The organism is Sabulibacter ruber (assembly GCF_017355955.1).
In the GTDB taxonomy this organism is placed as follows: domain Bacteria; phylum Bacteroidota; class Bacteroidia; order Cytophagales; family Hymenobacteraceae; genus Nibribacter; species Nibribacter ruber_A.
This window is the reverse complement of the sequence record NZ_JAFFID010000001.1, coordinates 2,131,204-2,188,874: the sequence shown is the minus strand read 5'-3', so window position 1 is coordinate 2,188,874 and position 57,671 is coordinate 2,131,204. Positions and strand designations below refer to the sequence as shown.

Genomic DNA, 57,671 nt, shown 5'->3' with positions numbered 1-57,671 from the left:
AGAATTCACCGTAAAGCCGTTTACCCTTACCGTAGATGGAAAACCCGTGCAGGGAGCGGGTATGAAGGGAAGGGTAGGCGCCCTCCCACCCCCAGCAGGAAGCAAACCCAATGATACGGTGCCCGCCACTACTCCCGGAACCCCCGCTGCGCCAGAGTTTGTGGAGGTAAAAGAAAATGCCTTTCTCACGTTACACCTGCCCAAGACGCGGGTGTTTGCCGGTGAAGCGGTTCCTGTCTCCCTCTGGTTTTATGTAGCAGATTCAGACCTGGGCCTGCTGGATTTCTATGAATTCAATTCCCAGATAGGTACCATCATTCAGCAATTAAAGCAGCGGAGCACGCTGGAGGAAGTGGTACAGCAAGAGGAGATTCTACCCGAGAAAATCAAAATTGGGGAAAAGCCTTTCACCCGCTACAAACTGTATGAGGCCATTTTGTTCCCCATCACGTCGCAGCCGCTCAAGTTCCCGGCAGTAGGTCTGAAGATGATCAAGTACAAGGTGGCCAGGAATCCTTCGCTGCTCACCCAGAACCGCTTGCCGGAGTATAAAACCTACACTACCCAATTAAAGGAGGTGACCGTGCGCAGCCTGCCACCGCACCCTTTGCGTGACCAGGTACCCGTGGGCGTGTACCGTCTGGAGGAGCAGGTGTCGCGCAACAGCATCTCCCTGAACCAGAATCTGGTGTATCTTTTCAAGGTGGTGGGCGAGGGAAACATCAGGACCCTGGCCGCTCCGCAAAGCATTGGGATATCCAGCGAACTGGAAATCTACACCCCTGAGATTCGGCAATACCTGGAGGTGAACCAAGGCCGCCTGACGGGCAGCAAGACCTTCCGCTATTTCATTGTGGGCCGACAGGCAGGTCAGTTTCCGTTGCACGAACTCTTCCAGTGGGTGTATTTCAATCCCGTAACTGCCCGGTACGATACCCTCAGACCAGCCATTTCTGTGCGGGTACGGGGACAGGAAGACCAAAATAGTTTCATAAGGGAGCAAGATGTGGGCGAATTTTACAATATTGCCGATACAGAAAGCAACCAGCTCGTCAGCTTAGACCAGTTCAAAGAGGTGCGCCTGTATACTAACATAGTGTTGGCGGTGCTGTTTGGCGGGGCTTTGTTTATTTTCATACTAAGAAGGAAATGAGTAACACATATGGATCCATTTTCCGGATCACCACTTTTGGAGAATCGCACGGTACGGCCGTGGGCGTGATCATTGACGGTTGCCCAGCCGGTTTACCCATCACGGTGGAGGAGATTCAGGCCGCTTTGGATCGTCGTCGGCCCGGCCAGTCCAAGATCACCACGCCCCGCGACGAGAAAGATCAGGTGCAGATTCTCTCGGGTATCTTCAACGGACACACGCAGGGTACCCCCATCGCGCTGGCGGTTTTCAATAAAGACCAGGCCAGCCATGATTACTCGCACATAGAAAAGGCTTACCGCCCCTCGCACGCAGACTATACTTACACCGCCAAGTACGGCTCCCGCGATCATAGAGGCGGGGGCAGAAGCTCGGCCCGCGAAACGCTGGCCCGCGTAGCGGCTGGGGTTATGGCGCAGAAGTTCTTGGCCTTGCAAGGAATCCAGATTACCGCTTATGTGTCGCAGGTGGGGCCTATCCACGCTCCCGCTGATTATAGCCAGCTTGATCTGAGCCAGGTAGATAGCAACATCGTGCGGTGCCCACACCCCGAGACCGCCCAGGCCATGATCCAGCTCATTGAGGAAACCCGCGATAAATTAGATACCATTGGCGGCGTGGTTTCCTGCGTGATCAAAGGCGTACCGGCGGGCTTAGGCGAGCCCGTTTTCGATAAACTGCACGCGGAACTGGGCAAGGCCATGCTGAGCATCAACGCCGTGAAAGGCTTTGAGTACGGCAGCGGCTTTGAAGGCGTGAGCATGTACGGCTCCCAGCACAACGATGTCTTTTACACCGATGCAGAAGGCAACGTGAAAACCCGCACCAACCACTCCGGCGGTATCCAGGGCGGCATCTCTAACGGGCAGGACATTTATTTCAAAGTAGCATTCAAGCCGGTAGCCACCATTCTGCAGCCCCAAACCAGCATTGATCAATCTGGCCAGGAGATCACCCTGCAAGGCAAAGGTCGGCATGACCCCTGCGTGTTGCCTCGGGCGGTGCCCATTGTAGATGCCATGGCGGCGCTGGTGCTGGCGGATTTTGTGCTGCGGCAACGTACGAATAGAATAGACTAGAAGTGTGTTTCGGGCCTGTTTTTTGGAAAACAGGCCCGAAATGTTTTATGAAAGTTTCTTACTTGCAGCGGCGGGTGAAGATGATGTTCTTAGGATTTGTAGTCTGCCGTTGCTGGCGTAGCGGCGGCTGATCCAGTGACTCATAAGCAGCTCTTTCCATAGGTAGCTTTCTGCGCTCACGGCCGCGGGGCCCCGTCTTCCGCGCTCGCGCTGTACCAGCTTCCTTTGCTCCCTGGCGGTCGCAATGCCTAGCGGCACTGGAACCTGCTAAGGCGCTCGCCCGAAAGACTGGAATAAGAGAAAGTAGTAGAAGCAGAAGCAGTAATGATTGAATCGTGTGATGGTGGAACCGTAGAGACAAGGCACTGCCTTGTCTCCTGCACGCATTGCCCTCATCATGGTTCAAGTCTGTGACTTGGACCTATAATGGTGGCAGTTTGTAACTGCCCTGAGGCGCTAGCCTCAAATGCACGATTGCTGATCCGCTGGCGCGAGCCTCCGGCTCGTGTCCGCACGCATTCCACAGAGACAGTCATACCAAGCAACAGAACCTTTTCACTCAGAACAAAACCTTCATCACGAAATAACTGCTCTTGCAACTCTTTCTCTCATCTTAGAATTATAAAACCGAAAAGGGGCTGTTTTCCGGAAAACAGCCCCTTTTCGGTTTGCTCAAATAATATGCAGCTACAGAATCTCAATGGCCCATACCAAGGCTAAAACGGGTAGCAGGTAGACCAGAGAGTACTTGAACATGTATTGGAAGAAGGGAGGCATATTGATGCCGGCTTGCTCGGCAATGGCTTTCACCATGAAATTGGGGCCGTTCCCAATGTAGGTCATCGCCCCGAAGAGTACGGCGCCAATGGAAATCGCTTCCAGAACCAGCAAGGTTTCCGGGGTTTGGCCCAGCCCGAAAGCGAAGTTGTGGACCTGCGTGGTATCGGCGTAGTTCAGGTGGTACTTCGCCATGCCCAGGGATAGGAAGTTGGCGTAGGTGGGGGCGTTGTCCAGCACGCCGGAGAGCGAGCCGGTCACCCAGTAGAACACCGAAGGCGTTAGCTTGGCGGCAAACTCAGGGGAGGAAGCCAGCTCGGCGGATAGTTGCAAAGCAGGCATCATGGTGAAGAAAATCCCGAAGAACAGGAACACCACTTCCATGATAGGGTCAAACGAGAAATGGTTACCGTTCAATGCCGTACGGCTGGCGAATTTAAAGCACAGCAGGGCGGCTGTCAGCTGAACCAGTTCTCGTACAAAAGAAACCTTGATGCCTCCTTCCATTGGAATGTAAGGTAACCAGTCAAAGGACGCCGGATTCAGGAACGTAGCGCCAATAATCACCGCTAGCCAGAGGATGTTGCGTTTACCGGTAAAGAAGAACTCTGTTTTGGCTTCGTTTCGTTCTTTTACGTCTGCCTTGGGCACAAAACCCACTTTATTACGGCTATCTAAGACAAAGAAAATGAGGCACAGGGAACCTATTGCAATAAGCCAGGGAGTAAAGAGGTGCTGCAGTGTCCAGAAGAACGGAACGCCCTTCAGGAACCCGATGAACAAGGGCGGATCACCCAAAGGAGTCAGCATACCGCCCGCGTTGCTCACAATGAAAATGAAAAAGACGATTTGGTAGGGCTTAATGCGGTGGTTGTTCAGCCTGATGAACGGCCTGATGAGCAGGAGAGAGGCCCCGGTAGTTCCAATGACGTTTGCGATGATCGCGCCAAAAACCAAAATGCCCACGTTGATGAGAGGGGTGGCGTTGGCGTTGGCGTTGATGTAAATGCCGCCGGCAGCTATGTACAGAGAGCTGAGCAGAATAGCAAAGGAAGCGTACTCGGCCAGGGTCTCGGCGGGAAGGTGATGGTCATGCAGCACAAATAAGTAATAGGCCAATACCAGCAGGCCCAGGCCCACGGAGATAGTTTTGAACTGTTTGTGCCAGAAATGGGGGAAGAAGATGGGGCCAGTGGCAATTAAACCGATGAGTAAGGCGAAAGGAGCAATCAGGAAACCAGGAACAGCCGGCGGATTAGCTGACAAAAGGAGGAACGCATTGAGCATAGGCGCGGGGTATGGTGAACGATGTAGATGGCTAAAGGTACGGCTTTTGCTGGAATGGGGCCTCGATTTGGGCCTCTTTTGCCCAAACCCGCCGCAAAACACCAGGAGGTGGTACCCACAAAGTAACTATCACGTATCGGAATTTCTCTTTACTTTTGGAAACTTAAACTCTTGACCGTAAGTTTTTACTATAAATAAGAAGATAGCCATGACTGATAATACAACAAAGCCGGTATCTGTGTACGCCGAGGCGAACCCTAACCCGGAGTCAATGAAATTTGTTCTGAACTCAACCTTGCTGGGCGAGGGCGGAAGCGTGGATTATCCAACCGTGGAAAGCGCCGTTGATTCTCCATTTGCGCAGGAACTGTTCAACTTTGACTATGTGTCTCGGGTATTCATCGCGAGCAACTTTGTGACCATCACTAAAAATACGCCGGTTCAGTGGGCGCACCTGATTCCTGAACTCAGAACTTTCATTAAGTCGTACGTAGAAGCGGGTGGACCTATTTTCCTGGGAACTCCGGTGACAACCAGCGCGGCTTCTGCATCGGCTGAAGTTCCCGCTGACCTTTCTGCCGAAGACGCGGAAATTTCTCAGAAAGTGATTGACCTGCTGGAGAACTATGTGCGTCCGGCGGTAGAGCAAGACGGCGGTAACATCACGTTCCGTTCTTACAAAGAGGGTGTGGTAACCGTGAACCTGCAAGGCTCTTGCAGCGGCTGTCCTTCTGCTACGGTAACTCTGAAAGCCGGTATTGAAAACCTGCTGAAGCGCATGGTGCCAGAAGTACAGGAAGTGGTTGCCGAAGGCGTAGTGCTGTAACTAGAAAGCGTTTAATTTTTATATAAAAGGCTCTGGTAAACTTTTACCAGGGCCTTTTTCTTTTCTAAGAGGTAAGGCAAAGGCACCGCCAGCCAACGAATCTGTTTTGGGTCTTCTTTGCTCAAAGTAGCCTTAAAACAGAAGCAGAAACTGGCCTTTGTAGTAGAACGAAAGCAAGCTTTTGCTTTAAATTTTTAAGCTCTTTCTGCTTTATCACCAGTTTTTCTTACTTTCAAAGCTGACCAAATCATCAAAAATGTCAGCACCTGGTTCTAAGCACCCTAAAGGGTTATATTACTTGTTTTTGGCGGAGATGTGGGAACGCTTCGGCTATTACCTCATGATCGGGATTTTCTTCCTGTACATGATTGATACCCAAAGCGGTGGGCTAGCCATGCCCAAAGACCAAGCCTCCGACATCTACGGTACTTTCATTGCGCTTGTCTTTTTAACTCCCTTCATTGGCGGTCTCCTGGCCGATCGGTTGCTGGGTTATCGCTTGTCCATCACCATTGGCGGGGTCCTGATGGGCCTGGGCTACTGCGGTCTTGCTTTGCCCGGCGAAACGTTCTTCTTTTTGTCTCTGGCGCTCATCATCATTGGCAACGGATTCTTCAAGGCCAACATTTCCACGCTGCTGGGGAATCTCTATTCAGAACCGCAGTACCTGCCGCAGAAAGATGCCGGGTACAACATCTTCTACATGGGCATTAACGTGGGCGCGTTCATCTGCAACTTTGTGGCGGCGTACCTGCGCAATACCTACGGTTGGGGTTTCGCGTTCCTGGCAGCCGGTATCGGCATGTTCATCGGGTTGATTATTTTCTGGGTGGGCAACAAAACGCACAGCGCCTATGACATCCGCAAGCCGGCCCAGCCGCATGACATGCCGCTCTGGAAAGTGTTCGGGATTGTGATTGTGCCGGCCGTAGTAGTAGGTATTTTGAGTTGGGTTCTGATTCCCGGTGATGTGTTCGGGTCAGATTCTACCGATGCCTTCATCTTCGGGTCTATTCCGATTATCCTGTTCTACGTGAGCCTGTGGGCCCGCGCCACCGCTGAGGACAAGAAGCCTATTGCCGCGCTGCTGTCCATCTTTGCCGTGGTAATTGTGTTCTGGGGCGTGTTCAAGCAGAACGGAACCGCGCTCACCACCTGGGCCGAGTACTACACCGATCGAGGTTTGCCCGAGTGGCTGGAGAAACCGGCGCAATCATTGGGCATGGTGCAGACCGTGGACGCCGCACCCACCACTGTCCCAGACTTTGACGCCGCTTTCCGGACCCGCACCGATGCCGAGGGGAAAGTAATCACCAAACAGGGCGTAGAGCCTTACCTGAACAACCTGCCTCAGGAGAAATGGCCACAGGAAGACCGTCCGTTGTCTTTGATTTCCACGGAGCTGTTTCAGTCCATCAACCCGTTCTTCGTAATCACCTTAACGCCGTTGGTGGTGGCGTTTTGGGGCTTTATGCGCAGAAGGGGCAAAGAACCCAGCACGCCGGCTAAAATGGCGTGGGGGCTGTTTATCACCGGCCTTTCCACGCTGGTGATGGTGGGAGCCGTTTGGGCGGGCGGCAACGGCCAGGATAAAGTTTCCAGTCTGTGGTTGGTAGGCACCTATTTTGTGGTGACCATTGGAGAGCTATGCCTCAGCCCGATGGGGCTTTCACTGGTATCAAAGGTGAGTCCGCCGCGTTTGACGGCCCTGCTGATGGGCGGCTGGTTTATCGCCACTTCCATCGGGAACAAGCTTTCTGGTATTCTGGCCAGCATGTGGGACAAGTATGATGACAAGTCTTACTTCTTCTGGGTGAACTTCGCGGTGACCGTGTCGGCGGCTTTGGTGTTGGTGCTCATGCTCAAGTGGTTGCGCCGCATTATGGAGAAGCCCGCAGTTTAGCTCTAAGGAGACGTTCAGATGAACGTCTGCCAACTGTAAAAAAATTGCCCTCTTCAGATACTCCTTTTAGTTTGGCAAGAAGTGTCTGAAGAGGGCAATTATTGTTTATGGGGCGTTGTAGGTTATTCAGGGCAAGCTTTTGTCTACCCTAAGCTACCAGTTTGAACCATGTTTCAGCCCAAAGGCAAGGCTTTTCTGGTTTTTGCCTCATTTCAGGAAAATATCCCGTATTAGTTCGACATCTGTTCATCCCGATTATCGCGTATACTGCTGCAAAATTGGGAAGCAATGGAAGAGCAGAGACAAGAACCAGGGCATCACATGGCCCAGATAGTGCAGCGGAACATTCAGGCTTTGTTGGAGCGCCGCGAGGTAGAGAAAAAGAACCGTACCTCCAAAGACCGTATTGCCGATGCCATTACCAAGTTTACCGGCAGCATGCTGTTTGTGTACTTGCACCTGGCTTTGTTCGGGACCTGGATTGTCTGGAACCTGGGATGGCTGGGACTTCCGCCGTTTGATGAGTCTTTTGTGGTGCTGGCTATGTTCGCCTCGGTAGAGGCCATTTTCCTGTCCACGTTTGTGCTCATCAGCCAGAACAGGTCCAGCGAACAGGCCGATAAACGTGCAGACCTGGATCTGCAGGTAAGCCTGTTGGCTGAACATGAAGTGACTCGTCTCATTACGCTGGTGACCGCCATCGCCAAGAAACTGGAGATTGAGGAATCACACGACCCCGAGATGGACGAACTGGCTAAAGACGTTCACCCCGAGAAAGTGTTGGATACCATGGAGCGGCACCAGGAGGCAATAGACAAAAAGAAGTAAGTTCTTCTTGGGTTACAGCAGAATACCGGCCAGCGAAGCAGACAGGTAAGAAGCCAGCGTACCGCAGATAAGGGCTTTCACACCCAGTGCGGCCAGGTCTTTCCGTCTTTCCGGTACCAGCTGCCCAATACCCCCCACCTGGATAGCAATGGAGCTGAAGTTGGCGAAACCGCACAGCGCAAAAGAGGTAATCAAAAGGGTTTTTGGGTCTAGGCTGCCTTTCATAGCCGTTAAGTCTAAGTAGGCCACAAACTCGTTGATCACAATCTTGGTCCCCATTAAGGAACCCGCCGCGAACATATCCTTGGCCGGAACGCCCATCGCCAACGCGAAAATGGAGAAGATACTGCCTAGAATGCTTTTCAGGCTCAGGTGCTCTAACTCAATCCCGATGCCGTCCAGAGACAAGCCCAGACCGGCCAGGAAAGAACCCACAAAGCCCAGGAAGTAGTCAACCAAAGCCACCAACGCGATGAAGCCCACCAGCATGGCTACCACGTTCAAACCTACGCGCAGTCCGTCTGAGGCTCCGTGCGAGATAGCGTCTACCAGGTTGGCGTCCTGTTTCTTCACTTCAATGCCCACTTTCCCTTTGGTCTCGGAAACTTCGGTCTCAGGGAAAACAATCTTGGAGATCACCAACGCACCGGGCGCGGCCATCAAACTGGCGGCAATAAGGTACTCAGCAGGTACGCCCAGGGCAATGTACACGGCCATTACGCCCCCGGCAATACAGGCCATACTACCCGCCATTGAGGCCAGCAGCTCAGAGTTGGTCATGGTAGGCAGGTACGGCTTAATCATGATCTGCGCTTCTACCTGGCCTACGAACACGCTGGCCACGTTAGATACGGCCTCGCTGCCGCTCACGCCCATCAGTTTGTGCACTCCGCGGGCCACAACGGAAACAATCCGCTGCATAAGGCCAATGTGATAGGCAATGCTCACCAGAACCGCCACAAAGATGATGGTAGGCACAATCTTGAAGAAGAAGATTACGTCATTGCCCACGCCGAAGGCCCGGTCCATTTTCTCTTTGTTCACCAGCGCCCCGAACACGAATTCGGCGCCACGGTCTGAGAAGCTCAAAATCTGGGTGATGTAATACCCCAGTCGCTCAAAAATCATTTGCCCAAACGGGACTTTCAGGATAAAGAAGGCCAGACCCACCTGAAGCAAAAGCCCCACGGTCACCAGCCTCATGTTAATGGCTTTTCGGTTATTGGACAGCAGGTACGCAATGCCAAGGATCAGGACGATGCCTATTAAGCCGGTAAAACGGTTCATAAAGGAGTTGAAAGAATTAAAAAGATTTGATTGAGACACTTTGCGGCGCGGCCCACCGGTAATTGGTTGTTCCCGAGAAGTCGCGACACATTAGCCAATCCGCCCGGTTGGGCATTCAGTTCATGCTGAAGCAAGAGTGGATTGGCCGGTATTTTCACAGTTTTAGGAAAAGGCGTAGTGTGATCAGTTGTGATTAGGTTCGTTTACGGAGAAACGCAATGAAACATTCCCTTTCCTGGTCGCCTTTTTCAGGGTGCCGGGAATTATCTGGCTATCAGAGCGGAAGAAGGTGCCAGCAGTCTGTTGAAAGCTTGTTTCTTCCGGCATCAGTTTATGCCTAAAATCACAAAAAGAGGCTGTTTTCCCGCTCCTCAAAGAAAGCTCTGAGGCGGCAACAGAAAGTACCTGAATTTGGGAGAAAGGAAAGGGGCAGGCCAACGGAAAAGGAAAATCAACCACCGCAAACTTCTGAGGGAATGCTGACGGGATGGCCTTGGTGTATTTCATGTCTACAAAAATAATGATATTTCTGATTACAAAGGCTTTACTCGCCAGATTTATGTTTAAACATGGGTAGGAACAGGTTTACAGCGAGGGACTTACGGTGGAGACGCGGCTCTTCTGCAGTTCTGAGCTGTGAGGGAGAGAATCACCGGGTTCTTTTTTGGGGCCGTTTTCTGGAAGGGAGTTGAAAACAGCAGGAGAGGTCGCTCGCCCAACGGTGACTCAATCTTCCGTTTCCTGCCTGAATTTCCTAAATGGGAAGGAAACTAGCCGCCTTTGATTGGGCTGTGGCTGAGCCCTCAGGCAATCCAATTCTGGGGTTGTTAGGATTTCTCCGTAGATTTCCGTTCTTTATAGAAACAATTTTTCAATTATGAGTAGTAATACAACGCAGCTTCATCGGTCTTTGGGGCTCCGCTTGGTAGTGGTAGTGGTGATCGGGAACATCATCGGGTCTGGGGTGTACAAGAAAGTGGCGCCTATGGCCGCCGAGCTCCATTCGCCGGGCTGGGTGCTGATCTGCTGGCTTTTAGGCGGGATTATCACTCTTTTTGGGGCCTTAAGCAATGCCGAGGTGGCCGGTCTGCTCGCCGATACAGGCGGCGAATACGCCTATTACAAACGCATCTACAACCGCTTTTTCGCTTTTATCTACGGCTGGTCACTGTTTACTGTGATTCAGACGGCGGGTATTTCGTCGCTGGCCTACGTGTTTGCGCAGTCTTTGCACAGCCTGGCCGCGGTGCCGCCGTTGCTGCCAGAGTTAGCCGATGTAAGCATTGCGGGCGTTTTCTATCCCTTCGCCGATTTCAACGTGAAACTCACGGCTATTCTGCTCATCATTTTCCTGACCTGGATCAACAGCCGGGGCGTGAAGGCGGGAGCCGGCCTGAGCACCGCCATTCTCATTCTGGTGTTCATCGGGATTGGCCTCATCATCCTCTTCGGGTTGGGAAGCGGAAACGCCGACCTCAGCCGCAGTTTTGATTTGCAGACCTCCAACAATCAACCGGTTTCGTTCAGCGCGGTGTTTGCGGCCATGCTCTCGGCGTTCTGGGCGTACCAGGGCTGGGCTTCGGTGGGATTTGTTGGCGGCGAAATCAAAGATCCGCACGTGAACATTCCGCGCGGTATCACCATTGGCGTGTTTACCGTGATCGCTATTTACCTGTTGGTCAACGCCACATATCTGGCGCTGCTGCCCATTCAGGACATTGAGGGCATTTTCAAAGCCGGAAACCAGATTGCCGCCATTGAGGCCGTGAAAAGCTTCTGGGGCAACGGAGGCGGCTTTTTCATCTCCATCCTGATTCTGGTGACTACCCTGGGCTGTACCAATGCCACTATCCTGGCCAGTTGCCGCACCTACTTTGCTATGGCGCGGGAAGGCCTGTTCTTCCGGAAAGCCGCCAACCTGAATCAGGCGCAAGTACCCGCCAACTCCCTGGTGTTCCAGTGCGTGTGGGCCTGCGTGCTGGTGCTCTCCGGTACCTTTGACCAACTCACCGATATGATCATCTTCGCGGTGTTCATCTATTATGGCGCCACTACGCTGGGCGTGTTCATCCTGCGCCGCAAAATGCCCGATGCGCACCGTCCGTACAAGGCCTGGGGTTACCCGGTGGTGCCGGCCATTATGGTGGTGTTCTGCGTGGCTTTGTTCTTCAACACCATATTGGTTCGTCCGCGGGAAGCGGGAATTGGTATGGTGCTCATGCTTACCGGTTTTCCCATGTACTGGTGGTTCCTGAAGAAAAACCTGGTGGGCCAGAAAACCCCAGAGGAAAAAATTAACGCTTAGATTAGGCGATTAGCTTCAATCAGAGGAAATGCTGAGTTGAAGTTCATTAGGGGCATTATCCACAAAAGCGAAACCTCCGTTTAGGACCTGTTTTCTGAAAAACAAGCCCTAAACGGAGGTTTCGCTTATTATAATAGGACAGTTGACAGGTTTAGTGCAGAGTGCGTCTTTTCACCATGCCGCCATCGGTGTCATCAATGCTTTGCTGGATCAGGAAGGCTTCCGGGTCAATAAGCTTTACTTCCTTGCGCAGGGCGGGGATCTCCAGGCGGGTGACCACCGTGAAAATGATATCAATCTCCAGGTTATCGCCCCGTTTCCCGAAGCCCCGCTTGCCCTGGTAAATGGTCACGCCGCGGCCCAGTTTCTCGGTGATGGCCACCCGTATCTCCTCGCTCATGCGGGAGACGATGGTCACGCCCGTGTACTGCTCAATGCCGTGCAGCAGGAAATCAATCATCTTGGAGGCCGAGAAATACGTCAGGATGGAGTACATGGCCACATCCATGCCCAGGAAAAAGGCGGCGGTGCAGAAGATGATGATGTTGAGCAACAAAATGACGTCACTCACTTTCATCAAAGGATTCACCTTGCTCACCAGCACGGCCGCTACCTCGGTGCCGTCCAGAACGGCTCCCCCGCGCATGGCCAACCCAATCCCCAGCCCAATGAACACTCCCCCAAAAATGGCCGTCAGCATCTTGTCAGACGTAATCTCCGGGAAAGACACAACCGCCAGACACACCGATAGCCCCACAATAGCCGAGGCACTCTTGATGGCAAACACCCGGCCCACGTAGCGGTAGCCCATAAAAATGAAAGGCAGGTTGATGACCACGATCAGCAGGGAGAGCGGTATCCCGAAGAGATGGGTAATGAGCATGGAAATGCCCGTTACTCCGCCGTCAATGAAGTGGTTGGTCAGCAAAAAACCTTTCAACCCCATACCGGCCGAGAGGATGCCTAATAAGATAAGGGGAATGTTCTTGAGTTCTGCTCTGACATCTATGTGATGGGCGGCGGTGGAAAGCATGGGCGGCGAAAGTATCTGGTGAAGGCTAACCTTGAGAGGTGCTCAATGAGCAAGATACTAAATATAGGGTTTTATCTGGCACAATCCTGTTCGCGCAGGACAGAAAATGCCCAGGCCCGTTTTAGGGGTATTTCCAGGAAAACAGGTTAAAAATGATCTGTATGGCAATGAGATAGCGGTTATGCTGCCAGTCTTGCTTGTAAAACGGGAGAAAACCACCCGAAAGCCAGAGCTGGTTTGGCGACAGGCCCAGAAATTTTTAACTTTACAATAATGCTGTACCGGGTACTCAGATATATAAAATCACCTTTCAAATTGCCCCTGATGGGGGTGATGCTGCTATGGGCACTCACGATGCCGGGGCAGGAGGTAGAGGTTTATAAATTTCTGCTGAGTTTCACCACGGGCAAACCGGCCCCGGGAAGTTCAAGCCTGAAAACAGGGGTGGGCCACTCAGATACTCCCAAGGTGCAGCAGGAGGCGGTTCACGCCTTCCCAGATGCCAAACCCGCCAAAGCGCCTCTCCTGAAATTGTTCCCTGCCGTGCAGGGCAGTGCCTCAGAGGGGTTCATGCCCTTGGTGTTAGCGTTTTCCCTGCCCTCTCTCCTGAATTTCCCGTGGGAGGTTGTAGCCCAGGAAAAACTTCTTCTCTTTTCTCTTCAGCCCAACGCCCCTTAGATTCCCAGAATCCCTGCGGAAAACCTGAGGCGGATGCCTTTTTTGTGCCGGCGTAAAACGCTGGTGCCTGCACTTGCCGCTTCCTTTACGTTTATGGCCTGTTCTGCGCGTTTCTGCGCAAAACCGTGACCACCGACTACTATTAGGGAGTAATCTGCTCCTGCCTTGCTCCATTGTTTCTAAACCAAGGAAAGGGAGCTCTTCCCGCTATTCGAATACCAAATTCCAGCAAACCTGATGCTGCCTGCTGCCTTGGAGCGAGCGGTTGAATTTCCTTTACACTTGTTCATATATGACGCATTTACCACATCTTGTGACGGATCTGGGACTGATACTGGGGGCTGCCGGTCTCACTACCCTTATCTTCAAAAAACTGAAACAGCCCTTAGTCCTGGGCTATATCATAGCGGGCTTACTGGTGGGGCCCCATTTTTCCCTTTTCCCTACCATTATAGAAATAGAAAACATCAACATTTGGGCCGAGATAGGCGTGATTTTCCTCCTGTTCAGCCTGGGGTTGGAATTCAGCTTTAAGAAACTGGTGAAGGTGGGCGGAGCCTCGTCCATCATGGCTTTGATAGAAGTGGTGGTCATGCTGCTGCTGGGCTATCTCACCGGGCAGATTCTGGGCTGGTCTACCATGGACAGCATCTTTCTAGGCGGAATCCTTTCCATCTCCTCTACCACCATTATCATCCGCGCCTTTGATGAACTGGGCGTGAAAACCCAACGCTTTGCGGGTCTGGTGTTTGGGGTGCTTATTGTAGAGGATCTGGTAGCCATCTTGCTGCTGGTGCTGCTTTCCACGTTGGCGGTTAGCCAGCAGTTTGCCGGGGCAGAGATGCTGGAAGCAGTGCTGAAACTTGCTTTCTTTTTGATGCTCTGGTTTCTAGCCGGAATTTTCCTGATTCCTACCTTTCTGCGCAAGACCAGCAAACTCATGAATGATGAGACCTTGTTGATTGTCTCGCTTGCCTTGTGTCTGCTCATGGTGATCCTGGCGGCTCAGGCAGGTTTCTCCCCGGCATTGGGCGCTTTTATCATGGGTTCTATCCTGGCCGAGACCACCAAAGCCGAGAAAATTGAACACCTTATTGCCTCCGTCAAGGATTTGTTTGGCGCTATCTTCTTTGTGTCTGTGGGTATTTTGATCAATCCCTCCATGATTGTGACCTATGCTGGTCCCATTGCTCTCATCACGCTGGTGACGTTGGTGGGGAAGGCCGTGAGTATTACGGGCGGCGGGTTGATTTCCGGGCAGGGCGTGAAGACCTCAATTCAGTCAGGGATGAGCGTGTCGCAGATTGGGGAGTTCTCCTTTATCATTGCCACGTTGGGCCTTACCTTGAAAGTAACCAGTGATTTCCTGTATCCGGTAGCGGTAGCGGTTTCAGCCATTACCACCTTCACCACCCCTTACATGATCAGGCTGGCAGATCCCTTGTACCGCTTTGTGGAAAGGGTTTTACCAGAGAAATGGCAGAAGTCTTTGAATGAGTACAGCTCCGGCACGCAAACCATCTCCACCACCAGCGACTGGAAACTGGTGTTAAGATCTTATCTGATAAACCTGGTGGTGTACTCCGTGGTCATCATCAGCATTGTGCTTTTGTCTGACAGATACCTGAATCCCTTTATCACCCAAAATGTAGTGGAGGGCAACCTGGGAGACATCATCACCACCGTGATTACCCTGGTGGTGATGGCGCCGTTTCTCTGGGCTTTGGCGGTGCACCATCCGCAGAAAGAGGCACAAGGCCGCATCTGGGCCAACCGGAATTATAGAAGCCTGGTCATTGTGTTGGGTTTTGCCAGAATAGCCATTGCTGTTCTTTTCATTGGTTTCCTGCTAAACCAGTTCTTCTCGGTGCAGCTGGCGTTTTTGGTGGGGCTTGTCATTATGGCGTTTATGGTCTTCTTTTCCAAAAGAATACAGCGGTTCTACATCCGGATTGAGAACCGGTTCCTAAGGAATCTCAATGCCCGCGAAATTCATGAAGCCGCCAAGATGCACCATACGCTCACGCCCTGGAATGTGCATCTGACCAGCTTTGACGTGGCGCCTGAGGCCAGAGTGGTAGGCAAATCGCTTCTGGAGTTGCAGATAAGGGAGAAGTACGGGGTAAATGTGGCCGTGATTGAGCGAGGAGACCGTACGATCATGGCACCTACCCGTAACGAACAACTGTTCCCGCATGACAAACTCTATGTTTTTGGTTCTGAGGAACAGATTGAAGCGTTCCGGAAGTTTATCCAGGCCAGAAGTACCTCGGGGCAAGACAGTGAGCGGGAGAATGTGAGTCTTCAGAAGCTTCAGTTAAAAAACAACTCCGCTTTGTTGAACAAGTCAATCCGCCATTCAGGCATCAGGGAGAAAACCAAAGGGTTGATTGTGGGCATAGAAAGAAAAGGGGAAAGAATCCTTAATCCAGATTCTGAGTTGGTGTTTCAGGAAGGAGATATCGTCTGGATTGTGGGTATTCCTAAGCTGATCAAATCGCTGGAAGAAGGACCTGCGCAAGCTGTTCCTGCCTGGGAATAAACGTGAATATCATTGTTCAATGGAATTCTACCCAGCTGTTTGTCTGGAATGAACAGCCATTGCTTTTTCAATTCTGACCTGGTTCAGGAAAAACAGGGTAAAAACGCTTACAACCTAACGCCCGGTTCCATGGTTTTGGGGTGATTGATGGCTGATCCATTGAAAGTTGTATCAAACAAAAAGGCCGGACTAACAAGTCCGGCCTTTTTGTTTGATGTATAAGCAATCTGTTAGCCCGCAGTAACGGCTGGTTTCACAGCTACCAGTTTCTCTTTGTCCACGTTAGTAGTATCTACTACAATTGGCGCGGCAATGAACAGGGTAGAGTAAGTACCGGTCAAGGAACCAACCAACATCGCGAAAGAGAAACCTCTCAGGGTCTCACCACCGAACACGAAAAGGATGATCACTACAAGCAATACCGTTAAGTTGGTAATGATGGTACGGCTGAACGTGCTGTTCAAGGCTGGGTTCACCAGGTCCCGGAACTTCATGCGTGGATTCTCAGTGGTGTATTCCCGGATACGGTCAAACACTACCACGGTGTCGTTGATGGAGTAACCAATGATGGTCAGGATGGAGGCGATGAACACCTGGTCCATCTCAAAGGAGATACCGAACAGGTTAGCGATGGTGAAGGCAGAGAATACCACCAACACGTCGTGGATCAAGGCAACTACCCCGCCCAAGCTGAACTGCCAGCGGCTGAAACGCACCGCCAGGTACAAGAAGATACCCGCAAAGGCCAGCAATACCGCAACAAGGGCAGTCTTCTGGATGTCATCGGCCATGGTGGCGCCCACTTTAGAAGAGCTTACAATTTGCGGGTTCTGGTTCTGGTATTCTTTCAGACCCTGCACCAAAGCGGCTCTTACGGTTTCGTCAGCCTGGGTTGACTCATCTTCGGCAATGTAGCTGGTGGTTACTTTCAGACGGTTGGCAGCACCGTAGGTTTTCACCTCTGTACCGGCACCTTTGAACTCGTCATCCAGCGCAGAACGTACGTCAGAAGCAGGAACCGCGCTGTTGAAGTCTACTACGTAAGAACGGCCACCTTTAAAGTCAACGCCCAACGGCAACTCGCCTTTGATGAACACCGCCACAATACCGAACAGAATGAAAGCAATAGAGAACATGTATGCTTTCTTGCGGTTGCCCAGGATATCGAACTTGATGTTTTTGAACCAGTTTCTGGAAAGCGGCGTCTCCAGGGAGATTTTGCTGGTTTCTTTGCCTTTGGTCATCCACTCAATCAGCAGACGGGATACGTAAACGGCTGTGAAGAAGGAAGTAGCAATACCAATCATCAGGGTGATGGCGAAACCTTTCACCGGACCTGAACCGAAGAAGTACAGGATAATACCGGCCAGCAACGTAGTCACGTTAGAGTCAAAGATGGAGCTGAACGCTTTGCTATACCCTTTCTTGATGGCTTCGCCCATGCTCATGCCGCCATGCAACTCTTCTTTGATACGCTCAAAGATCAGTACGTTCGCATCCACAGACATACCCATGGTCAATACCATACCAGCAATACCAGGCAGGGTAAGGGCAGTACCAAACTGCGCTAGGATACCAATGATGAAGAAGATGTTGAAGAACAGGGCAATGTTAGCTACCAGACCACCTTTGCTGTAATAAGCAAACATGAACAGTACTACCAGACCCATACCGGCCAAAGAAGAAAGCAATCCTTGGTTGATGGCTTCCTGACCCAAAGACGGACCTACAATGGCTTCTTCCACAATACGGGTAGGAGCTGGCATTTTACCGGCTTTCAGGATGTTGGCTAAGTCTTGCGCTTCTTCAATGGTGAAAGAACCAGAGATAGAAGAGTTACCACCGGCAATCTCGCTTTGTACCACTGGGGCAGAGTACACATAGTCATCCAGCACAATGGCTACCTGACGACCAATGTTGTCACCAGTTAAACGCTGCCATTTTTTGGAACCAGCGGCGTTCATGCTCATGGTGATCTCAGGACGGCCTTGCTGATCGTAATCCTGACGGGCATCGGCAATGTACTCACCAGTCAAAGGAGCTTTGCCATCGCGGCCTTTTTTCACGGCATACAGTTCCAGGAACTCAGCACCGTCGTTAGACACAATCGGTTTCACACCCCACAGGAACTTCAGGTTCTGAGGGAAGATGGCACGTACTTCTGGTTTCGCAAACAGGGCGTTTACTTTAGCGGTGTCACGTACGTTAGTGCCCAAGCCATTTGGCAGGGTGGTGAACAGACGCGCTAACAGTGAGCTTTGGTTAGGGTTGATAGAGTCTTTCTTGGCAGCAGCGCTATCGGCTGGTTTGCTCAACTGAGCAGCCAAGGCAGAAGTATCGGCACCGGCTGCGTTAGCCAGTGTTTTAGTAGTATCAGTTGCAGCAGAAAGGGCAGAAGCACCGGCGGTGTTGCCTTTCAGTTTGTTGGCTGCTTCTTGTTTTACCAGGTAATCGTTCAGCTGCGTGAAGTAAGGTCCGTACTCCTGTATGCTCCAAACTTCCCAGAACTCCAGGTTAGCAGTACCTTGTAACAGTTTGCGCACACGCTCTGGGTTGTCAACGCCTGGCAGCTCAATCTGGATACGGTTGGTACCTTTCAGGTGCTGGATGTTAGGCTGGTTCACCCCGAATTTATCAATACGGGTACGCAGGATGTTGAAGGAACGGGCTACCGCATCGTCAACCTCTTTGTTGATGACAGCCAGTACCTCTTTGTCAGTTGAATTGTAGCTCAGGGTACGGGTGGTGCTGTTCGCGAAAAGAGAAGCCAGTTTCGCGTTTGGCTGAATCTCGCGGTAGGAGTTGTAGAACAGGTCCACAAAGTTCTGCTGGCTGGTGGCCTGCAGTTTCTGAGCACGGGCAAGGGCCTGCTCAAACGCAGGGTCTTTGCGGTTGCTGGCCATCGCGCGGATGATTTCCACCGGAGAAACCTCCAGCGTTACGTGCATCCCGCCTTTCAGATCAAGGCCAAGACCCAGTTCGCTTTCTTTTACTTGTTGGTAGGTATACTCAGCGCCCAGGAAGTTGAAAACCGGTGCTTTCCATACCGAGTCTATGTAAGACTGTCTTCTGTAGTGGTCTACGTTGCCTTTGGCATCAGTGGCAAACGCAGTTGCGTCTTTCTCAACGCCTCTGGAGACCAGCGAGAACGATAAATAGTACAAGCACAGCGCCGATACTATAACCGTCAATACTAGGATAAAACCTTTGTTACGCATTGGTGATGAATAGATGAATAAAAATAAGAATGAATGATATAGAGGTAAAAACCAACCGATGGATGTCTCTCCCGGACTAAAAAAAGCCCGCTAGAAGTACCAGGGTTAGTCAAAGGAAATGCAAGTATTTTCCGGAAAACAGGCTTAAAACGCGTTTTATCCGGAGATGCCCGTCAGGGTGCGTTGGGCGAGATGGGCAGCGTAGCTACCTGCTGGAGCAGGAACGCCCAGTAAGGGGTGCCCAGTGAGGTTTTTACCACTTGTTCCACCGGCGCCGCAAACGTGAGGCGGGGGAACGTGGTAGGTTCTGCCAGTTGGAGATCTACAAAGGAAGTGGTGGCCTCAAAAGAGACTTTTTGTTTCACCACTGATGAATCCGCATCACGGCCCTGCTTAGAGACCGCGGTTTGCTCAGCCGGAGAGGCCGTTGCGTGGGCATAGGCCGGCAAGGCTCTATGGTTCACGGTAAGCACCAACAGCAAGGCAATGCTAGTGCATAGCAGTCGCCAATTACGTTGTATGTAGTGCCTGGGTTTCATCTCTATAAGCAAAGGTAGAGGATTCTTGAAATAAAACAAAAGCCTCTGCTGAGGGTTGAACAGCAGAGGCTTTTGATAAGTGCCCTTTCAGAGGTAAAAAGGTTATTTTTTGATTTTAGAGTTGAGATAGGTCACTAATACCTCTAACCCCCGGTCAAAGTGCCGGTTGTTGGGGATGATAATATCGGCATCGTTCTTGAACGGTTTTATGTACTTCTCATACGTAGGCGCCACGTGGTTGGTGTAGCGGTACAGCACATCGTCCAGGTCATAGCCACGCTCCACTTTGTCTCTGATGATACGGCGCTGCAGCTTGATGTACTCCTTGGCGTCTATGTATACTTTCAGGTCCAGAAGCTTGGCTACCTCCTCATAATAAAACACGAAGATTCCTTCCACCACCACAATAGGGGCCGGCTTGAACTCCAGCTGACGCGGGATCACATTGGGGTTGTTGAACGTGTACTCTTTGCGGTAGACCGTTTCCCCTTTGCTCAGTTGATAGATGTCATGGGCATACGCCGCGCTGTCTATGGAAGAAGGCAAATCAAAGTTGAGAACACCGTTGTCATCTTTAATCTGTTTCTCGCGGTCGTGGTAGTAATTGTCCTGAGAGATAAGGCATATTTCCTCAGGTGCATACGAAGCCAGTAGTCTGCTCAGAAATGTGGTTTTTCCTGAGGCGCTCCCTCCCGTAATTCCTACAATAAATGGCTTTTGATGCATAAATGCGTATGGTTTACGGGGTGCAAAATTAGCCAATTGTATGCATGTTGCCTAACACCTATTCAAAAGAATTTGCTCAGGTACCGGTTTGCACGTAACGGTGTTGCAGAAAGGAAACCAGTTGCTGAACGGCCCGGCCGCGGTGGCTGATCTGGTTTTTCTCCTGGCTCTCCATCTCGGCGAAAGTACGGTCCTGCCCCTCGGGCACAAAGATGGGGTCATAGCCAAAGCCTTTCTCGCCGCGCGGGGCCTCAATAATATGACCTTCCACAATGCCGTCAAACAGGTGCTGCTCGCCTTCCTCCAGAATCAACGCAATAGAGGTCCGGAACCGGGCCTTGCGGTTGGTCTGGCCCTGCAGCTTCTCCAAAACCTTCTGCATGTTGGCCTGGTTATCACGCTGCGGGCCGGCGTAGCGGGCAGAGTAAACGCCGGGTTCGTTGCCCAGGGCTTCCACCTCCAGGCCGGTGTCATCGGCGAAGCACATTACACGGTATTTCTGCCACACGTAAGACGCTTTCTGCAGGGCGTTGCCTTCCAGGGTGTCCTGGTCTTCGGCAAGTTCCTCGGTGCAGCCCAGAGCTTCCAGGCTCACCACTTCAAACGGAGGCCCCAGCAGTTGCTGGATTTCCAGTAGTTTATGGACGTTGTTAGAGGCAAAGCAGATTTTCATAGTATAAAGTAAGATAGTAAGGACCGGCAATGATACTACGGCGCAACGGCAGTTCAAAGGTGAGTTTAACCCTAAAATTTGCTTTATCTGAGCTTCAGTAGGTTTTATAAGAGAACCGATTCAGGATTGTGTCCTTCTTTTTCCGGAGCAAGCCGTGCGGTTATTTCTGGGGAGGGAGACAACTCCGCTACGTTTTTAATAGGTCATCAGGCTTTTTGATGTAATTTTGCGCTGCTTTCAGGGCTTCTCTGAGAAAACCACGGGGAGGCGGCAAGGGCAACATGCTTGTTTTTGCGCAGTTTCCGGGTTTTTAGCCTCTTTCAAGGAAAATAGCTCCAAAACATACGTGATGTTTGGTCGCAGAAGAGGGCTTGTGAGAGTTTGGTTCTGCTTTGTCAGAACAAAATGAACCTGAGCATAGAGCGTTAGGAGACAGGTACCTGCGTGTATCCTGCCTTATTGTAGCAGCGTAGTATGGTTTCCGGCTATGCATACCTGGCATACTAAGAACTGTAAATTTAGGTGCCGATGAAGAAATTAAGATACTAGATGAAATTCCATAATGGTGACGAAAAGCCGGTAAAAAGGGCCCGGACGCAGGTAATCTCCAAAAGATTAGACGGCGTGTTCATGGAGCTGCAGAATATCGCTTCGTTTATCGGCCGTTTTTTCCGGGAGGTGTTCATGCCGCCCTATGAGTTCAAAGAGATCATCAGGCAGTGCTTTGAGATTGGCGTAAAGTCGCTCCCGCTCATTTCCCTTACCGGGTTTATCATTGGGATAGTGTTCATGAACCAGTCGCGGCCTTCGCTGGCCGAGTTTGGGGCCACCTCCTGGCTGCCTTCGCTGGTGTCCATCGCCATTGTGCGTGCCCTGGCTCCGCTGGTAACGGCCTTGATAGGCGCGGGCCGCATCGGGTCCATGATCGGGGCTGAGTTGGGCTCCATGAAGGTGACCGAGCAGATTGAGGCCATGGAGGTATCGGCTACCAACCCGTTTAAGTTTCTGGTGGTCAGCCGCATTCTGGCTACCACTTTCATGATTCCGGCCCTCATGATGTATACCACGTTGCTGGCTCTGCTGGGGGCGTTCCTGAACGTGAACGCCAACGAGGGAACCACGTTTACCACTTACTTCACCCAGGTGTTTGACGCCATCGTGTTCCTGGATATTTTCTCCTCCGTGACCAAATCGGCTTTGTTTGGGTTTACCATTGGCGTGGTAGGATGCTACAAGGGCTATCATTCTTCAAAAGGAACCGAGGGGGTAGGCAAAGCGGCCAATTCTTCCGTAGTAACAGCTATGTTTTTGGTGTTTATTGAAGAGTTGCTGTCTCTGCAGGTGATCACGGCGCTCCGTTACCTTTAAGAATTTACGCGATGAAGGAGACAAAACCCGTTATAGATAGAAGTAACTGCGTCATCAACATCAGAGGACTGGAGAAATCCTTCGGTGACCTGGATGTGTTGCGGGGCGTGGACCTGGATCTGTACAAAGGCGAGAACCTGGTGGTGCTGGGCAAATCGGGGACCGGGAAATCAGTGTTGATCAAGATTATCTCCGGTTTGCTTAAGCCCGATACCGGTACGGTGAACGTGCTGGGGCAGGAGGTGCCCAAGCTGAAAGGCCGGGAACTGGACCAGCTGCGCCTGAAAATCGGCTTCTCTTTCCAGAACAGCGCCCTGTATGACAGCATGACCATCCGGAAGAACCTGGAGTTCCCGCTGGTGCGCAACCGCCGTGATATGACCCGGGCCGAGGTAGACCGCATGGTGGAGATTGTGCTGGATGCCGTGGGGCTTTCCCAAACCATCAACCAGATGCCGTCAGAGCTATCCGGCGGGCAGCGGAAACGGATTGGCATTGCCCGTACCTTAATTCTGCAGCCCGAGATCATGCTGTACGATGAGCCTACCGCCGGTCTGGACCCCATTACCTGTATTGATATCAATAACCTGATCAACGAGGTGCAGGCCCGTTTCAATACTTCCTCTATCATCATCACCCATGACCTCACCTGTGCCAAAACCGTGGGCGACCGCGTGGTGATGCTCCTGGACGGTAAATTCCGCCGGCAGGGAACCTTTGAAGAAGTCTTCAACACAGATGATGAGCGGGTGAAACTATTTCATGATTACAATTTCATAGACTAAATGAGTGCAGCAGAAAACAAACGAGCCGTTGTTGTTGGAGTATTCGTGTTTTTGGCGCTGGTGATCCTGGTGGCCGGCATCTTTATCTTAGGAGGCCAGCAGAAACGGTTCACCAAAACCATTCAGGTGACTGCCATTTTCGATGACGTGACTGGTTTGAAAACAGGAAACCAAGTGCTCTTCTCCGGGGTGCGGGTAGGTGTGGTGAAGAGTATTGCTTTTGAGGGACCTTCAGAAGTGGCCGTTACCATGGACATTACCGAGGAATCGCAGAAATATATCCGCAAAGACGCCAAGGCCCGCATTGGCTCCGAGAGTTTGATCGGGAACAAGGCCATTGTTATTTACGGCGGAACTCCCCAGATGCCCGTGATACAAGCCGGAGAACGATTAGGGACCGAAAAGCAGCTGAGCACCGAGGATATGATGGCCACCTTCCAGGAAAACAACAAGAACCTGGTAGCCATCACCACCGATTTCAAAAAGCTTAGCTCAGGTCTGGCCAACGGGGAAGGTCTTGCCGGGGCTCTGCTCACCGATGACCAACTGGCCCAGAATTTCCAGGCTATTCTGGCTAACCTGCAGAAAACCTCGGCCACCAGTATGCGCGCCAGCCAGGCCCTGGCCCAGTTCTCCAACAAGCTGAACACAGAAGGCGGCCTTGCCGATGAAATCCTCACCGATACAGTTACCTTCAACCGCCTGAGAGCCACCATGACGCAACTGGAGCAGGTAATGGCTACCGCAAACGAGATGACCGGCAAACTGAACCGAACCACCGACAAGCTCAACAATAACAACAACGCCGTGGGCGTGCTGCTGAACGATCAGGACTTTGCCCTGGACCTGCAACTCACCATGCAGAACCTGGAAGCCGGCACCGATAAATTGGATGCTACCCTAGAGAGCCTGCAGCACAGCATTCTGCTCAACGGTTTCTTCCGCCGCAAAGCCAAACGTGATGCCCGCCAAAAGGAACGCGAACAAGAGCGCCAGGAACGGCTTCAGAAATTAGAGGAAAAGCAGAACCAGAAAAAGCAGCCTGCAAACAAATCAACCACGTTGCAAGCCCCTGCAGATACCGCTAATACAGCTGAATAAACGAAGGATCAGCTAAAACAGAGGCCTCAGGAAGTCATTCTTTCTGAGGCCTCTGTTTTTAGGTTCGTTTTGGTAAGTCAGGCAAAATTCAAGAAGCTAGCGTCTCACGGCAGTTACAAACTGCCATTATGGTAGGTCCAAGTCACAGACTTGAACCATGGAAGGAAACTATCAATGCCTCTGCAACTTTCTCTTATTCCAGTCTTTCCGTTGAGCGCCTTAGCAGGTTCCGGTGCCGACAGGCATTGCGACTGAAAGGAGCAAAGGAAGCTGGTACAGCGCGAGGCGGGAAGACGGGGCCTCGCGGCCGTGAGCGCATACCGCTACCTATGCAAAGAGCCGCCCATGAATCCATAGACAAGCGGCAAACCGCTAGCATCAGCAGACCACAAGAGCATCTCTCCGCAAAAAGCGTTTCAGGGCTATTTCTACAAAATGAGCCCTAAAGCAGATAAGCATTCCATTCTTCTCCACTCCACACCACCCTGATATGCTCATGCAAGGTGGTTGCCAGGGAGTAGCCGGTGTAGGTGGCTGAGATAGGATACTGCGGATGGTGGCGGTTGATCAGCGTGGCGATCTCCAGCTTTTTGCAGCCTTTGTCCAGGAACTCGCGCAAGGTGTACGCCAGGGTTTTACCGGTATTCAGCACGTCGTCTACTAGTACCACCGGCGTATTAGCCAAAGAAGAAAGGGCAGGCTCTATCTGGATGTCGTGGGTGAGGGGTTCGGTTTTATGCAGAGAAACCCCCGCTAACTGAACCTGCAGCGGGGAGATTTCCTGTAGCTCACGGGCCAGGGTTTGGGCCAGGAAGTAGCCGTTCTCGTGGATACCGGCCAGCACCAGTTGCTTTTCCTCAAAGTTTCGTTCATAGATTTCAAACGCCATGCGCTTGATTTTCTGAAGAATCTGATGATGATCCAGGATGCGGTTCTCTGTTGTTAAGACCATGGGGTGTTGCTGTTTCCGGGCCAATTTACCGAAATTATCAATAAACCAGCTAGGCAACGCTGCCTCACCCTAAATCGTAAAATATTTTTGAGGCAAAGGTTTTAATTCTGAAGCAAATGCCTTAATTTTGCAGTCCTATTCCAGAAATCCGTAGTTAAAATATAGAATAATGAAAAAGGACATCCATCCTGAATACAGAGAAGTAGTTTTCCAAGATACTTCCAGCGATTTCAAATTCATCACGCGTTCAACTATGAACTCAAATGAAACCATCACCATGGAAGACGGTAAAACGTATCCAGTTATCAAGGTGGAGGTTTCTTCTGCTTCGCACCCATTCTACACCGGTAAAAACATCTACGTGGATACTGCCGGACGTATTGACAAGTTCAAGCAGCGTTACAAGAAATAAGCTAATTTCACGGTTAGCCGTATAGAAGTCTTCCTGAGTTTTCAGGGAGACTTTTTTCATTTTCCACCCTATGAACATTATCCTCTTCGACGACCCCACCCTGCGGGCCAACCTGTTGCCGCTTACCTTTACCCGGCCGGTGGCCGAGATCAGGATCGGGATCATGACCATTGCCGAGAAATGGCGTCTTCTTTCCGGTGAGTTGGTTTCTTACCTGGCAGAAGGGTATCTGCAGGAGAAATTTGGGCAGCACATTGATGGCGGCAAGAACCTGTACATTAACGGAGCCATTTGCCCCACGCCCGAGTTGCTGGAGACCATCCGGCAATTGCCCGTGGGTCAGCCCCTGTACTATGACAGCCTGCTGATAGCCCTGAACGCCGATAGCCTGGAGTTCAGAACCGTTGCCGAGCTGTATCAGCACAATACTTCTCAAAAGGCCCGGATAGAAGTACCGGCGCACACGGTGATCCGGCAGTTGTGGGATATCTTCAAGCAGAACGGTCCGCAGATCCGCGAGGACTTCAAACTGGTGACCAAAGGTCGGGTGAGCCAGCCTGTTTCAGACCCGCACACGGTGGTGTATAACGCGCAGGACATCTTCATTGAGGAAGGGGCCTCGTTCAAAGCCGCTATTCTGAATGCCGAGAGCGGACCCATTTACATCGGGAAAAACACCCAGGTGCAGGAAGGAACCGTGATCCGGGGGCCGTTTGCGCTTTGCGATGAAAGCATCATCAACATGGGCGGCAAGATGCGCGGCGACGTGACCATTGGGCCGTTCTGCAAAGTGGGCGGCGAGATCAGTAACTGCGTGTTCTTCGGGTATTCCAACAAAGGCCATGACGGGTTCATGGGCAACTCGGTAGTAGGGGAGTGGTGCAACTTCGGGGCCGATACTAATACCTCCAACCTCAAGAACAACTACGCCAACGTGAAACTCTACAGCCACGCCCAGGAGAAAATGGTGGACACGGGGCTGCAGTTCTGCGGCCTCATCATGGCCGATCACGCCAAGAGCGGCATCAATACCATGTTCAACACCGGCACGGTAGTGGGCGTGGGGTCCAATGTGTTTGGGGGAGGCTACCCGCCTAACTTTATTCCATCGTTCACCTGGGGCGGCGTGAATGCGCAGGAAACCTTCAAGCTGAACAAGTTCTACGAGGTGGCCGAAGCGGTGCTAAGCCGCCGCGGATTGTCTGTGACCGATGTGGATCGCAAGATTTACAACCACATCTTTGAAGAGACGAAGCGAAGCCGTAGCTGGGAAACCCAACCGGAGACAGCTACCATTAAATAAAAAAGTACTTTCGGCGGCGGCTCCTCCTTTTTGTGGCTATTTTTCAGAAAATAGAGCAAAAACGGGGAGCCGCCGTTATCTTTACAGAGGAATTGGCCTGAATACCTCGGCCAGGCCCTTACATCCCGAATCTTTTACCTTTACCCGTGCAGTTTTCCCAGATTTACGGACATCAGGAAACCAAGCAACTGCTGCTGAACTCAGTGAAGTCGCAGCACGTGGCCCATGCTCAGTTATTCTTAGGCTCAGAAGGAAGCGCCAACCTGGCACTGGCTTTGGCCTATGCCCAATATTTGAACTGCGAAGACCCGCAGCCCCAGGATTCCTGCGGGGTTTGCTCCAGTTGCAACAAGATCAGCAAGCGCATACACCCGGATCTCAACTTTGTGATGCCCGTCACCAAAGTGAAAGACCAGGATGCGTTGAGCAAGAACTTTGTGGCCCAGTGGCGCGCTTTCCTCGCGGACAGTCCCTACCAAAGCCTCAACGACTGGATGCAGTTCATTGGCGCCGAGAACAAGCAAGGTACCATTCCGGTAGGCGAAAGCCGTGAGCTGGTGCGCATGACGTCGCTCAAAGCGTTTGAGGCCAAATACAAAGTGATCGTGATCTGGTTGCCTGAGCTCATGAACGCCAGCGCCGCCAATGCCCTCCTGAAATTGCTGGAGGAGCCGCCCGCCGCTACGGTGTTTTTGTTGGTGAGCAACGCCTCAGACAAGATCATGCCTACCATTCTGTCGCGGACGCAGCTGGTGAAAGTGCGTGCCTTCACCGAGGCCGAGGTCATCCAATACCTGCGGGAGCAGTTTCAGGTAGACGAGGAGCGGGCGTACCAGGTGGCGCAACTCGCGGAAGGAAATTTACAGTTGGCCCGGGTCCTGAGCCAGGAAATGACCTCCGACTACTTCACATTTTTCCTGAGTTGGATGCGCCTGTGCTACAACCACAAGTTTGACGGCGTGCTGGAGCAGAGCGAGGACTTCCAGAAGCTGGGCCGCGAGAACCAGAAGAACTTCCTGCAGTTTGCCCTGGGTTTGCTGCGCAAGGTGCTGCTGTACGGGGTAGACCAGGAATTAATCACGTTTTTACCGGCGCCGGAGTTGGATTTTGTGCAGAAGTTCGCCAAGCTGATCCACCAAGGGAACGGCGCGCAGCTGGCGCAGGAACTCAACGAGGCGCATTACCACATTGAACGGAACGCGCACCCCAAAATCACGTTCCTGAATACCTCCATCCAGATTGCGCAGCTAATCCGGCCGGTTGCTTAACTTTAGAGAAAATGGAAACAACAGATACTACGTCTCCCATCCGCATAGGCACCCGCGGCAGCCGTCTGGCGCTGTGGCAAGCCCATCACGTAGCCGATACGCTGCGGGCCAACGGCATGGAAGTGGAGATCATCACCATCACTACCAAAGGCGACATCGTCTTAGACAGATCCTTGGATAAAATTGGGGCCAAGGGCGTTTTCACCGAAGAATTGGAAGAAAGCCTCAGAAACGGCGCCATTGACATTGCCGTGCACAGCGCCAAAGACGTGCAGTCCACCATCCCCGATGACCTGGAACTGCTGGCCTTCATGGAGCGCGAGAAAGTGCATGACGTGGTCATCTCCTTTGATCCACTGTTCAAACTGGGAGAGGGGCAACAAGTGATCGGTACGTCTTCCACGCGCCGCCGGTCGTTGCTGAAGCGGTTTTACCCCAACGTGATCACGTCTGAGTGCAGAGGAAACCTGCAGACCCGCATCCAGAAACTCAAAGACGGACAATACGATGCCATTCTGCTGGCCTATGCCGGGGTTTCCCGCATGCAGTACGACCACATGATTGCGCAGCACCTGCCGCTGGATACCTTCGTGCCGGCCGCCGGTCAGGGCAGCGTAGCCATTGAGTGCGCCAAAAGCCTGCCGCTGGAGCGCAAACTCAACCTGAAATTAGCCCTGGACCACAAGCCCACGCACCTTTGCCTTCTGGCCGAGCGCGCCTACCTGCGCACCATGGAAGGCGGTTGCAGCATTCCGTCCTTCGCTTTGGCAACTATCGAGGGCGATAAACTTACGTTGAGAGCCGGAATCATCAGCTTAGACGGCGAAGGCCTGATTGTGGAGGAAATGACCTCTCCTTCTGATCAGGCCGAAGCCATGGGCGAGCAACTGGCCCAAACGGTGCTGAGCAAAGGCGGCGACCGCATTTTAAAATCCATCAGAGAAGAAAGAGTATAACGCCCGTTTTGGGCCTGTTTTATAGAAACTACATGAAAAGAAGCCTGTTCCTGTTCGCTTTGCTGGTGCTGTTTAGCACGGCCGGTATGGCGCAAAAGAAAAGCAAGAAAGACTACTTAATCACCATCGCTACAGACCAGGGAACCATCCGGTTAGTGCTGTTTGAAGACACACCCAAGCACCGCCAGAACTTTCTGAAACTGGTGGATGACAAGTTTTACGACGGCACTACCTTTCATCGGGTCATTGATGATTTCATGATCCAGGGCGGTGATCCCAACTCCAAAGACAGCGACCCTACCAATGATGGTGCAGGCAACCCGGGCTATACCATCCCCGCGGAGATTCTGCCTAACCACAAGCACATCTACGGAGCTTTGGCCGCGGCCCGTTTGGGTGGCCCCATGAATCCTGAAAAGGAATCCAGCGGCTCGCAGTTTTACCTGGTAGAGAACCACGAAGGCGTTCCGTTTCTGGACGGGGAATACACCGTGTACGGACAAGTGATAGACGGATTGGCGGTGATTGACAAGATTGCGGAGCAGCCCAAAGACTACCGTGACCGGCCCACCACCGATGTAAAGATGACGGTAACGGCCAAAAAGACGAAGAAAAAGAAAATCACCGAACTATACGGTTACCGTTACGAAGACTAATCGCACCTCTATGAAGACCATCCTCATTACCGGCTCCAACGGCTTGCTGGGGCAGAAACTGATTGGCTTACTACACCAGGAACCCAACATCAAACTCATCGCCTCCTCTAGGGGCAGCAACAAACTGGCGGAGCTTTTCCCCCAGGTGGCTTTCGTGCCGATGGACGTGGCCAACGCCGAGCAGGTAGAGCAGGTGATTACAGAGACGCAACCTACGCACATCATCCACACCGCCGCCATGACCAACGTAGACGACTGCGAAAGCCAGCGCGAGGAGTGCTGGAAACAGAACGTAGACGCAGTAGAAAACTTGGTGAAAGCCAGCGAGCGCCACGGCGTACATTTGATTCACGTCTCCACGGATTTCATCTTCGATGGCGAAAACGGACCCTATTCAGAAGACGCAGAAGGCAATCCAGTGAACTTCTATGGCCAAAGCAAACTGGCCGCCGAAGAACTGGTGAAAAACGCCGCCTGCAAATGGGCCATCCTGCGTACCGTACTGGTGTTTGGCATTGTGCATGACTACGGCCGGTCCAACATCGTGCTGTGGGTGAAAGGCTCTCTGGAGCAAGGCAAGCAGATCAAAGTAGTAAACGACCAGCTCCGCACCCCAACGCTGGCGGAGGACCTGGCCCAAGGCTGCTGGCTGGCCGCCAAACACGATGCCCAGGGTATCTTCAACATTTCCGGCGAAGAACTCCTGACCCCCTACCAAATGGCGGTCCAAGTAGCAGACTACTTCAACCTGGACAAAAACCTGATTGAAGAAGTAGACGGCTCCATCTTCACCCAACCCGCCAAACGCCCACCCCGCACTGGCTTCGATATTTCCAAAGCCAAATCGCAGTTGGGCTATCAGCCGCACACGTTCAAAGAGAGTATCGCGATTGTAGCCGAGCAGATCGCTTAAAGAAAAGAGCCCTCATGCAGAAGCATGAGGGCTCTTTTTAGTTATATGAAAGCCCGTCCGCAGGACAATGAAGGTATTGCATCAGTGAAAACAGCAATCAAGCGAATGCCCCCAAGCCCCTGTTGGGCGCCTGCGTAACCCAACAGGGGCTTGGGGGCAAGTAGTAGCGTGTCGAATGGCAATGGCCCGCGCTCTCTACACAGCAGAGGACGGTGCCGGGTGGTACCGAGATGAAGCCTCACTGTTTGAGCGTCAGCGAGTTTGAGGCTTCTTGATTCTTTTGGTTACTTTTCTCATCAAGGAGAAAAGTGACAAACGCCCGCAGAGCGCATCTGCAACCCGAAAGTAGGAAGGAAAGAAGTAGGAAGTAGCGGCTTAAGGGGCAGTTTGGGTTGTTGGTGAGAACACCAACAACGGCGAATGGCTGGCGAAGCAGCTAGTAGAAAAGAAAGGCACGGAAGTAACTTCCGCGCCATAGAAGGGGCAAGAGTGAATTTGAGGCTGGTGCCTCACTGAAGTATCAAACTTCAGGTCATTTTAAGTCCAAGTCACAGACTTGAACCATGTGGCAAGAGAAGGTTCTGCAGGTGTAAATATCCCCCCTTCGTTCCTTCAAAGGAGAACTTTGCGGAGCAGACTACAATCAAAAGCAGTAAAGTAAATTAAGAAACATAAATATATAGGTTTAACGTAGTACGAATCTATGTTGAACCGCCTGCTCCGCGCCATACAGGACTTCTTCTCTTTCTCCCAGCGGGAGCTCAACCAATTTTTCATTCTGATCTTTCTAATGGTTGCGATAGGAGTAGCCCCGTTTCTATTTTTCCAGGAAGATGTTCCCTATGATCCGACCGCCGACCGGCAGACGTTGGACAGTCTGGTGGTGCAACTGGAAGGACAGGTGGCGGAGGATGAAGCAAAGAGCGCCATAGCTTTCCGCCGGAAACCCATTAAACTGTACCACTTCAATCCCAATGACCTTACCGTGGAGCAGTGGCAAGAACTGGGGCTGAACAAATACATTGCGCAGCGCATCCTGAACTACAAGGCCAAAGCCGGGGCCTTCAAAAGCAAAGCCCAGCTCCGGCGCATCTATGGCCTGCCAGATTCCTTGTTCCAGCTGTGGTACCCATACATTGATCTGCCCGATGAAAATCCAAGGTATGGAGATGCGTATGCCAAGGATCAACCGTTTTCCGGCAGTTTCACGGAAAGCAGGCCCAAAACCGAGTACCCCAGAAAACGCTGGGAACTGCAGCCCTTTGACCTGAACACCGCCGATACCACAGAGCTGAAGCTGATCAGGGGAATTGGTAGTAAACTCTCGGCGAGAATTGTGAATTTCAGAGACAAGATGGGTGGGTTCCACTCAGTGGAGCAGGTGGCAGAAGTGTATGGCTTGGCGCCGGAGGTAGCAGACAGCGTAAGAAAGTACGGCTTCATTGCAAGAGCCTACCAACCCCGTAAGATCAACCTGAATACCGCCACCTTTGAAGAGCTAAGGCAGCACCCGTATGTGGGCTACAGTCTTGCCCGGGCCATTATTAACTACCGCACCCAGCATGGTCCGTACCCCGGCGTGGAAGAACTGCGCAAGCTGAAAGTACTGGACGAAGCCCGCTACCAGAAGATTCAGCCGTACCTTACGGTACAGTAAAAGAGAATTACGACGCTGAAACGGCAGAAACCTGCTTGTATTCACTTTGTGCAATTTGACTGTATTTTCCCAAAAACAAACTCAAAACGGTTTAAGCAGATGCTGACCTCCCTATTAAAACCTGTGTGGGTTTATACGGAGGTATGTTTTGCCTGAAGATGGGGAAAGAAGGCTGGAAATACCCACCAATTTTCAAAACAAATTGTAGTTTTAGAGATTATACATAGATTAAACTAGTAGAAGTCAAAGGAAATAGGGAGTATTCACGCGTCTTCAACCAATAATACCATGACAAGTAATACTGCCGGGGTGGGCCAGGCAAATCTGAACAATTTCCCTGCAGAACTGGAAGCACTGCACAGGGAACTACAGGAACTTCGGCAGGAGGTGGCGCAGGCGCAGGAAATAGAACGGCAGTTGCGGGAACAGCAGCGTCGCCTCAATGAAGCCCAGAGCATAGGCCACTTAGGCAGCTTTGAGTCCATTTTTCCCCAGGACAATCTTACGTGGTCAGATGAGTTGTATCGGTTGTTTGGCTTAGAGCCCCAGAGCGAACCGGCTACGTTGGAGCGGTTTTCTTCCTTTGTGCACCCCGAGGACCGGGCCAGGTATGAGGAGGCCATGCAAAGGTTTATGGATGGGAGCAACACCTTTGACCTCACTTACCGCATCAACCGCAATGACAAGCAAATCCGGTACCTCCATACCAAAGCCGAGGTGGTCTCAGATACCCACGGGCTGCGGGTGCATGGCACCGTACAGGACATCACCGAGCAGAAACTGGCGCAGGAAAAGTTAGAAGCCAATGAGGCCCTGTTGCGCCAGGCCGAATCTGTGGGCCATATAGGCAGCTACGAGGCAGATGCCCAGACCCTCACCTTCAGGTTCTCAGATGAAATGTACCGCATTCTGGGGTATGAGCCGCACACCATAGAGCCCACCCTGGAGTATATTGATTCCATTTCGCACCCAGAAGACGCGGCCGCCATCAAAAAGAGGTTAGAAGAAGTTCTGCAAACCGGTCAGCCGTACCAGTACATCCGGCGCATTTACTGGCCAGACGGGCAAATGCGGTACATAGAAGGCAAGGGGCGCGTGGTCTGCGATGAGAAAGGCCAGCCGGTAAAGCTCCTGGGCACGGTGCATGACATCACAGACCAGGTCCGGACCGATCTGATTCTGGACACCATCAATGAAGTGTGCTATGAACTGGATGACCAGCTTCGGTTCAAATACGCCAACCGCAAAGCCTATGATGCCTGGGGAAAACCGGGCGGAGAAGTTTTAGGGAAGCCCTATTTTGAAGTATTTCCGGCCCACCAGGACTCCGGTATTGCCCAGGTGATCGCAGAGGCAATGCAGAGCAAAAAACAGGTGCTGCAGAAAATCTACCTTCCGGCGGAGGAAAAATGGTTTCTCTACAACGCCATGCCCGGGCCAACCGGCCTCATAATCCTGTACTTTGATGTCACTGAAAGGGTGAAGTCCCGCGAGCAGATCAGGCAGCAGCAAAAGCAATTCCAGACCCTGGTGGAAAACATGCCCGATCTTATCTCCCGGTGGGACAGCCATACCCGGTTAGTGTATTGCAACCCCAATTTCGAGAAGAAATTAGGGCTGAACCCCGGTACCGTCTTAGGCAAGACCAATCTGGAGTTAGGCATTCCGCCAGAAGTGGCCGTGCCTTTTAGCGCCAAACTGGAAGAAGTATTTGCCACTGGTCAGCCCAGAGAACATGCCTGTGACATCCCAACTCCAGAAGGGACGTTGCACCTTTTTGCCCGCATGGTGCCCGAGCTTTCCCCGGATGGAAAGGTAGAAACTGTTCTCACGATAGCGCATGACATTACCCAGATAAAGCAGGCCGAGGAAGAGAACCTCAAACACCTGAGTATTCTGCGCCAATCTGAGGCATTGGTTGGCATGGGCAGTTGGGTGTATGATTTAGGCGCGCAAACCTTCATGATGTCTGAGGGCCTCTATTCCTTGTTGCAGATAGAGCAAGGGAAGCCAGTAGGGCCAGATGTCTACCTGCAACACGTGGTAGAGGAGGATCTGCCAGTTCTTGAGCGGTTAGCGCACGCTGTACAGGAAGATCCAAAGCCTTTTGAGGAGACGTTCCGGATCAAACGCCAGGAAGGGGAAAGAAGGCTGAAGGTGAAGGCCGCGGTACTTCCCGGGACTAATCGGAGGGACTTTAAAATCCTGGGTGTGGCCTGGGACATCACCGAGATGGACCGGCTGGAAAAAGAGAACCTGGATATCAGGCTAAACCAGCAGAAGGAATTGGTACTAACCATTCTTAACACCCAGGAAGAAGAACGCCGCCGGATTGCCGAGGCGCTGCACAACGGCATCGCCCAGCTTCTGTACGCCGCTAAACTGAACTTAAACCAGGTAGCCGAAGAAGAGGTGGTACAGGAGAATCCTTCCTTGAAGGAAAGCATCATCCGCACTGATCTTATTCTGGCGGAAGCCATTCAGCAAACCCGTTCGGTTTCCCATGAACTGATTCCCACTCCTTTGTCAGACCTGGGTTTGGAGGCGGCTATCAAAGACATCTGTTCTACCTTAACCAATCGGCAACTGATCATTGACTGCTGGGTATTCAACCTGCATTCTCCTCTGGAAAAGCACCTGGAACTGGCCGTGTACAGAATTGCGCAGGAACTGGCCAACAACATCGTGAAGCATGCCCAGGCCACCAAAGCGGGGCTGCTGCTGCGTGAGCAAAGGGGTGCGCTGGTGTTGGAGGCGGAAGATAACGGCAAAGGCTTTGTGCCAGAGCAAAACTTGGGGAAAGGAATGGGCCTGAAGTCCATCCACGACCGCGTGAAACTCCTGAACGGCACCATCGAGATTGACTCTGCCCCCGGCGAGGGAACCACCATCAGCATCCATTTGCCTCTGCCCAAGCCCGCCAACCATCATTTCCGTTCTTAGGCTGTTTTTCAGAAAACAGGCGGTTTTTGAAGGGTACTCTGCTTGCTCTGAGTGAGTATCAAACCCTTGTCAGTTACTGTATGATATCGTACACCATTTGTGTGATACCGTACGCCCCAAAATGCCCTCTCAAAGCTAAATTACTTAAAATCAAGGCAAAGGTAAGTTGGCACAACATCTGTTGAAGTAAGTGAAGGACAGCCACTGTTTATGGGCTCTTTTTCTGAAAGTGAGGCAAATTCTAGGGGAAGGATTTCCTGAAGAAGTTGGCCTAATCACTATTTAGCTGAAAAGAGACGTGGCGCCAGCCTTACCTCTTCAACACCACCTTGCTATGATCAAGAATTTCTTCAAGACCGCCTGGCGCAATCTATCCAAGAACAAATTCTTCACCATCCTGAATGTGATCGGGTTGGCGCTGGGCATGTCTCTTAGCTTATTGTTCATAGCCCTGCTGGCCTTCCTGAGCCGGTACGACGATTTCCACCCCCATAAAGACCGCATTTACAGGGTTACCACGCAACTGCATGACAAAAAGGAGAACCCCAGGTTTGCCTCCGCGCCGGTTAACCTCGCCCAGCAACTGGAAAACAACTTCACCGGGATAGAGAAAGTGGTCCGTATTCATCGGTCGCTCTACGGCGATGCCCTTTATGGCGAGAAGAAAATCAGGCTGGGTGGGTACTTCGCAGATCCCCAGTTTCTGGAGGTTTTCAATTTTCCTTTGCTCAAGGGCAATAAGGCAACGGCGCTCACCAACCCCAATTCCATTGTGCTCTCAGAAACCGTTGCGGGCAAGATTTTCAACGGCAAAGAGGCTCTGGGCGAAATGATCAAAATTGAAGGCTACGGAAATTTCCTGGTGACCGGCGTTGCGCAAGACGTTCCTGAAAACTCCCACATGCAGTTTGAAGCGCTGGTCTCCTACGCCTCTCTGGTTTCCCATTTGGGCACTTCTTTCCTGACGAAGGAAGAAAACTGGAAGTCCTTCACAGATTCATTCGTCTACTTCCGGGTATCAGAGACCACCGACCCAGACAACATCCAGCAAGCCCTCAACGGCTTAGCGAAACAGAAATACGCAAAGGAGCAAGTGAAAGCATCTTTCCAGCTTCAGGCCTTGGATGATATTGTGCCCGGCCCTCAGCTCTATGATTCCTTGGGTCAAACCTGGGATACGCTTTCCCTTTTACTCACCGGTTTTATAACGCTGGTGGTTTTGATTCCCGCCTGTTCCAACTACATCAACCTTTCCATTTCGCAGTCATTGGAGCGGATGAAGGAAATAGGGGTGAGGAAGGTGTTTGGTGCCCAGAAAGAGCAGGTTTTTGTGCAGTTCATTGTGGAGTCTACCACCATTGTGCTGGTGGCGCTGCTGCTATCGGGGATGATCTATGAAGTGATCCGGACAGATTTTATCAGCCAGATGGTAGAAACGTCTCCCATAGATTTGTCTCCTACCTGGCTCACCTTCCTGGGCTTTTTTCTGTTTGCCTTGTTGGTAGGGGTGATTGCGGGGTTGGTGCCGGCGCTTTACTTCTCCAAGATGTCGCCGGTCAATGCCCTGAAAGGGAAAGAAGTCAAAACCAGTGGCCGCTCCATTTTCCGCAAGGTGGTGCTGACTACCCAGTTTATGCTCTCCCTGGGTTTTATCATGGCGGTTGTGATTATGCTGCGGCAGTACCAATATTCCATCAACTATGATTTTGGCTTCGAGCAGGCGAATGTGCTGGATGTTGAACTACAGAACGTAGATCCGCAGATTTTCAAAAACGAGTACGGCAAGGTGCCTTCCGTGAAGAGAATATCCCTGTCCTCGCACCTGTTGGGACTGGAACCCGCTCCGGAACGACAGCTCCAGATTCTACAGCAGGAAGACTCCGTGGGCGCATTCTCTATCTCCGTAGACGAGGCTTTCATCACCAACATGAAACTGGAGCTGCTGGCCGGGAATGATTTCAGCGAGGACAAAGCGGAGAATGCGCGGCTCATTATTGTGAATGAGGAGTTCGTCAAGAAGTTGAAGCTGAAAGAACCGTCTGCTGCTATTGGCAGGTGGTTGGTCTTGCCAGAAGGCAAAGAGGTGCGTATTGCCGGTGTTTTAAAAGATTTCCACTTCGCTGATCTGAAAGAAGCCATCACCCCTTTCTTCTTTGAGTATGATCCTGCTACCTTCCAATACGCCAACCTGAAACTTGAATCAAGTGACGTGGCGGGTAGCCTCACCACCATGGAAACGCTCTGGAAAAAAATTGGCGGCGAAGGAAAGTTTACCGCCCAGCTTTTCTCTAATGAGATCAAAGATGCCTATGACTTCTACCTCATGATCATGAAACTTTGGGGCTTTCTGGGGTTACTGGCAATCACCGTGGCCTGCCTGGGGCTGTTAGGCACGGTGTCCTTCACCATCAAGAAACGCTACAAAGAAATAAGCATCAGGAAAGTGATGGGCGCCTCTTCTCTGAGCCTCTTGCTGCTGCTGTCCAAAGATTTCGTGGTTTTGATGGTGGTAGCCAGCGTCATTACCATTCCGGTGATGTATTTTATGTTCACGCACCTTCTGGCCAGTACCCAGCATTATAGCATAGAAATCGGGTTTATAGAGATCTTCATCAGTGTGGTCATTATGATGGTGCTGGGTCTTGTCACCATTCTCTCCCAAACTTTAAAAGCGGCCAACGCTAACCCGGTGGTGTACCTAAGAGCCGAATAACCTGGTGGGCAGCAGTTTTTCTAAAGAGAGTCATTTCACAGGTCACCTCACCGGTTTGGGTGGGAGATAACCGAGTAATTTGTAATCTAAGGCAGGTTGCTTAATTTGCCCGGAGAGGCGTCACACGCAGGTCTGGTCCTTTTCCTGGCAGAAACTCACAGGAGTTTCCAATAGAAAGCCAGGGGAAAGGCAGCACACCAAGCGCAGGAAGTAACCGTTTAAGCTTGAAAGCAGTTTACTTCTTTTGAAGTGGCCGTGGCTGCTTCTTGTTGTGACCTCCCGTTTTCTGATTCTGCCCATGCCTACTTCCGTTACGCCGCTTCCGCACCTGCTCAAACAGTACCAGCGCCGTCTGCTCAACCTCAGCGGCTCTAACCGCTCTTTGGTGCTGCTCAAACCCTCGTCCAGCCTCCACCTGGATCTGCACGCGCTGGACCACGCCCACAAGGGCCCGTCGTTTGGGTATGTTCAGGAATTATTGGCCGGAAAACAGAACGTCACACTCTGCGAAGTAGCCGATGCCCGCGATGCAAGCCTGGCGCCCCTGACCAAACAGTTGAAAACCATCCAGCGCCGGGCGCACATGATCTGGGAAGAGCGCGGCGCCAAGGAGCTGTTCGTGGGCTGGCCCTTTGTGGAAGGCGCTTTCCCAGATGGTACCCTGGTACGCTGTCCGCTGCTGTTTTTTCCGGTGGAACTGCGCGTGAACGAGAAACGGCAATGGCAGTTGGTGCGCCCCCAGGATGCGCCCGCGTTCTTCAACAAAAGCTTCCTGCTGGCCTACGCCCACTACCTCAACCTGAAACCCGACGAGGCGCTCATGGAAGAGGACTTTGATGAGTTTCCTACGGATGACCTGGAGTTCCGCACCAAACTCTACGAGCTGCTGAAGGCGAGCAACCTGGAGATCAACTTCAACCAGGAACTGCTCAAAGACGCGCTGCAGCCCTTCAAATCCTACAAACGCGCCGACCTAGAGAAAACCTGGCAGCCCGGCCAACTGAAACTTCAGTCCGAGGCCGTGTTAGGCGTCTTCCCCCAAGCCGGTTCCTACCAACTTACCGACTACGACGATCTGCTGGAGACCCCACCCGCGGATACGCTGGAAGAACTGCTCTTGCCTCAAGCCGAAACCAACTCCGCCCAGGCTCAACTGGAGCAGCAACTGTTCACTGCCTTTGACGCCGATTACTCGCAGGAAGCCGCGCTTCGGCAGGTGAAGGCGGGGCAGAGCGTAGTGGTGCAGGGACCACCCGGCACGGGCAAATCGCAGCTCATCTGCAACCTGGTCTCCGATTACCTGGCCCGCGGCAAAAGCGTGCTGGTGGTTTGCCAGAAGCGCGCCGCCCTTGACGTGGTGTACCAGCGCCTATCCACAACCGGCTTGGATCAGTTCTCGGCGCTAGTACATGACCTGAACCTGGACCGCCCGGCGGTGTTCTCCAAAATCCGCTACCAGATTGAGCAGGTGGAGGAGTACCAACGGCAGAACGTGGCCCTGGGCAACATCCAGGCCGAGCGGCAGTTCCTGGAAACCAGCCGCCGCATCAACCAGATCACGCAGCGGCTGAATGATTTAAAGGAGGCTTTGTTCGATACTTCGGTCTGCGGATGGTCGCCCAAGGAACTGTACCTAAGAAGCAATCCCCGCGCCCCGCATCTACCCGCCGAAGGCATTTACCTGAACTTCACCGCGGCTACCTGGCAGGAGTGGCGGCCAAAACTGGTGCATTACCTGCAGGATGCCGTGCTGCTCAAAAGCCCTGATTTCCCGTGGAACGAGCGCCGCTCTTTCCACCTGCACACCTGGACCGAGCGTCAACGGCTGAACCAACTGCTGGCAGAATTACCTTCTACCGCTAAGCAGACAGCCCAGCAAGTACAGCTTTTGCTACCCAGACAAGCCGATAACTGGGATGCCCTGCAAGCCCTGTTACAGGAGCTGCCCACCCTGGAAACCGTGCAGCACGCCCTGCAAGACAAAGCCATTTCGCGCCTGTTTTTCGGGAATCTGGCCCAAAACAAAGACCAGAAGCAGCGGGAAGCGCAACTGACCCAATTGCAGAAAGACACGGCCGCTGTGCAAACCAAGCTTTCGCCGGCAGAGGTGCAGCAAGCAAGCCAACTGTTGGCCGCCCATGACCAGGCCAAAAGCGGTTTCCTGAGCCGCATCCAGTGGAGCTTCTCATCGGATAAAAAGAAATTAACCGCTTTCGCCGAAAGCAAAGGGTTGTCTAACCCCGACACCGCCCCAGAGCATCTGCGGGCGGCCGTGAAGCAGTGGGAAGCCTTGCAAGCGCAATGGAAAGCCCTGCAAGCTCTGGAGCCAACTTTGGAAGTCCCGGCAGAGCTTTTCGGCACTGAGGCCACGCAGGAGCTAACGGCCTTACAACAGGCCTGGGAACAGCGTAAAGTCTTGCACCGGCTGCTAACCTATGACATCCTCCCAGATGAGCTGCTGCACCTGGAAGGCGAGCGTTTTAAGGCTATTTTAACTGAATCACTGCCAAAACTCAGGTTGCTTCAGGAGCGAATGCGGGAGTGGCAACGCTGGCTCACCCCATCACAAATAGAACAACTCGCCACCGACCCAACTGCTGCCCCAAAGCTGGCCCAAAGCCTTTCTGAGCACTTTGACCGGATGGTAGCCTTTGATGCCTTGGTGCACACCTTGTCGCCGGAGCTGTGGGAATGGCTGGAAGAACTGCGCATGGCTGTGCCGGAGAGCGTGGAAGCGCAATTGCAGGCCCTAGAAAACAGCGTGCTATTGACTTGGCTTCAACAACTGGAAGGGCAGAACCCGGTGCTGACCATTGTGAGCACTGGCGAACTGGAGCGCCTGGAAACCGAGCTGCAGGAGAAAATCAAGCAGAAAGCCGATCTGAGCCGCCAAATCATTTTGCTCAACCTGCGCGAGCAGACCTATCAAAACATGGAGTACAACCGCCTGGGCAACCCTGTGACGTACCGCCGGTTACTCACCCAGGTGAGCAAGAAGCGCATGCTGTACCCGCTCCGCAAACTCAACGCCGAGTTCGGCGACGAGATCCGGCAGTTGTTGCCGTGCTGGCTGGCCTCGCCCGAGACCGTATCGGCGTTGTTTCCGCTGGAGCGCATCTTTGACCTGGTCATCTTTGATGAAGCCTCGCAGTGTTTTGCCGAGGTAGGCGTGCCGGCCATGGTGCGCGGCAAGCAGGCCGTCATTGCCGGCGATGAGCAGCAATTGGGACCGTCTGACCTGTACCGCGTGCGCTTCGGGACGGACGAGGAGGAAACCGAGGAACTGTTGGTAGAATCTCTGCTGCAACTGAGCGCACTGCACCTGCCGCAAACCTTGCTCTCAGAACACTACCGCAGCCAGTACCCCGAGCTGATCCAGTTCTCCAACCAGAATTTCTACCGCGACAAGCTGCAGCTCATCCCGCGGCTGGAGGCCATGAACACCGCTGAGCCCGCGCTGCAGTACCTTAAGGTGAACGGCGTGTGGGAAAACCAGACCAATAGGGTAGAGGCCGAGCGCGTGCGCGATCTGGTGTTTGAACTCTTGGCCAAAGGCGAGACCAACATAGGCGTTATCACCTTCAACTTCCCGCAGCAGCAGTTGGTGCAGGACCTGCTGGAGGAGCAGGCCGCTGCCCAGAACGTGCCTTTGCCCGAAGAACTCATCGTCAAGAACATTGAGAACATCCAGGGTGATGAGCGGCAGTACATCATTTTCTCCATTGGCTATGCGCCGGATGCCACGGGCGTGGTGCGCGCCATGTTTGGCAGTTTGAACGCGGCCAAAGGCGAGAACCGCCTGAACGTGGCTATCACACGCGCCATCAAGCGGGTGTACGTGGTGACCAGTCTGTGGCCTGAGCAGTTCCCGACGGAAAACGTGAAGCACCCCGGCCCCAGATTGCTGCGCGAGTACCTGGCCTTCGCCCGCGAGGTCAGCGAGAATGGGTTCACGCCCAAACCTTCACCCTCGGTCAGCATCCCATCGGCCTTGCTTCTGTATCCGCAACTTTTGACCGAGTTTGCGCAGAATAGTACAAAAACAGAATTATCGTTGGAACTTCCCTTTGCGGACCTCACTTTCCGCAACGGCAACCGCTACCAGGCCGTAGTGTTAACCGATGACGATTTGTACTTTCGCCGCCCCTCGGCCAAAGCCTCGCACGCCGATGTGCCTTTGCGCCTGAAAGCCCGGGGCTGGAGATACGGGGCCGTGTACAGTCGTCAGTTCTGGAGCCAGCCCCAACAGGTCTGGCAGAGACTAACCGAACTGACCGAAAACTATGAAAGATAAACTACTGGAATTCACCGTGGGCCTGTGTTTGCTTATTGCCGTGGCCTGTGATACCGGCTCTGCCAAAACAGAAGATAGCACCGCCGAAGCCACCACTGAGAAAGAAGGAAAGAAAAAGAAAGACAAGAACCCTGCCTCAGAAGGATTTGCCGTCAACAACAACTATGATTTGTTGGAGGTAAGCAAGATGGGGAAGAATACCGTGCCCGAGAGCTCGGGCCTGGAAGCATCGACCGATGGTAACTTCTGGACCCACCCAGATGCTGGCAACGAAGCGGTATTGTACAAAGTAAACCAGTCGGGCGAATTGCTGGAAACCATGAACGTGCAAGGCGCCAAAAACAACGACTGGGAAGACGTGGCCCGCGGCAATGACGGGTTCCTGTACATCGGGGACATGGGTAACAACGAGAACACCCGCCAGGATTTGCAGATCCTGAAAGTAGACGAGAAGAGCAAGAAAGTGGTGGGCACCATTCCGTTCAAGTACGCAGACCAGACCGAGTTTCCGCCTTCCAAAGAAAACCAGAACTTTGACGTGGAAGGCTTTCTCATGCACAACAACGCCTTTTACCTTTTCACCAAAAACCGCGGCAAAGGGGATTGGGTGAAGCTCTACAAAGTAGCCAACCAACCCGGTGCCCAACAAACGGTTTCGCCCATTGATAGTGTGCAGATCAGCACCAAAATCACCGCCGCTGATATCTCGCCAGACGGTAAACGCATCGCTTTGCTGGGGGAAGGCTGGGCGTACCTGTTTGAGACCAGCAACCCAGACCAGGTATTCCAGGGCAAGAAAGAGCAGATTCCGTTGGGCAAAGTAGGCCAGGCCGAGGGATTGGTTTTCGTGAACGACACCGACATGATGATCTCCAACGAGAAAGGCCGCCTGTTTATGCTAAGCCTGAAGAAGTAATTGCGGATGATTTCACCAGTCTGTTCTCAGATTGGCACTCCTTTTCAAAAGAAAGCAAATTCTGGGCAAATTCTGGCGCGAGTCTCCTGACTCGTGCCTCCAGATTGAGGGTAGTCTCCAGACTACCCTCGCTGCAATGCAGCGAAACGGCTTTCTGCCAAACCGGAACTTGACGTAGTAGACAAGAAAGCCTCCACCGCAAAAAGATCTGGGTTCCCGGCGAGTCTGGAGACTCGCATCATCCTACGTCACGAGTCTTTAGACTCGCGCCAGTTAGTTGGCGGGTAGGGCGGCATTGGTCCTGTTTCAGGGCTGTTTTGCCAAATTCAGGCGTAAAACTAGAGGAAGCATGTTGGGTCCGGCAAACTGAAAAGCAGTCTTTCTTGTTTTAGGCTTCTTTTCCTGAAACCATCCCGAAAACGCGCCTGCCGTTTTTTCGTTTTAGGCTTACAGGCAGGCGGCGGGGAATACACAAACCATCCAATTAAATTAGACAGCATGGCTGAAACCATCTTAATCACAGGCGCTACCGGCACGGTAGGTTCTGCCACCGTAAAAGCGCTCTCAGCGTTGGGAGCAACTGTTAGAGCCGGAGTAAGATCCGTTATCAAAGGAGACAACCTGAAACGGTTGCCGGGAGTGGAAGTGGTAGAAATTGATTTTTCCCGACCAGAATCGTTGAAGGTGGCGTTTACCGGGGTGAGTACGGCTTTCCTGATCACTCCTTTCGCGGAGAACCAGGTGGAAATGGCTAAGATGCTGGTGGATGCCGCGCAAGCCGCTGGTTTGCGGCACGTGGTACGGCTCTCGGCGAGTGGGGCAGAGGTGGAGCCGGGCATCCAGCTAGGGCAGTGGCACCGCATGGCCGAGGAATACCTGAAAGCCACGGAACTGAACTACACTATCCTGCGGCCCGGTTCTTTTATGCAGAACTTCGTGAACCAGCACGCGCAAAGCATCATTCAGGAAAACTCATTTTATCTGCCTCTGGGCAACGGCCGGGTTTCTTACATTGATGCGCGTGATATAGGAGATGTGGCCGCCGAAATTTTGTTACGGCCCGAAGGCCACGATGACAGAGCCTATACTCTTACCGGACCTCAGGCACTTTCTGGCTATGAAGTAGCCGAAGTGCTTTCTTCTGTGACCGGTAGAACCATTGAGTACATTGACGTACCAGAAGAAGCGGCCCGGGCCTCTATGCAACAACACGGTTTACCAGACTGGATGACCGAAAGCCTGCTGGAATTGAATGCCATCTCCAGAGCTGGCTATGCTTCTGGCGTGACCGGTGAGGTGCAGGAGATTATTGGCAGGGCGCCGTACACGTTCCAGGACTTTGCCCAAACGTACAAGGAGTGCTTCTAAGCCCTTTTCAAGCTATTTAAAGCAGCAGTCCCGTTTACCGGCCCATTTTAAAGAATAGCCGGTAAACGGGACTGCTGCTTTTTGATCGAAATATCAGTTCTTCGTCTGACTTACCGAAGTAGCCTTTCAGTAGGCAAGCAAAAAGCCCCGTTGGTTTCAACGAGGCTTTTTGGATTAGGGAATGAAGAACCAATTAGCGGTTTTCTCTGGAGGAGCGACCGCCACGGTTTCTGTCATTTGAGTTATCGTCATCGTCATGGTTGGAGTTACCGTAGCGTGAACGGTTCTCGTAGCCAGAGCCGCCCCCGCCGTAGCTGGATTGTCCGCCCTGTGAGCCGTAGCCACCGCGCGATCCCATGTTGGAAGAGGAACCGTAGCCGCTGGAAGAACCCTGGCTGCTGCCTCCCTGGCCATAGCCACCCATGCCGTAATCACGGCTTTGGTCGCCGTAGCCGCCGCCGGTAGAAGCTCCACCGTGTCCGCGGTCACTTCCGCCGGTGCCAGAAGACTGGTATCCGCCACGGGAGCCCATGTCACGGCTCATGTTGCCGTAGTTAGATCCCCCGAAGTTGCCTCCGCCGTAGCCACCGTAGTTGCCACCTTGTGAGCCCTGGCTTGCGCCGTAAGAAGATCCTCCGCTGTTACCACCCCGCTGGCCGTATCCGCCTTGAGAGCCATAACCTCCCTGTGAAGAGCGTGAACCGAAGTCTCCGCCCTGCGCGTTATGCGTGCTGTAACCGCCATGGCCTCCGCCCTGGTTGCCACCGCCGCTCATAGAACCGTAGCCGCTGTTATCGCCGCCTTGGTAGCCGCCGCGAGAGCTGCCTTGCCACTCCTGGTTACCACCCTGAGATGAGCCGTAACCGCCGCGAGATCCTCCTCTGTCTGAGCCCATAGAGCCGCCGTATCCGCCACGGGAACCCATGTCATGTGAGCCATAGTGGCTGCCTCTGCGGCCAGAATCATCGCCGTACGGACCGCTGTAGCTGTTACCGCCTTGGCTATATCCGCCGTCAAAATCGGTGTTTCCGTCATAGCCACCGCGTGAGCCGCCTCTGGAGCCGTACTCTTCGCCGTATGAACCACCTCTGGAGCCCATAGCGCCATAAGAGCTGCTGTTCTGGTTGCTGTACCCTTGGCTGTAGCCACCGTGGCCACGTCCGTGGTCGCCGCCACCGTGCATGCCGTAGCCGCTCTCAGTGCCGTAGCCCATTTGGTTTCCGTAGTAGCCAGAGCCACCGTAGTTTGAATATCCTCCGCGGTCTGATTCTGAACGGCTGGAGTTACCGGAGTATCCGCCCTGAGAACTCATGCCGTAGGGGTTGCTGCCCATGGTTCCGCCGTAGCCGCCCCGTGAGCCCATGTCATTGGAGCCACCGTAGTTGCCGCCGCCCATGGAGCCGTAACCGCCTTGACCGTAGTTAGAGCCGCCCTGGTTGCTCGTTGAGCCGTAGCCACCCTGGCCATAGCTGGAGCCTCCCTGGTTGCCTTGTGAACCATAGCCGCCCTGTCCGTAGTTAGAGCCGCCTTGCGAGCCACCATACCCTCCTTGTGAGCCGCCGTAGTTACCGCCGCCCATGGAACTGTAGCGGTTGCTTTGGTCATCATGGTTGTTCCAGGAGTTGCCGCCGCCAAAGCTGCCGCCGTTTCCTTGGTTGCCGCCGTAGCCGCCCTGGCCACCGCCGCCGTAGTTGTCGCCGTGCTGTGAGCCGTAGCCGCCGCGTTCGCCGTTGAAGTTACCGCCGCCGCTCACGCCGCTCATAGAAGAGCTGCTTTGGTTGCCCATGTCGCCGCCCTGTGAGCCTCCGTAGCCCATGCCGCTACCCATAGAGGCAGATGAGCCAGAAGCTGAGGTATCTGTGTCTGAGGAAGCAGACTGGCTGCCTGATTTATTTCCGTTGGCTTTGGATGTTGCCGATGAACCAGATTTTGAGCTGGCTTTTGGAGTGCTGGAAGTGGTAGAACCAGCAGTTTTGCTTGAACCACTTTTTTTATCTGAAGCACTGCTGGCAGTGGAAGTAGATCCCTTTTTAGCAGTTGCAGAAGAGCCGCCGCCGGTAGAGCCGGTAGAAGCCCCACCAGATCCGCTTGACCCAGAAATTCCAGTGATGCCTAACCCGGTAGCACCTGATCCTCCTGAGGCTGCACCACCTGTTGTAGAACCAGAGGTAGTAGAACCGGTAGTGCCTTGTGAGCCGGCAGAGCCCGTTGGCGAAGTTGAACCAGAGCTTTGCCCCATGTTATCAGAGGAAGAGGAGGAAGAAGCCGTAGCACCAGTGCTGCTGCTTGAACCAGTAGAGGAGCCCGGATTGTTGCTTTGCTGCTCTTTTTGATTGTCTTTCATGGTTGAATCTCCTTTGTTAATGGTTTTAGAATGGTTAGTTGGATAAGCATGTGCCCTGCCTCAGAACCAGAAGAAGCTTTTCTTCCATATTCTTCAGCAAGTGTTTATACTATACGAACGGGTGTTCGCATGGTTAACTCCCCCATTGCGATTTTTTAATTCAGAAAGATTAATTTGGAGATTTGCTTAACTAAGAAGCGCTGATAAGCTGCCTAAATTATCAAATTGATTTTTAGAAGGCTAAACGCTGCTGATTTGTTGCCAAAGAGTCAAAAACCAGCAGCGTTGGTTTTAGCTGGTTTCTTGAGAAAATAAGCCGAAAACAACAAAGCTTTGCCAGTCTGGCAAAGCTTTGAAAATGAGCGCTGGGCTAATGAAAGAACCATCAGACTTCCTGCTCAAAAGGCTTGCAAGTGAGCCTTTAAGACAGCTTTTCTTCTGTGCTCTTTTGAGCGGATGACTGGGTGGCCGTAGGAGTTGGGTCAACCTCCAGGTTGTTGATGAGTTCCTCTGCGTCTTCCTGTTCTTCTTCGCTTGGCTCGGGAATGTCGTGGTCATCTGCCTCCAGGGGTTCATAGTTCAGCCGCACGAAAATAGGGTAGTGGTCTGAGCCGAAGAAAGGCAGGCGTTTCATCCTGATCAGCCGGAACGCCGGGTCATAGAAGATATGGTCAAGGGAGTAGCGGAAGAAAGGCACAAACGCGTTGTACGTGTTGTAAAAACCCCGCCCGATGCGTGGGTCCAGCAAGCCACTGATCTTCCGGAACAGGTTGGTGGTGTATGACCAGGCCACATCGTTCAGGTCACCTACCACAATGCTGGCGTACGGTGATTCTTTCGCCATTTTGGCTACCGTGAGTAGTTCGGCCTCGCGGGTATCTGTGTCTTTGTGCAGGTGCGGAGGCTGCGGGTGCACGGTGAAAAGATCAAATTTCTTACCCGTAGGCAGCTCAATGATCATGTAGAAAGACGGAATGCCTTCCTCCACCAAATACCTTATTTCCTGGTGCACAAGCTTGAACTTGCTATAGAACATCATGCCGTAGGTATTATCCAGTGGCTCTTTGATGCAGTACGGGTACCGCTCGTCTAGCTCAGAGATGGCCTCGGCCCACTTATGGTCAGGTTCATTGATCAGCAACAGGTCCGGGTCGGTTTCTCTTACCACTTTCAGGAAGCGGTTATAGCGGGTGTTAGAGGTGCGTACGTTGGAGATCATGATCCCGAAGGAGTTCTTGGGAGCCTTTATCTTGGACCGCAGCGCCTGCACCCGCACAAACGGGGTGAACTTGTACACATGAACCGCCTCATTGAGGATGGCCAGCACCAGCAAGCCCGCAAATATCTTCTGCGACAGTAACTCAAACCCGAAAAACCAGCCATACAGCCCCAGCACAAGCACGCCCATAATGGCTACCTGTACTCTGGGAAAATCAAGTACACGTATCCACCAGTAGGTGCTTTTCACAAGGGTTAACAAAGAAGCTAAAATGACAAAACAGCCAAATAGCTCAAGGGTGATTCTCATAGGGAAGGGGGTTAGTCCGTACACATACTTATTTTCCGGCTCAGGGTTGTCTCCGGTTTTATACCTACTGCAGGAATATAGCAGCAGCAAATAAAAAAGCCGTTTCTAGTCTGAAATTCAAAAATCAGACCAGAAACGGCTTTCAGAAATTTATTGCTTTACGCTGCTATTGCGCCACTTTTTCTACCCGCACTCCCACGGCCATGATGCCGGGCAAGGGGTCCTGGCGCATGTACTGGTTCAGTTTCAGGCGGTACGTGCCCGCTTTCTTGAACCGTATGTTTTTCAGCGCCCTGAAGCGGTGGTCAAAAATGTCGCCGGCACCGTCGCCTTTGGGTTCACCTGTTTTAGGGTCCATGAGGTACATCTCGTGCAACATAGAGTTGACTTGCTTGCCATCGGGCCCAATTAGGTAATGGCGCAGGTACAGGTTGTAGAACGGGTAATGCAGGGCGTTGCGCACGTTCAGGAACACGTTGTACTGCTGCGTGGTGTCAGTGATCTCAAACTCAAATACGGGCGCCAGTTTCACCGGCCACTCGTTATTGGTAATATCCTGGTTTTCCTCAAAGACGCGGTTTCCATCGCAGCTTGTCAACAGAAAACCCAGGCAAAGTACGGTTACTAAAAAGGGCAAATAGTTTCTCATCAACCTTCTGATTTTGGGGTTGCGGTGGAAGGTCCGTTTTCTGGGTTACCAGGCTTCCGGTTCCGGTGGTTGCGGTTGCGGCTCCTTCTGGACCGCTGCTCGCCTTCGGGGCGGGGTGGCCGTTCTCCTCTTTCAGCCGTGGCTACTCCTTCAGAAGTGGCCATTTCTACGGCTGGCTGCGGACGGTTCTGCTGCGGCGGTCTTGGCCCCTGCGGACGCTCCCCTTTAGGAGGGCGGTTTTCTTTTGGTGCCCGGTTAGGATCACGCTCCGGCTTTGGTCTTCCCTGGCCTGGTTGCTGCGGTTGGCCTTTGCCCTGCGCACGCTCTGGCCTTGGTTTCGGCTCACCGCCGCCCTGGTTAGGCTTCTGGCCGCCGCGTTCCTGAGTATTCCGGTTTTCGTTGTTTTCTGGTTTAGGGCCCCGCTCTGGCCTTGGCGCGTTTTCCTCTCCCTCAGGTCTTCTCTGGTTGCCTTTTTCTGGCCGGGCTTTAGGAGACTCAGAAGGCAGCGGTTTAGGAATGCCATCTGGGCGGTCTCTTCTAACCTCTGGGGTTGGAGCCGCCTGGGCTAGTTTCTCAACAGCATTATTGCCGCTTTTCTTCTTCTTGCGCTTTTTCTTGTTCTTGCTGAATTGCTCATCCAGGCGGTCAAGGTTGCCTTCCAGTGATTCCACAAAGTCCACCACTTCGGCTTGCTGCTGTTTCTTCACCTCCTCGGCCAGGTTCTCGGGCATTTCGCCGGAAGCATTCATTTTGAGCACTTCCTGAACCCGCTCCACCGTAACGGGGAACCAGTTGCTGTCACCGCGGTAGCCAAACCACATAATGCGCCGGAAAATATCGGTCTTCTGCAGGAAGGCTTCGCCGGCTTTGGTTTGCAGGGGGCGGTTTACGTTAGGGATGTCTTTGAGGGCATCCATGTACGTTTCCAGCTCATAGTTGAGGCAGCATTTCAAGCGCCCGCACTGGCCAGACAATTTGCTGGGGTTGAGCGAAAGGTTTTGGTAACGGGCCGCCGTGGTAGAAACACTCCGGAAATCGGTGAGCCAGGTAGAGCAGCACAGTTCACGGCCACAGGAGCCAATGCCGCCCAAACGGCCGGCCTCGTGCCGGAGGCTGATCTGGCGCATCTCAATGCGTACCTTGAATTCCTCGGCCAGCTTCTTGATCAGTTCCCTGAAGTCCACACGGTCATCGGCGGAGTAGTAGAAGGTGGCTTTGGTTTTATCGGCCTGGTACTCTACGTCTGAGAGCTTCATCTTCAGCTTAAGGTCCTGCACAATGGCGCGGGCGCGGTACATGGTAGCCGACTCCATATCACGGGCGGCGTTGAATTTCTCCATGTCCTTCTCCGTGGCAATGCGGTAGATGGTCCGGATCTCGTCATTGTTCTGAACCTTCTTCTTGTTCATCTGCAGACGCACCAACTCGCCTTTGAGCGATACATGGCCAATGTGGTGGCCGTTGGGCACGTCTACCACCACGGCATCGCCGGTGGTGAGCTGGATCCGGTTTACGTTCCGGAAAAATTCTTTACGGCCGCCTTTGAAGCGGATCTCCACTATATCAAACTCTTTAAAAGACACGGGTATTTCCATGTCTGAGAGCCAGTCAAACACATTTAAACGATTACAGCCTCCCGTGCTGCAACCGCCGTTGCTTTTGCAGCCAGCCACTACAACCTCGCCATCGACGGAGGTGGTCTTGGAGCCGCAGCCGCCACTAGAACATGAACTACATCCCACAGGTAAATTCCTTTATATAGATAATTCTTGTTTTCAAAAAAATGGTACTCGTTATTCAAAGCACCGTACCCGCTAATTCTGATGATTTATTCCCCTGAATTTGAAAGAAATACAGGTAATCTGGTTTGGGGCAGTGGTCTCTTTTACGCCTTTTTACGGCAAATACTGAGACCCTAATTAACAAATATAATAACTAAATCCGAATAGCGGGGCACGTTTGCCTCAGTTATCAACATAGCGTTTTGGCGGTATTTTTCCAAAACAGCCTTAAAACGCCTGAATACCCCCCAACAAAAAAGAAGCTAATATCCGTTCCTTTTATGCCACCTCAACATTTTGGCGTAGTAAACCGGCGGGAGGGCGTATCCTAACTACCTGTTGAGTTCTGCGCTTTGATTGTGTTACTTAGTGCCAGCTAAACCCACTTGTATTTGCTATGACCTTTTCTTTTGCTGAAAACCTCTCGGTCACCGAGCTGTGTACCTTGTTCAACACCGCTTTCTCTGATTACGTGCAGCCCATGGTACTCACCAACGAGATCCTGGAATTGAAACTCACCCGCGATGGCACCGACCTGCGCTTCTCTCCTTTAGCCCTGGAACATAATGCGGCAGTGGGGTTTATCCTGAATGCGGTAGGGGAGTGGCAAGGCAGGAAAACCGCGTACAACGGAGGCACCGGCGTGGTACCCGAGGCCAGGGGCCAGGCGGTAGCCCAGCAGATGTATCACTTCTGTTTGCCCGTGCTGAAAGGGGAAGGGGTAGAGCAATGTCTTCTGGAGGTGATTAAGGAAAACACCCGCGCCTTTACTATCTACAAAAAGCTGGGGTTTGAAATCGTGCGGAATTTCAGGTGTTTCAGGCATAACAAGGCAGAACTGGCGTGGCACTCCAATAACCCCGAGGGGGTGACGTACAAAACGGTGAATACGCCAGACTGGCCGCTTTACCAGACTTTCTGGGATGTGGAGCCAAGCTGGCAGCACCACATCGCGTCTATTGACCGCAGCACAGGATACATCCGGGTAGTAGAAGCGTACGCCCTGGACCGATGCGTGGGCTATGGGGTGGTGTACCCCATGACCGGCGCCATTGCGCAACTGGCCGTAGCACCGGCCTGGAGAGGAAGCGGCATTGGGCAAGCCTTGCTGCAGCAAATGGCGGAACTGACTACCTCGGCGGTAATCTCGGTGATCAATGTGGATGAGCAAAGCCAGGTTACCCTGGAGTTCCTGCAAAACAGAGGAATGTCCGAAATCCCCGGCCAATATGAGATGATCAGACCCGTTTAACGTTTCTGGCCTGGTTTGCTGAAAACCGCCCGGAAACAGAAAACCCCGGACCAGGGAAAGCTGCTCAAAGCTTCTCTGGTCCGGGGTTTGTTTTGGCAGTGCTTTGTGAAAAGAGCGCCAAATTGAGCTATCAGCCCTAAAAGAGAGTTAATTCGTCTTCTGGGCTGAACCGGTTGCTTTCATGTATTTGGCCGCTTCCAGAAAAGTGGTAGTCCAGATTTCTTTCTCGTTCTGCTTCAGGAACTGCAGCAGCTTGCGGTGGGCATCCAGGGAAACGTTAAGGGCGTGTTCGCCGCCTACGCCGTGGAACAGGAACACAATCATGCTGTTGGTTTCCATGGCTTTCTTCACCATAGAGATAAGTTCATCGCCGGTTTGGCCGTTGATCATAAAGCTGCCCACGTTGTACAGATCGGTGGGGCTGTTCTGGACCATTACGCCTTGAACGCCGCGCGCTGCTACAAACTCGCCTTTGATGCCGTCCAGGTAAGAAACGCCGGCTACTTTGGTGTCTCCGCAAGGATAAGCGAACGTGCGTTCTTTTTTGCCGTCAAGGGCCTCTAGGGCGGCATTGGTCATCTTTACCTCGTCCTGGATACGGCGCACCGAGTACGTTGCCAGGTTGTAATCTGGGGTGACGAAACTGCGGCCGGGCTGGCTGCCATCACAAGGGTGAAAAAGCGTGTGGTTGGCTAATTCGTGCTTGTTAGCGGCTACTTTCTTCCACTCGGGCAGGCGTTTAGAGAAAGGGGCAGCCGCCGCCGTGAGATAGAACGTGCCCTTCAGTTTAAAGGAATCCAGCGCCGGAACTACTTTATCCAGATGCACATTCAGGGCATCGTCATAAGTGAGTACCACGGCACATTTCTTTTTATTCCAGTCCTGGGCAGAAACGGAGAAGCTGTACAAGCTGAGCAAAAGTAGAAAGTACTTTTTCAAAGGTTTGGTCTTTAGATGGTTGGAGTGATCTGGATTTCTGGTTGAATGCTGTTTCTGGTGCATTTGAAAGCGAAAGCCCTATTGCAAACTCCCTAAAGATAAGAAAAGATAAACCGGGCCGAAATATCCCCGGCCGGGTTTATCTTTTCTTGTTGAATATGAAGAAGCGGTAGGTTATCTAGACCTTTTCGCGCCGCTGCTTTTGCCCCATTTCCAAGCCACAACGGCAGCAATCACAAACGCCCCGATGGCTGCTTTTTGGATAACGCCGGAACGGTTGTGTTGCCAATCGGCTTTCATGCCTTTTTCGGCAATGATGTTGGGGAATTTGCCGTTTTTGATGTCGTCAATGATTCCTTCCACCACGTTGATGCGGTCTGCCAGAATGAGCGGGAGCCAATGGCCGTAGTCGTTCTCGCTTTTCTTGAAGGCCAGGCGCCGGATTTTACCGCTCAAGCCGCTGGGCGGAGTGGACGTCCCGAACACCGCACTCACGTTGGGGCGCTCAATAGAATGGAATACTTCCACGTCTATGGGCTGCTGGGTGGGTCGCTGCCAGGTATAGCCGCGCTGCTCTTCATCGGTGCGGCGCTTCATGGGGTAAGTGGGATCATTCTTCGGATCTGCATCAATTCCCCAACCTATTATATGTGAATAATCTCTTGGTGTATTTTCCATGATATTTCTCCTTTAGATTCTGGCTGATGGTGGAATAAGAACTGGTTTAATGCAATTGTCTAGCTTCTCAGAGAACATACGGTATGCATCAGACACTTCTTCCAGCGGAATGCGGTGCGTAATGAGCCCTTTGGGGTTCAAAATGCCGTTTTGTACGTGTTCAATGAGTCTGGGCAGCAATCTTGGCACCGAGGCCTGGTTGGCCCGGATAGTGATACCTTTGTTCACCACGTTCCCGATGGGCACCAGGTTGTCGGTTGGGCCGTAAACTCCCACAATAGAGACAATACCGCCTTTTTTCACGCAGTTGATGGCCCAATGCAGCGCTGTGGCAGAACCGGCCTGAATCAATAATTTTCTACCCGTAATGGTTTGCAGGGCGTTACCGGTGGCTTCGGCACCAACGGCGTCAATGCAGACATCGGCACCCATCCAATCGGTAGTCTTCTTCACAAACACTGCCGGGTCGCCAATCTCATTGTAGTTGTAAGCCTCGCATTGTGCATAGTTCTTGGCAAACTCAAGGCGGTAGTCTACTTTGTCAATGATGATCACGCGGCCCGCGCCAAACAGCCAGGAGCAACGGGCGGCCATAATCCCAACCGGACCCGCCCCAAATACCACCACGGTGTCGCCGGGCTGGATACCGCCCATTTCAGCGGCCTGGTACCCGGTAGGAACCACGTCTGTGAGGAGCACGGCATCATCTGGGTCCATCCCCTCGGGGATTACGGTGGGACCTACGTTGGCGTAAGGCACCCTTACGTATTCGGCCTGGCCGCCATCATAGCCACCGGCTGTATGGGAGTAACCGAAGATACCGCCCACCGCTGTGGCTTGGGGATTTGATTCATGGCAGTTCCCAAACAAGCCCTGCTTACAGAAGGCGCATTGTCCGCAGGCAATGTTGAAGGGCACCAATATATGGTCTCCCACTTTCACCTTGGTCACCTCTGGCCCTACTTCTTCTACTATTCCCGTGAACTCATGCCCAAAGGTCATCCCCACGCGCGTGTCTGGTACCGAGCCGTTGTACAGGTGCAGGTCTGAGCCGCAGATGCAGGAGCGGGTAACACGGACAATGGCATCCTGCGGATGCTTGATTTCAGGCATGGGTTTTTGATCTATGCGGACCCTCAAAGGTCCTCGGTAATTCATGGCTAGCATACGTATCTTTCCTAGAGGTTAAGGTGAAACATGAGTTTACTTTGGCTAAGAAGCTTGGGGCTCTGGCTTTGCGCTAAATACAGAGTAAGTTGTTCGTAGCACTGTAATAGATACTTGCATACTATTTTAAAGTTACAAGCGCCTGTTCTGGTCTTTTGGGAAAGTAGTATTGAGCTGAGAAACCTTAAGAGAGATGAGCTAGCGCTGATGCCCTGTTTTAGCCTTGTTTTCAGAGAAATTGCCGGTAAACAGAAGCCGGTGCTTTGGCCTTCTGAACAATAGGTGAGCTGAAAAAATTAACCGTACAAGTTACCTGCTTTCCCTAGTTTTGCGGCTAAAACCAGAAAGAGGCAGACCCTGGTTTTGCCCCTTGCCCAAGATTAGAAGCCCAACCCATGAACGTTTCCTTCAGGCCCATAGAAGAAAAGGATAATCCTTTGCTGGTCGATCTGATCCGGAAGGTATTCCGGGAATTCAAAATTGATAAGCCCGGCACCGTCTACACAGACCCCACCACCGATGCCCTGTACCAGCTTTTCCAGACGCCGGGCAGCGCGTACCTGGTGGCGGAGCAGGAAGGCGAAATTATTGGCGGCTGCGGCGTGTACCCCACCGATGGGCTCCCAGAAGGCTGCGCCGAATTAGTGAAGTTTTACTTGGCCGCTGAGACAAGAGGGCAGGGCATAGGATACCAACTGATGCAGCAAAACATTGCCCTGGCCAAAGAACTGGGCTACAAACAACTCTACCTGGAGTCTTTCCCCGAGCTGGCCAAAGCCGTGAGCATGTATGAGAAAGCCGGCTTTAAACCCTTGCCGCACGCCTTGGGCAACTCGGGGCATTATGCCTGCAACATCTGGATGCTGAAAGATCTGGCGGAATAAAGGAGGTTTTTGAAAAACGGCTCTAAAACGGGAGAGGCCAGATGCTTTCATCTGACCTCTCCCGTTTTAACAAAAATGTAGTTCTGTTTTAACCCTGATTTTCAGGAAACAGCCCTGAAACAGCTTACTTGCCCAACCACTCCTTAAAGGCGGCGGCGCGCTCGTTGCTGATGATGATTTCTTTGTCGGTGGTGGGTTTTACGTACACTTTCAGGCGGCCCTTCAAATACGGATGGATCTCATCAATGGAGTGAATGTGCGCAATGAACTGGCGGTTCAGGCGGCTGAACTGCTCGGGGTCCAGGATCTCCTGCAGGGTGTCCAGGGTATAGTCGGTGATGAAGCGCTGGCCGTTGGTCGTGATCAGGAAAACGATCTTATCCTCAGCGTAGAAATAAGCAATCTCATCAGTAGACACCGAGCGTATTTTCTGGCCGCTTTTCACCAGGAAACGGTTTTTGTAGTTGGGGGTTTCGGTAATGGGAGAAGCATTCCGGTTCAGCAGGGCCATGATCTGGTGCATGTCCAGGGCTGGTGTTTGGGGCTGGCTTTGGCGTAAGGCCTTGAACTTGTCCATGGCAGCGGCCAGGTCCTCATTGCTGATGGGTTTGAGCAAGTAGTCAATGCTGTTCACCTTGAAGGCTTTTACCGCATATTCATCATAGGCGGTAGTAAAGATAATAGGGCATTTCACCTCAACCTTCTGGAAAATCTCAAAGCTGTTGCCGTCTGACAGGTGGATGTCCAGAAAAGCCAGATCAGGCGTGGGATTGGACTCAAACCACCGCACCGCGTTCCGGATGGAATCAATGGTGCCTACCACCCGAATGGTGGGATCATAGCGGAGCAGCTGGGCTTCCAATTTCTCAGAAGCCAAATATTCGTCTTCAATCAGGAGGATGTTCATCAGGCGGCTTTGTTTAGAAGAGGTAATTTAGCAATGAAATTATCAGCGGTCACTTCCACGTCTACTTTTTTATCGGTGATGAATTTGTAGCGGTTGATGATATTTTTCAGGCCCACCCCGGTAGACTCCTCGCTGCTCTCGCGCAACTGCAGGTTGTTCTTGATGATGATGTAATCGCCTTCTACAAACACGTCAATGTACAGAGGCTCGTCGCGGCTCACAATGTTGTGCTTGATGGCGTTTTCCATGAGCAACTGCATGGTGAGCGGGGCCACCTGGTGGTTGAGCAGATGATCGGGCACGTCCATGTTCACCTGCAGGTTCTCCCTGAACCGGATCTTGAGCAGGAACAGGTAAGAGTAAATGAAGTCCAGCTCAGTGTGCAGGCTTACCAGCTCTTTGTCTTTGTTTTCCAGCACGTAGCGGTATACCTTGGATAGCTGCTCCACAAACTTAGCCGCCAGATCCTGGTCTTTGTAAATGAGCGAGGAAAGGGCATTGAGGCTGTTAAACAGAAAGTGCGGGTTCACCTGTTGCTTCAAAGACTCAAACTGCACCTTAATGGTCTCTTTCTTCAGTTTCTCGGCCTGCATGAGGTAGCGGTGCCACTGGTTGTAGAAGTAAATGCCCGACCGGATGAAGTGCACAAACAGCAGAATGATACTGCCAAACACGAAGACCTCTTTCACATAGCGCATGGCCTCGGGGTTCTGGAAATCATAGGCCATCTGGCCCAGGAACATGCGCGGCATCACCTCAAACAGCACCATCACCAACAAGATGTACACCTGTACCGAGATCCATTCATAGATAAACCGGCGCAGGCCGTACTCGCGCCAGTCATACTTTTTACTGAGGCGTTTGGCAATGAGGCGGGTACCCTCCAGCACCACGTTGACCATCAGCGCATTGTAGAGCAGGCGGAACACATCTACCGGCTCGAAATCACTGAAGCCGGTGCGGTGGATAAAAAAGAACACCCAGAATATAAGGAAGGCAATGCCCGTATTGCCCAGGTAGCGCAACAGGTTTTTATGCTTAAACTGAAACTTTTTCTTCATAAAGGGAGACTGCACAAACAGC

Annotated in this window: 43 protein-coding genes (2 of these 43 only partly in view); 25 read left to right on the top strand and 18 right to left on the bottom strand. The window is 52.5% G+C overall.

Annotation, left to right across the window (positions count from 1 at the left end; all coding sequences use genetic code 11):
• A protein-coding gene (locus JT719_RS08890) for a BatD family protein (protein ID WP_207432552.1) crosses the window boundary here: on the top strand, positions 1-1,153 show its 3' portion. The gene continues 284 nt to the left of window position 1, outside the view; 1,153 of the gene's 1,437 nt are visible here — the last part of the coding sequence; its start codon lies beyond the left edge, outside the window; it ends in the stop codon at positions 1,151-1,153.
• Positions 1,150-2,232 (top strand): chorismate synthase, encoded by a 1,083-nt coding sequence (gene aroC / locus JT719_RS08885; RefSeq protein ID WP_207432551.1) that lies wholly within the window; start codon positions 1,150-1,152, stop codon positions 2,230-2,232. The genes JT719_RS08890 and aroC overlap by 4 nt, the downstream gene beginning before the upstream one ends.
• Positions 2,233-2,919: 687 nt before the next feature.
• On the opposite strand, the gene JT719_RS08880 is transcribed toward aroC, so the two are convergent.
• Complete coding sequence (locus JT719_RS08880; RefSeq protein ID WP_207432549.1) at positions 2,920-4,296, bottom strand: sodium:proton antiporter; 1,377 nt, start codon at positions 4,294-4,296, stop codon at positions 2,920-2,922.
• Between the two features lie 208 nt (positions 4,297-4,504).
• Between JT719_RS08880 and JT719_RS08875 the strand changes: the two genes are divergently transcribed.
• The 3 genes from JT719_RS08875 to JT719_RS08865 all read left to right on the top strand — a co-directional run bounded on the left by JT719_RS08875 (position 4,505) and on the right by JT719_RS08865 (position 7,853).
• Positions 4,505-5,122 (top strand): NifU family protein, encoded by a 618-nt coding sequence (locus JT719_RS08875; RefSeq protein ID WP_207432547.1) that lies wholly within the window; start codon positions 4,505-4,507, stop codon positions 5,120-5,122.
• Positions 5,123-5,378: 256 nt separating this feature from the next.
• Complete coding sequence (locus JT719_RS08870) at positions 5,379-7,025, top strand: peptide MFS transporter (protein ID WP_207432545.1); 1,647 nt, start codon at positions 5,379-5,381, stop codon at positions 7,023-7,025.
• A gap of 321 nt (positions 7,026-7,346) precedes the next feature.
• Positions 7,347-7,853 carry a DUF1003 domain-containing protein gene (locus tag JT719_RS08865; RefSeq protein WP_242693111.1) on the top strand — a complete coding sequence of 169 codons (507 nt, stop codon included), beginning with the start codon at positions 7,347-7,349 and terminating at the stop codon, positions 7,851-7,853.
• 12 nt (positions 7,854-7,865) lie between these two features.
• Here the strand turns inward: JT719_RS08865 and JT719_RS08860 are convergent, their stop codons facing one another.
• Together JT719_RS08860 and JT719_RS08855 are read right to left on the bottom strand one after the other, a co-directional pair.
• The gene (locus JT719_RS08860) at positions 7,866-9,140 is read right to left on the bottom strand and encodes a NupC/NupG family nucleoside CNT transporter (RefSeq protein WP_207432541.1); all 1,275 of its coding nucleotides are present in this window, start codon (positions 9,138-9,140) and stop codon (positions 7,866-7,868) included.
• 183 nt (positions 9,141-9,323) lie between these two features.
• Positions 9,324-9,647 carry a hypothetical protein gene (locus JT719_RS08855; protein WP_207432539.1) on the bottom strand — a complete coding sequence of 108 codons (324 nt, stop codon included), beginning with the start codon at positions 9,645-9,647 and terminating at the stop codon, positions 9,324-9,326.
• A 370-nt stretch (positions 9,648-10,017) separates the two neighbouring features.
• Between JT719_RS08855 and JT719_RS08850 the strand changes: the two genes are divergently transcribed.
• Positions 10,018-11,445 carry an APC family permease gene (locus tag JT719_RS08850; protein WP_207432538.1) on the top strand — a complete coding sequence of 476 codons (1,428 nt, stop codon included), beginning with the start codon at positions 10,018-10,020 and terminating at the stop codon, positions 11,443-11,445.
• 151 nt (positions 11,446-11,596) lie between these two features.
• Here the strand turns inward: JT719_RS08850 and JT719_RS08845 are convergent, their stop codons facing one another.
• Positions 11,597-12,478, bottom strand: coding sequence for a YitT family protein (locus JT719_RS08845; protein WP_207432537.1), 882 nt, complete (start codon positions 12,476-12,478; stop codon positions 11,597-11,599).
• 273 nt (positions 12,479-12,751) lie between these two features.
• On the opposite strand from JT719_RS08845, the gene JT719_RS08840 reads away from it, so the two are divergent.
• Both JT719_RS08840 and JT719_RS08835 read left to right on the top strand, forming a co-directional pair.
• Complete coding sequence (locus JT719_RS08840) at positions 12,752-13,156, top strand: hypothetical protein (protein ID WP_207432536.1); 405 nt, start codon at positions 12,752-12,754, stop codon at positions 13,154-13,156.
• Positions 13,157-13,448: 292 nt separating this feature from the next.
• Positions 13,449-15,698 carry a monovalent cation:proton antiporter family protein gene (locus JT719_RS08835; protein WP_207432535.1) on the top strand — a complete coding sequence of 750 codons (2,250 nt, stop codon included), beginning with the start codon at positions 13,449-13,451 and terminating at the stop codon, positions 15,696-15,698.
• A 230-nt stretch (positions 15,699-15,928) separates the two neighbouring features.
• Here the strand turns inward: JT719_RS08835 and secDF are convergent, their stop codons facing one another.
• The 4 genes from secDF to JT719_RS08815 form a co-directional block, all read right to left on the bottom strand.
• Positions 15,929-18,916 carry a protein translocase subunit SecDF gene (secDF, locus tag JT719_RS08830; protein ID WP_207432534.1) on the bottom strand — a complete coding sequence of 996 codons (2,988 nt, stop codon included), beginning with the start codon at positions 18,914-18,916 and terminating at the stop codon, positions 15,929-15,931.
• A 173-nt stretch (positions 18,917-19,089) separates the two neighbouring features.
• Positions 19,090-19,455, bottom strand: coding sequence for a hypothetical protein (locus tag JT719_RS08825; protein ID WP_207432532.1), 366 nt, complete (start codon positions 19,453-19,455; stop codon positions 19,090-19,092).
• Positions 19,456-19,557: 102 nt separating this feature from the next.
• Positions 19,558-20,181: a uridine kinase family protein gene (locus JT719_RS08820; protein WP_207432530.1), complete on the bottom strand. Its 624-nt coding sequence runs from the start codon at positions 20,179-20,181 to the stop codon at positions 19,558-19,560.
• Positions 20,182-20,257: 76 nt separating this feature from the next.
• Positions 20,258-20,854 (bottom strand): non-canonical purine NTP diphosphatase, encoded by a 597-nt coding sequence (locus JT719_RS08815; RefSeq protein ID WP_207432528.1) that lies wholly within the window; start codon positions 20,852-20,854, stop codon positions 20,258-20,260.
• Between the two features lie 630 nt (positions 20,855-21,484).
• Here JT719_RS08815 and JT719_RS08810 point away from each other — a divergent pair.
• From JT719_RS08810 to JT719_RS08800, 3 genes are read left to right on the top strand one after another with little or no spacing between them, the layout of a single operon-like run.
• Complete coding sequence (locus JT719_RS08810; RefSeq protein WP_423227975.1) at positions 21,485-22,222, top strand: MlaE family ABC transporter permease; 738 nt, start codon at positions 21,485-21,487, stop codon at positions 22,220-22,222.
• Positions 22,223-22,233: 11 nt separating this feature from the next.
• Positions 22,234-23,007, top strand: coding sequence for an ABC transporter ATP-binding protein (locus tag JT719_RS08805; protein ID WP_207432524.1), 774 nt, complete (start codon positions 22,234-22,236; stop codon positions 23,005-23,007).
• Entirely contained in the window at positions 23,008-24,108 is a 1,101-nt protein-coding gene (locus JT719_RS08800) for an MlaD family protein (RefSeq protein WP_207432522.1), read from the top strand.
• Positions 24,109-24,550: 442 nt separating this feature from the next.
• Here the strand turns inward: JT719_RS08800 and JT719_RS08795 are convergent, their stop codons facing one another.
• Positions 24,551-25,060: a phosphoribosyltransferase family protein gene (locus JT719_RS08795; protein ID WP_207432520.1), complete on the bottom strand. Its 510-nt coding sequence runs from the start codon at positions 25,058-25,060 to the stop codon at positions 24,551-24,553.
• Between the two features lie 169 nt (positions 25,061-25,229).
• On the opposite strand from JT719_RS08795, the gene JT719_RS08790 reads away from it, so the two are divergent.
• The 12 genes from JT719_RS08790 (at position 25,230) to JT719_RS08735 (ending at position 44,459) form a co-directional block, all read left to right on the top strand.
• Entirely contained in the window at positions 25,230-25,472 is a 243-nt protein-coding gene (locus tag JT719_RS08790) for a type B 50S ribosomal protein L31 (RefSeq protein WP_207432519.1), read from the top strand.
• A gap of 70 nt (positions 25,473-25,542) precedes the next feature.
• Positions 25,543-26,775, top strand: coding sequence for a GlmU family protein (locus JT719_RS08785; RefSeq protein WP_207432518.1), 1,233 nt, complete (start codon positions 25,543-25,545; stop codon positions 26,773-26,775).
• Positions 26,776-26,921: 146 nt separating this feature from the next.
• Complete coding sequence (gene holB / locus JT719_RS08780; protein WP_205504042.1) at positions 26,922-28,043, top strand: DNA polymerase III subunit delta'; 1,122 nt, start codon at positions 26,922-26,924, stop codon at positions 28,041-28,043.
• An 11-nt stretch (positions 28,044-28,054) separates the two neighbouring features.
• Complete coding sequence (hemC, locus tag JT719_RS08775) at positions 28,055-28,999, top strand: hydroxymethylbilane synthase (RefSeq protein ID WP_207432517.1); 945 nt, start codon at positions 28,055-28,057, stop codon at positions 28,997-28,999.
• Positions 29,000-29,031: 32 nt separating this feature from the next.
• Positions 29,032-29,655 carry a peptidylprolyl isomerase gene (locus JT719_RS08770; protein ID WP_207432516.1) on the top strand — a complete coding sequence of 208 codons (624 nt, stop codon included), beginning with the start codon at positions 29,032-29,034 and terminating at the stop codon, positions 29,653-29,655.
• A 10-nt stretch (positions 29,656-29,665) separates the two neighbouring features.
• Positions 29,666-30,568: an SDR family oxidoreductase gene (locus tag JT719_RS08765; protein ID WP_207432515.1), complete on the top strand. Its 903-nt coding sequence runs from the start codon at positions 29,666-29,668 to the stop codon at positions 30,566-30,568.
• A gap of 703 nt (positions 30,569-31,271) precedes the next feature.
• Positions 31,272-32,225 carry a ComEA family DNA-binding protein gene (locus JT719_RS08760; RefSeq protein ID WP_207432514.1) on the top strand — a complete coding sequence of 318 codons (954 nt, stop codon included), beginning with the start codon at positions 31,272-31,274 and terminating at the stop codon, positions 32,223-32,225.
• A 288-nt stretch (positions 32,226-32,513) separates the two neighbouring features.
• Entirely contained in the window at positions 32,514-35,168 is a 2,655-nt protein-coding gene (locus JT719_RS08755; protein WP_207432512.1) for a PAS domain-containing sensor histidine kinase, read from the top strand.
• A gap of 334 nt (positions 35,169-35,502) precedes the next feature.
• Positions 35,503-37,881, top strand: a complete 2,379-nt coding sequence (locus JT719_RS08750) for an ABC transporter permease (protein ID WP_207432510.1) — start codon at positions 35,503-35,505, stop codon at positions 37,879-37,881.
• A gap of 298 nt (positions 37,882-38,179) precedes the next feature.
• On the top strand, positions 38,180-42,175 hold the full coding sequence (locus JT719_RS08745; protein ID WP_207432508.1) for an AAA domain-containing protein: 3,996 nt from the start codon (positions 38,180-38,182) through the stop codon (positions 42,173-42,175).
• Positions 42,165-43,091: a hypothetical protein gene (locus tag JT719_RS08740; RefSeq protein ID WP_207432507.1), complete on the top strand. Its 927-nt coding sequence runs from the start codon at positions 42,165-42,167 to the stop codon at positions 43,089-43,091. The genes JT719_RS08745 and JT719_RS08740 overlap by 11 nt, the downstream gene beginning before the upstream one ends.
• A gap of 498 nt (positions 43,092-43,589) precedes the next feature.
• Positions 43,590-44,459 (top strand): SDR family oxidoreductase, encoded by an 870-nt coding sequence (locus JT719_RS08735; RefSeq protein WP_207432506.1) that lies wholly within the window; start codon positions 43,590-43,592, stop codon positions 44,457-44,459.
• 193 nt (positions 44,460-44,652) lie between these two features.
• Here the strand turns inward: JT719_RS08735 and JT719_RS08730 are convergent, their stop codons facing one another.
• From JT719_RS08730 to JT719_RS08715, 4 genes are all read right to left on the bottom strand, one after another.
• A complete protein-coding gene (locus JT719_RS08730; RefSeq protein WP_207432505.1) occupies positions 44,653-46,803 on the bottom strand; it encodes a hypothetical protein in 2,151 nt (716 codons plus the stop codon).
• 421 nt (positions 46,804-47,224) lie between these two features.
• Positions 47,225-48,331: an endonuclease/exonuclease/phosphatase family protein gene (locus tag JT719_RS08725; RefSeq protein WP_242693110.1), complete on the bottom strand. Its 1,107-nt coding sequence runs from the start codon at positions 48,329-48,331 to the stop codon at positions 47,225-47,227.
• A gap of 166 nt (positions 48,332-48,497) precedes the next feature.
• Positions 48,498-48,980, bottom strand: a complete 483-nt coding sequence (locus JT719_RS08720) for a gliding motility lipoprotein GldH (protein ID WP_207432504.1) — start codon at positions 48,978-48,980, stop codon at positions 48,498-48,500.
• Entirely contained in the window at positions 48,980-50,722 is a 1,743-nt protein-coding gene (locus tag JT719_RS08715) for a regulatory iron-sulfur-containing complex subunit RicT (RefSeq protein WP_341350749.1), read from the bottom strand. Before JT719_RS08715 ends, JT719_RS08720 begins: the two co-directional genes overlap by 1 nt.
• Positions 50,723-51,158: 436 nt before the next feature.
• Here JT719_RS08715 and JT719_RS08710 point away from each other — a divergent pair, with 436 nt between their 5' ends.
• On the top strand, positions 51,159-52,013 hold the full coding sequence (locus JT719_RS08710; protein ID WP_207432503.1) for a GNAT family N-acetyltransferase: 855 nt from the start codon (positions 51,159-51,161) through the stop codon (positions 52,011-52,013).
• Between the two features lie 147 nt (positions 52,014-52,160).
• Here JT719_RS08710 and JT719_RS08705 read toward each other — a convergent pair whose 3' ends face one another.
• The 3 genes from JT719_RS08705 to JT719_RS08695 all read right to left on the bottom strand — a co-directional run bounded on the left by JT719_RS08705 (position 52,161) and on the right by JT719_RS08695 (position 54,797).
• Entirely contained in the window at positions 52,161-52,952 is a 792-nt protein-coding gene (locus JT719_RS08705; protein ID WP_242693109.1) for a polysaccharide deacetylase family protein, read from the bottom strand.
• Between the two features lie 174 nt (positions 52,953-53,126).
• Positions 53,127-53,630, bottom strand: a complete 504-nt coding sequence (locus tag JT719_RS08700) for a hypothetical protein (RefSeq protein ID WP_207432501.1) — start codon at positions 53,628-53,630, stop codon at positions 53,127-53,129.
• Between the two features lie 12 nt (positions 53,631-53,642).
• Entirely contained in the window at positions 53,643-54,797 is a 1,155-nt protein-coding gene (locus JT719_RS08695) for a zinc-dependent alcohol dehydrogenase (protein WP_207432500.1), read from the bottom strand.
• A gap of 395 nt (positions 54,798-55,192) precedes the next feature.
• On the opposite strand from JT719_RS08695, the gene JT719_RS08690 reads away from it, so the two are divergent.
• Positions 55,193-55,681 carry a GNAT family N-acetyltransferase gene (locus JT719_RS08690; protein ID WP_207432498.1) on the top strand — a complete coding sequence of 163 codons (489 nt, stop codon included), beginning with the start codon at positions 55,193-55,195 and terminating at the stop codon, positions 55,679-55,681.
• Positions 55,682-55,805: 124 nt separating this feature from the next.
• Here the strand turns inward: JT719_RS08690 and JT719_RS08685 are convergent, their stop codons facing one another.
• Both JT719_RS08685 and JT719_RS08680 read right to left on the bottom strand, forming a co-directional pair.
• Complete coding sequence (locus JT719_RS08685) at positions 55,806-56,588, bottom strand: LytR/AlgR family response regulator transcription factor (RefSeq protein ID WP_207432497.1); 783 nt, start codon at positions 56,586-56,588, stop codon at positions 55,806-55,808.
• Positions 56,588-57,671, bottom strand: partial view of a sensor histidine kinase gene (locus JT719_RS08680; protein ID WP_207432496.1) — the 3' portion only. 29 nt of this gene lie beyond the right edge of the window; 1,084 of the gene's 1,113 nt are visible here — the last part of the coding sequence; the start codon falls outside the window, past its right edge; the stop codon is at positions 56,588-56,590. Before JT719_RS08680 ends, JT719_RS08685 begins: the two co-directional genes overlap by 1 nt.

What these genes read in the sequence shown, in the direction of transcription:
- aroC (WP_207432551.1), top strand. Translation starts at nt 1,150, where the DNA reads ATGAGTAACACATATGGATCCATTTTCCGGATCACCACTTTTGGAGAA.
- JT719_RS08880 (WP_207432549.1), bottom strand. Translation starts at nt 4,296, where the DNA reads ATGCTCAATGCGTTCCTCCTTTTGTCAGCTAATCCGCCGGCTGTTCCT.
- JT719_RS08875 (WP_207432547.1), top strand. Translation starts at nt 4,505, where the DNA reads ATGACTGATAATACAACAAAGCCGGTATCTGTGTACGCCGAGGCGAAC.
- JT719_RS08870 (WP_207432545.1), top strand. Translation starts at nt 5,379, where the DNA reads ATGTCAGCACCTGGTTCTAAGCACCCTAAAGGGTTATATTACTTGTTT.
- JT719_RS08865 (WP_242693111.1), top strand. Translation starts at nt 7,347, where the DNA reads ATGGCCCAGATAGTGCAGCGGAACATTCAGGCTTTGTTGGAGCGCCGC.
- JT719_RS08860 (WP_207432541.1), bottom strand. Translation starts at nt 9,140, where the DNA reads ATGAACCGTTTTACCGGCTTAATAGGCATCGTCCTGATCCTTGGCATT.
- JT719_RS08855 (WP_207432539.1), bottom strand. Translation starts at nt 9,647, where the DNA reads ATGAAATACACCAAGGCCATCCCGTCAGCATTCCCTCAGAAGTTTGCG.
- JT719_RS08850 (WP_207432538.1), top strand. Translation starts at nt 10,018, where the DNA reads ATGAGTAGTAATACAACGCAGCTTCATCGGTCTTTGGGGCTCCGCTTG.
- JT719_RS08845 (WP_207432537.1), bottom strand. Translation starts at nt 12,478, where the DNA reads ATGCTTTCCACCGCCGCCCATCACATAGATGTCAGAGCAGAACTCAAG.
- JT719_RS08840 (WP_207432536.1), top strand. Translation starts at nt 12,752, where the DNA reads ATGCTGTACCGGGTACTCAGATATATAAAATCACCTTTCAAATTGCCC.
- JT719_RS08835 (WP_207432535.1), top strand. Translation starts at nt 13,449, where the DNA reads ATGACGCATTTACCACATCTTGTGACGGATCTGGGACTGATACTGGGG.
- secDF (WP_207432534.1), bottom strand. Translation starts at nt 18,916, where the DNA reads ATGCGTAACAAAGGTTTTATCCTAGTATTGACGGTTATAGTATCGGCG.
- JT719_RS08825 (WP_207432532.1), bottom strand. Translation starts at nt 19,455, where the DNA reads ATGAAACCCAGGCACTACATACAACGTAATTGGCGACTGCTATGCACT.
- JT719_RS08820 (WP_207432530.1), bottom strand. Translation starts at nt 20,181, where the DNA reads ATGCATCAAAAGCCATTTATTGTAGGAATTACGGGAGGGAGCGCCTCA.
- JT719_RS08815 (WP_207432528.1), bottom strand. Translation starts at nt 20,854, where the DNA reads ATGAAAATCTGCTTTGCCTCTAACAACGTCCATAAACTACTGGAAATC.
- JT719_RS08810 (WP_423227975.1), top strand. Translation starts at nt 21,485, where the DNA reads ATGGAGCTGCAGAATATCGCTTCGTTTATCGGCCGTTTTTTCCGGGAG.
- JT719_RS08805 (WP_207432524.1), top strand. Translation starts at nt 22,234, where the DNA reads ATGAAGGAGACAAAACCCGTTATAGATAGAAGTAACTGCGTCATCAAC.
- JT719_RS08800 (WP_207432522.1), top strand. Translation starts at nt 23,008, where the DNA reads ATGAGTGCAGCAGAAAACAAACGAGCCGTTGTTGTTGGAGTATTCGTG.
- JT719_RS08795 (WP_207432520.1), bottom strand. Translation starts at nt 25,060, where the DNA reads ATGGTCTTAACAACAGAGAACCGCATCCTGGATCATCATCAGATTCTT.
- JT719_RS08790 (WP_207432519.1), top strand. Translation starts at nt 25,230, where the DNA reads ATGAAAAAGGACATCCATCCTGAATACAGAGAAGTAGTTTTCCAAGAT.
- JT719_RS08785 (WP_207432518.1), top strand. Translation starts at nt 25,543, where the DNA reads ATGAACATTATCCTCTTCGACGACCCCACCCTGCGGGCCAACCTGTTG.
- hemC (WP_207432517.1), top strand. Translation starts at nt 28,055, where the DNA reads ATGGAAACAACAGATACTACGTCTCCCATCCGCATAGGCACCCGCGGC.
- JT719_RS08770 (WP_207432516.1), top strand. Translation starts at nt 29,032, where the DNA reads ATGAAAAGAAGCCTGTTCCTGTTCGCTTTGCTGGTGCTGTTTAGCACG.
- JT719_RS08765 (WP_207432515.1), top strand. Translation starts at nt 29,666, where the DNA reads ATGAAGACCATCCTCATTACCGGCTCCAACGGCTTGCTGGGGCAGAAA.
- JT719_RS08760 (WP_207432514.1), top strand. Translation starts at nt 31,272, where the DNA reads ATGTTGAACCGCCTGCTCCGCGCCATACAGGACTTCTTCTCTTTCTCC.
- JT719_RS08755 (WP_207432512.1), top strand. Translation starts at nt 32,514, where the DNA reads ATGACAAGTAATACTGCCGGGGTGGGCCAGGCAAATCTGAACAATTTC.
- JT719_RS08750 (WP_207432510.1), top strand. Translation starts at nt 35,503, where the DNA reads ATGATCAAGAATTTCTTCAAGACCGCCTGGCGCAATCTATCCAAGAAC.
- JT719_RS08745 (WP_207432508.1), top strand. Translation starts at nt 38,180, where the DNA reads ATGCCTACTTCCGTTACGCCGCTTCCGCACCTGCTCAAACAGTACCAG.
- JT719_RS08740 (WP_207432507.1), top strand. Translation starts at nt 42,165, where the DNA reads ATGAAAGATAAACTACTGGAATTCACCGTGGGCCTGTGTTTGCTTATT.
- JT719_RS08735 (WP_207432506.1), top strand. Translation starts at nt 43,590, where the DNA reads ATGGCTGAAACCATCTTAATCACAGGCGCTACCGGCACGGTAGGTTCT.
- JT719_RS08730 (WP_207432505.1), bottom strand. Translation starts at nt 46,803, where the DNA reads ATGAAAGACAATCAAAAAGAGCAGCAAAGCAACAATCCGGGCTCCTCT.
- JT719_RS08725 (WP_242693110.1), bottom strand. Translation starts at nt 48,331, where the DNA reads ATGAGAATCACCCTTGAGCTATTTGGCTGTTTTGTCATTTTAGCTTCT.
- JT719_RS08720 (WP_207432504.1), bottom strand. Translation starts at nt 48,980, where the DNA reads ATGAGAAACTATTTGCCCTTTTTAGTAACCGTACTTTGCCTGGGTTTT.
- JT719_RS08710 (WP_207432503.1), top strand. Translation starts at nt 51,159, where the DNA reads ATGACCTTTTCTTTTGCTGAAAACCTCTCGGTCACCGAGCTGTGTACC.
- JT719_RS08700 (WP_207432501.1), bottom strand. Translation starts at nt 53,630, where the DNA reads ATGGAAAATACACCAAGAGATTATTCACATATAATAGGTTGGGGAATT.
- JT719_RS08695 (WP_207432500.1), bottom strand. Translation starts at nt 54,797, where the DNA reads ATGCTAGCCATGAATTACCGAGGACCTTTGAGGGTCCGCATAGATCAA.
- JT719_RS08690 (WP_207432498.1), top strand. Translation starts at nt 55,193, where the DNA reads ATGAACGTTTCCTTCAGGCCCATAGAAGAAAAGGATAATCCTTTGCTG.
- JT719_RS08685 (WP_207432497.1), bottom strand. Translation starts at nt 56,588, where the DNA reads ATGAACATCCTCCTGATTGAAGACGAATATTTGGCTTCTGAGAAATTG.